This is a genomic window from Pseudomonas sp. PA-6-3C (assembly GCF_021605825.1).
Lineage (GTDB): Bacteria > Pseudomonadota > Gammaproteobacteria > Pseudomonadales > Pseudomonadaceae > Aquipseudomonas > Aquipseudomonas edaphica.
This window is the reverse complement of the sequence record NZ_WKDV01000004.1, coordinates 57,444-114,272: the sequence shown is the minus strand read 5'-3', so window position 1 is coordinate 114,272 and position 56,829 is coordinate 57,444. Positions and strand designations below refer to the sequence as shown.

Here is a 56,829-nt window from a genome sequence, read left to right as displayed (position 1 = left end):
GGCGCAAGTGTCACGCCCTTGCCCTGTGGTAGGCAAGGGCCAGAACGCAGCTGTCAGCGTACGCTGATTGCGGGGGGCACTTCCTTCGGTCCCTTCCAGCTCAGCAATTGTTGGGTGTAGCCATAGCTGGCCGCTTGGTAGTAGGTGATTGCGCGTTGGATCAACGGATCATCACTGCCTACACGCAGCTCCTGGCTTTCACCCAGGGCTTGATCGTGGCGACGCAGGCCTTGGCGTGGGCTTAGAATGGCCAGGTCCTTGCCGTCAAACAGACCCAGATACTGGTAGTTGCCGACTACCACGCGCGGTGGCAACGGGTTGTCCTGCAACAGGTTGCGGCCGAAGAAGGTCGACTCGTAGCTCAGGTTGATCAGGCCCAGCAAGGTCGGCGCAAGGTCGATCTGGCTGGCCAGTTGTGCGCTTTCCCGGGCTTCGATCAGCTTGGGGGCATAGATGAACAGCGGGATCTGGTAGTTGGTGATCGGCAAGTCTTCCTTGCCTGCGCTGCCGGCGGTGTGGTCGGCGACGAACACGAAGATCGTGTTATCGAACCAGGGTTTCTGGCGTGCCGCGTCGAGGAACTCGCCAATAGCGTGGTCGGTGTATTTGACGGCGCCGTCACGGCCTTTACCGGACTTGATATCAATGCGCCCGTCCGGGTAGGTGTAGGGACGGTGGTTGGACGTGGTCATCAGTTGCAGCAGGAAGGGTTGCTGCTTGGCGTAGTCGGCGTCGGCGAGTTTCAGGGTTTGCCGGTAGAGGTCTTCATCAGCCATGCCCCAGGCGTTCTTAAACGAAATTTCCGCTTCCGGCACACTGCTCTGGTCGACGACCCGATAACCGTTGCCGCTGAAAAACGCGTTCATATTGTCGAAGTAACCGCGCCCGCCGTAGACGAACACGCTGTCGTAACCGACGGCACCGAGTTGTTGGCCAAGGCTTGCGAAACCGCTTTCACGGCCAATGCGCTTGACGATCGAGCGGCCGGGCGTGGGTGGAATCGCCAAGGTGATCGCTTCCAGCCCACGGTCAGTGCGGGTGCCGGTGGCATAGAAGTTATTGAAGTACAGGCTTTGTTTACGCAGCGCATCGAGGTTGGGCGTCAGGTTGTTCTCATCGCCATTGCTGCCCATGTATTTGGCGCTGAAGCTTTCGATGGTCACCAGCACGATGTTGGGTTTACGCAATGTGCCTGGGTTGTCGATAGTGCGGCGGATATCCAGCGGGTCTGTGCCGATAAAGTGCGCATTGGGTTCACTGAGTTCTGCGCGCAACTGTTTGGCGACAACTTCGGTTGGCAGGCTTTTGTAGAACTGCGTGTAATCGAGTTCGTTATTGCGAAAGGCGGCAAAAAATTGGTAGGGGCCGTTGCTCGCCAATTCGTTCATGTAGGCATTGCCGCCTTGGGCACGCGGGCTGTTCTGGCTGATCAATTGCACACTCAGACCGGCAGCTACCAACAGGCACAGGGCATTCAGCAAGCGGCCGCGCATGGCTGGGAGCGGGGCGTTCATCGCCGCATTGAACGGCTTGCGCAGGGCAAGGCTCACGACTATCGCCAGCATCGCCAACAAACTGAGCAGCTTGCCGATCGGGTAGGACTCCAGCAGGTTGTTCAACACCTCCTTGGAATACACCAGGTAGTCGACGGCAATGAAGTTGAAGCGCACACCGAATTCATCCCAGAACAACCATTCAGCGACCGCAGTGAACAGCATGGCGAACACGCTGACGGTGAGCACCGCTTGCAGGAACCAGCGATGGCCGCGGCGGCGCCACAACGCGGGCGGGCACAGCAGCAGATACAGGCCCAGCGGCAAGGCGGCATACACCAGGAAGCTCAGGTCATAGAGCAAACCCACGCCAAACACCGGCAGCAAATTGCCACCGACTTCATCCAGATGGGTGATCAGCAGCACGCTGCGGGTCAGCAGGAAAATCACCAGCCAGGTGGCGGTGACGAGCAGCAGAAAGCGCATAGGCGCTGTTTTGAAAAACCCCATGTCCATATTCCTTATATCGATGGGCGCGATGTTCGACCTGACACTGTAATCAGTTTGTGAAGCTATAGTGAAAAACTTGTTGGAATATGTAATTGGTTGAAAACCTTTATCGACGTGACCTCAAGGTCTATCCCTGAGCCACACTTGGCCTTAAGCTGCGCGAGCCAACAAGGCCGTTACCGCGTACGGAGACACTGCCCATGCGAATTCTATTGGTTGAAGACAACCGCGATATTCTGGCCAACCTGGCCGATTACCTGGGGCTAAAAGGCTACACCGTGGACTGCGCGCAGGACGGTTTGTCGGGCCTGCACCTGGCCGCCACCGAGCATTACGACCTGATCGTGCTCGACATCATGCTGCCCGGTATCGATGGCTACACGCTGTGCAAACGTCTGCGTGAAGACGCCCGCCGCGATACGCCGGTGATCATGCTCACCGCCCGCGACCAATTGGATGACCGGCTGCAGGGCTTCAAGTCCGGCGCCGATGACTACCTGCTCAAACCCTTTGCCTTGTCCGAGCTGGCCGCGCGCATCGAAGCCGTTTTGCGCCGTGCCCAGGGCGGCGGGCGCCGTGCCCTGCAAGTCGGTGACTTGAGCTACGACCTTGATACCCTGGAAGTCACCCGCGAAGGGCGCCTGCTCAAGCTCAACCCGGTGGGCCTGAAACTGCTCGCCGTGTTGATGCAAAAAAGCCCGCACGTACTGCGCCGCGAAATCCTCGAAGAAGCCCTGTGGGGCGATGATTGCCCGGACAGCGACAGCCTGCGCAGCCACGTTCACCAATTGCGTCAGGTGATCGATAAGCCGTTCGCCAAGCCGTTGCTGCAAACGGTACACGGTGTGGGTTATCGCCTGGCCGAGGGCCGTGATGGAGTTTAAGCAAAGCCTTGCCCAGCGGATCATCATCGCCTTTGCCTTGATGAGTGCGTTGGTGGCGGGGGCCTTCGCCATGGGCATCATTGCGACCGTGCACCTGGTGGAAGAAAAACTGATTTCGGCCGGCCTGGGCGGCGACCTGCAGCGCCTGTTGCTGATGGACAGTGTCGAGGACTGGAGCCACCGGCCCGAGCCCGACCAGCTGTTTTACTTCAGCGGCGGCCCTGGGGATTTCGAGCTGCCCAAAGACCTTCGGCACCTGGAGCCGGGCTTTCACGAAGTATTCCGCGAATCGCTGTCGTACCACGCCATGGTTGAAGTGGTGGATGGCCGACGGTATGTGTTGCTGCAAGACCAAAGCGATTTCGAAGAGCGCGAGCGCGTGCTGTTTGCCGTGGTGCTGGTGGGCTTTGTGCTCAGCCTCGCACTGGCGGTTTTCCTTGGTTGGGTGCTGGCCCGCAAGGTGATGGCGCCGGTGGTGCGTCTGGCCCGCCAGGTGCGCCATCGTGACCAATTGCTTGGCTTGGCGCCGCCGCTGGCTCCGGACTACGCCGCCGATGAAGTCGGCGAGTTGGCCGTGGCTTTCGACGCCACCCTGGGCCGCCTGCGCGCGGCCTTGTCCCGTGAGCAGCTGTTCACCAGCGATGTCAGCCACGAACTGCGCACGCCGTTGATGGTACTGGCCAGTTCCTGCGAGTTGCTGTTGGAAAACCCGGCTATTGACCCGCGTGGCCGCAACCAAGTGCTGCGAATCGCCCGTGCGTGCGAAGAAATGCGCGAGCTGGTGCAAACCTTCCTCATGCTGGCGCGTGCCAAACACGATGATGCCGCCATGTCGCCGCAGGTCAACGTCACGCAGGTGGCGGAGGACTTACTCGGCATCTGGCGAGGGCCTATCGAGCAAAAGGGCCTTGAGTTGATCTATAACCCGGGCAATCCCCTGGATACCCGCTACAACACCACCTTCTTGCACGCCGTGATGGGCAACTTGCTGCGCAACGCGTTGCACTACACCGAGCAGGGCTTTATCCGCCTCACGCTGGAACCGAGTGGCTTTATCGTCGAAGACTCTGGGGTGGGCATTCCCGAGGACAAGCGTGAAGCGATGTTCGAGCCCTTTGTGCGCGGCAGCGAGAAGCGCGGAGAAGGCCTCGGCCTGGGCTTGTCGCTGGTGCAACGCATCTGCGAGAGCCAGGGCTGGAGCGTCAGCCTGAGTACTATGGAGCCCAATGGCTGCCGTTTCCATGTCGAGTTGAGCCAGGTCAAACCCTGAGTACTTTCCCTGCCGCTATCCTGCGGCAGATACCCCGCTTTTCGGCGAAGATGGCCCCATGCCACTGCTTGTATCTGTAAAGTCTTGAAATGTATGGGGTTGGACAGGACAAGTTTTTCACAGCGGGTTGACCTGTTGATCACAGTTTGCTGCTTAAGGTTGTAAGCATCAGCTACTGGAGATCCGTTGATGTCTACCCCAATCAAGCTCGATTTTTCCGAAAAGTACGACGATCAGCACGCGCAGAATTATTTGCTCAAGCATCAGGACAATCTGGCTCGCCGGCTGTCCCACAAACGCGACGAGCAATTGGCGCGCGGTGCGTTGGCCCTGGCGGGTGAGCCGGGCCTGGTGCTGGACCTGCCTTGCGGTGCCGGGCGGTTCTGGCCATTGTTGGCGGAGAAGCCCAACCGTGTGATTATCGGCGCTGACAATTCGGAGTCGATGTTGAAAGTTGCCACCGTCGCCCAGCCGGCGGAGGTGGTGAAGCGGGTACGGCCTTTGCAAACGTCTGCCTTTGATATCGATTTGCCCGATAACTCGGTCGACAGTATTTTTTGCATGCGCTTGATGCACCACATTGGTGATCCGGTGCACAGGCTGGCAATACTGAAAGAATTTCAGCGGGTTACCCGCGACAGCGTGATTATTTCGTTGTGGGTGGATGGCAATTTCAAGGCGTGGAAACGCAAGCGCGCCGAAGCCAAGCGTCGCAAGAAAGGTGAGCAGGAAGGTTACCAAAACCGGTTTGTGTTACCGGCTGCTACTGTCGAGGCAGAATTTGAGCAGGCCGGTTTCCGGGTCCAGGAATCCCTGGACTTCATGCCGCTCTACGCCATGTGGCGAGTCTATGTATTGCGTAAGAGGTAACAGGATGGCAGTTGAGTGCGTATCAGGCAGTCACGTAGCTCCCGAAGAACGATTTGATTTTTTCTGGCGTCAGCAGGGCGAGTGGGTCGAGGAACCCAACCGCCGACGCGGTGGTGAAAGCGGTGTGCAGCGGGTGGTCAGCCCAAATGGCCGCTTGCTCTACAGCAAGCGTCAGACCGGTCATATCTACCGCAGTTGGCTTCACCCGTTCGGACGCCCGACCGTGTTGCGCGAACGTGACGCCCTCAAAGGCCTGCGTTCGCTGGATGTACGCGTACCGGAACTGGTGTTCTGCGGCGCACGCCGTGACCCCGAGCACCAATGGAAAGCCTTGTTGGTCACGGCGTCCCTGGACGGTTTCGACGAGATCGAAAACTGGTACGCCGCCGGCGGCCGTGAGCAGTACGGCGAGTTGCTCCATGAGCGCATGCTCAAGGAATTGGCGGGCACCCTGGCGCGCATGCACAAGGGCCGCTGGCAACATGGTTGCCTGTACATCAAGCACATTTTTGTACGAGTGACCGGCGAAGGCGACTCGGCCAACGTGGAAGTGGCGCTGCTGGATTTTGAAAAGTGCCGCCAGCGGTTGACCGCTTATCGGGCCGCTTCCCATGACATGCTGCAACTGCGTCGCCATTCGTCGTGGAACAGTACCGACTGGGAAAAACTCAGCTACTTTTACGAGACGGCGTTTGGCAGCGCTATCAAGGGCTTAACTAGATGAAGCTAGAAATAGCACGAGGTGTGTTCCTGGTCGGCGCGTTGGGCATTGCAGCCCTGGCGCTGGCTGTGTGGGAACAACCTCGCACACAGGTGCTCAGTGCGGCGCAGGGTAGCGGGCAATGCCTGCTGCCACGTGTTGCCAAGACGAGTGTGGCGGCCAAGCCGGATCATGACTTGCTGTTGTTCATGTTCGGGATGTCCCAAGGGATGAGGCCGCAGAGTTGAAAGATTCCACACCCCCGACAAAAGGGCCTTGCGATGCGAGGCCCTTTTTTTTCTCAAATTATCAGGTGCAAGTGGTTGTCCCAAAGCCCCGAGGGCAGCTCCAGCGGCTTGGCCACCAACTGCGGCTGGCGGCAATCGTAGAAGCGGCAACGGCCCTGGCCTGAGGTGACGACAAAGCCATCCGCCACAGCGCCTACACCGGCGCAGTCGGGCAACGGTCCGTCCAGGCGCAGCGCACCGCTGTCCATGTCCCAGATAAAAAACCTGTTACCCCGCGGCGCTGTGAGTGCGACCAGACGCAGTTCGCTGTGCACGGCGACGCTGGCGGTGTAATGCCCCATGGCTTGCAGTTGCTCATCGGCCACCGGGAACGCCACGAACGGCTGCCCTGGGCGCTTGATCGCGAGCAACTCGGAGCGCTCCTGGGACGGCCCCATGAACTGCTGCCCGGTGAGGATTGTGCCATCGCTGGCAATCCCCATATGCCGCACGCTGTTCATCTGTTGGTCCAGGGTTTCCTTGCTGATCAGGCTGCCGTCGCGGTGCATCAGCACCAGGCTCGGTTCCATGGCGTTGAGGTTCATCTCCACACGACTTTCGGCTTCGGTGCGAATGCCGCCGTTGGCCACCACCAGGGTTTCGCCGTCGGGCATCCATGACACTTGATGCGGGCCGATGCCATGGGTGGAGATTTCGCCACTGTGCACCAGCCGCTCGCCCTCGAACCTGTACACACCGAGCAGGCCACGGCCGGGGTCGGAGGTGTCGTTCTCGGTGGCGTACAGCCAGTCGCCGCTGTTGTGGATCACCGCGTGGCCATAGAAATGGCGATTGGCATTGGAGGTGATGGTTTGCAGCAGCGTGCCAGTACGCAGGTCGATCAGGTAACTCTCGGTGCCCGGGCGACGGGCGACGAACAGCGCAATCGGCAGTATCGGGTGGTTGATGATGTCATGGCAGCGCTGGCCGACCTGGGTGGCAAACACTTGCGTGCCGTCCAGGCGAAAACCCACGGCATAGTGCTTGCCGTCCGCATCATCGCGTGCCGACAGCAGCAGCGGTGCCTGCTTCTTTTGTTTGAACAGCGTCCAGCCACCCAAAGTGAGTGCACTGAGCAGCACACTGCCAACCGCCAAAGCCTGTCGCCTGAGCATCATCAGTCACCGTCGTTGGCGTTAAAGCCCAGTTGAATGCCCAGCGCCTTGGCCAAATCACCTTCGTGCAGGCGGTGGACCACGTTGAGGCTGTCATAGATGTCATTGAGCTGTTGGCGCCCGGCATCGTCGGCCAGCAATTCGTTGAGCGTGCGCTGGTTGCTGGCGAACAGCTTGAGCGAGGCTGCATAAGCGGCGTCGATCTTGTCGGCCAATGGCTTCTGCTCGGACGGCAGCAGGCCGCGCAGGCCCTTGTTGTCGACGCCGACCCACACGGTCTGCGCCGCCGCCAGGCTGGCTTGCAGGCTTTGCAGGGACGACTGGCTGCGCCAGGCATCGGCCTGGAAGGGTTGCGGGATGCCCTTGGTCTGGCGGCCCATCGGCGTGCCGAGTTTTTTCTTCAAGGTATCCAGTGCGGTGACTTGCACGCGCAGCAGGTCAGCGATGGCTTCGTGGGAATCGGCGTAGCGCTGGTTCGGGAACTTGGTCATCTGCGCGAGCATGCCATCGGTGCTGTTCCAGCTTGCCAGGATCTCTTCGGCCAGGGTTTTCTGACGCTCACCAATGGCCACCAGCAGTGGGCAGTAACGGGCTTTCTGGGCTTCGTCGGCGACGTCGGTCTTGGCGTCGTAGAGGATGTATTCGTAGGCCGACAGGCCTTGCACCACCACGCTGGACTTGGCCAGGGCCGCGCCGTCGATCTGCGGCTGGGCGCTGACCAGTTGTTCGACTTGTCGGCCCACCAGGTTTTTCTTGTCCGGCCAGAACTGCACTTGCCACGAACGGTTGCCCTCGGCCAGCGGGCCGATCAGCAGCGGCTGCAGCTCAGCCCAGGCTTTTTGCGCGTGCAGGAAGTCGGCGCGGGCGGTCTCCAGGCTTTCCTTGCCCTGGCAGTAGGCGAGGGCGCTGACGGCCAGTTGGCGGTCGGCTTCAACCCAGCGGCTGTAGGTGGGCAGGATCACTTGCTTGGCGATGGCCGCCGAGGTCACCGCCTGCGGGTCCTGGGGCGAGCAGGCGCCGAGGGCGAGGGCGGCAAGGCTGGTGAATAGCAACTTGGGACGGAACATGTCGAGCTCCCTACTGTAATTGTGGCAATGCTTATAAAGAGTTCAGGAACGCCAGCAACGCAGCACGCTGCTCGGCATTAAAGGACAACACATGTTGCTGCGCCGCTTGCGCTTCGCCGCCATGCCAAAGCACGGCTTCGAGCAGATTGCGGGCGCGGCCGTCATGCAAAAACTGGGTATGACCACTTACGGCCTGCGTCAGGCCAATGCCCCACAACGGCGGCGTGCGCCAGTCGCGGCCGCCGGCCTTGAACTCGCTGCGGTGGTCGGCCAGGCCTTCGCCCATGTCGTGTAACAACAGGTCGCTGTAAGGGCGAATCACCTGGTTGGCCAGCTCAGGCTCGGCGGCCGTGGCCGCCGTGGTGAACGTCGGCTTATGGCAACCCTGGCAACCGGCCTGGTAGAACAGGTTTTTGCCGGCGAGTACCTGCGGTGTGTTGACGTCACGGCGCGCCGGCACGGCGAGGTTGCGGGTGTAGAACAGCACCAGGCGCAGGATGTTATCGCTGACTTCCGGCTCGCCCTCGGGGCCATTGCCACTGGGCGCCTGTTTGCAGGCGACTTGGGCGGCGGTGCAGTCATCAAAGGGTCTCAGGGACGTGGTGAGGCCCATATCACCAGAAAACGCGTGAACATTTTGTTGATTGAGGTTGGGTTGCCCGGCTTTCCAGCCAAAGCGCCCGAGTACGGTTTGGTGCTGCGCGTCATCCCAGACCCAATTGGCGCGACCAATGAGGGCTTCCTTGTCGGCGGTTTTTGCGTCGGTGTTGCGCAAGATGTCGGCATCGCTGATGGCTTCGAGCAGGCCCAGGCCGATCATCGGTGGCGCAATCCGCGCCGAGAAAAGTGTTTCGGCGTGCATCGGGCCGTAGCCCAGCTGGGTGATTTGCAGATTTGGCTTGCGCAACTCGACCACGCTGCCGTCCTTGAAGGTCACGTTGACGGGCGTGTAGTCGACCCGCACTTTGCCTTCAGGCGCCACGCCTGGCACGGCCATGTCCTGCAGTTGCCCACCGTAGACCGGCTCGGGCACCACGCCGATCTGCTCGATAAGCCTGGCATCGGCGGGCGCAGGCGGGATCGACAGGCGCACCAGCATCGACACCGCATTCGGTGCGTCGGGCAGCGGCGGATGGCCACGGCCGTCCTTGATATGGCAGTTCTGGCAAGCATTGGTGTTGAACAACGGGCCCAGACCGTCACGCGCGGTGGTGGTGGACGGCGCAATCACCCAGGGGCTGCGAAAGAAGCTGTTGCCGACGCTGAAATCCAGGCGACGGGTGGGCGCCAGGTTGGCCGAAGGCAGGGAAAACGCGTTCTGGTCGCGCTTGTTCACCGTCGTCGCGCCGCCCGCTCGTGATTCACCCGGCTCTGCCTTGGTAAACCTGGGGGCGTCGTCGCAGGCGGTCAGGCTCAAGGCCATCAATGCTGCGCACAGACGAAGAGGCGAACGGACCATCGGGTTTCCTGCGACTAAGGCGAAAAAGAGGGTCGCAAAGTCTAACAGGGCAGGGCGGATTGAATAAGAGCAATTATCGTTTGGTGGAATCCGATTCATTCCCGCTAGAATGACCGCACATTTTTTTCTGGAGGTGGCCAATGCAGGCTCTCGACGCTTTGCTCAACCGTGTTTCCGTGCCGCGTCTGCTGGAACCGGCGCCGACCCAGGAGCAGCGCGACGTGCTGTTCGCCGCCGCCATGCGCGCGCCCGACCATGGTCAACTGCGCCCATGGCGCTTTCTCACCGTAGAAGGCGCCGCCCGTGAGCAGATGGGCACGCTGCTGGCCGAAGCCGCACGCCTGCAGGACGCCGACGCGCCGCAAGCCGCTATCGACAAGGCTCAGAATGGGCCGCTGCGTGCGCCGTTGGTGGTGGTGGTGATTGCGCGTCTGCAAGAGCACTTTAAGGTGCCTAAATCCGAGCAACTGCTGGCGGCTGCGTGTGCGGCACACGGTATTTTGCTGGCGGCTTATGCGCAGGGGATCGGGGCGGTGTGGCGCACCGGTGAGTTGTCGTACTCGGCCCATGTGGCCAAAGGCTTGGGGCTGACGGCGGATGAGGAAGTGATTGGCTTCCTCTATTTGGGCACGCCGCAGAACCCGCCGCGTACAGCGGCTAAAGAAGATTTAGCGGCGTTTGTTCAGGCCTGGACTGGCGTCTAATTGTGGGAGCTTCATTGTTTTGAAGATCGGGTTTATACCTTGAACTGATCCATTAACTTCATCTGCTGGGTTGCCAGCGCATTCAGTTGGCTGCTGATGGCCGCTGACTCGGTGGCCTGGCCGGTGAGGGTTTCGGTCACGGTGCGGATCGCCGAAACGTTGCGGTTGACCTCTTCGGCCACGGCGCTCTGTTGTTCGGCGGCGCTGGCGATCTGCAGGTTCATGTCGCTGATCACTGTTACCGCGTCACTGATCTTGCCCAGCGCCTGCACCGCTTGATGGATCTGCCCGGCATTGCTCTGGGCCTGGTGCTGGCTGGAATGCATGGTCGCCACCACGCCACGGGTGCCGCTCTGGATGCGCTCGATCACCAGGCGAATTTCCTCTACTGAGTCCTGGGTACGTTTGGCCAGGTTGCGCACCTCGTCGGCCACTACCGCAAACCCACGCCCGCTTTCCCCTGCGCGTGCGGCTTCGATGGCGGCGTTCAGCGCCAGCAGGTTGGTTTGCTCGGCAATGCTGCGGATCACTTCGAGCACCGAACCAATCTGCTCGCTGTTGACCGCCAACGCTTCCACTTCGGTCACGGCCTTGCTGACTTCTTCGGCCAGGGTAGTGATGTCGCGGGTGCTCTGCTCGATGATCGACATGCCGTCGCGCGCCGATTGGTCCGCGCCACGGGCGGCGCTGGCAGCGTTGGAGGCGCTGTTGGCCACATCATGGGCGGTGGCGCTCATTTCATTGGAGGCAGTGGCCACCTGATCGATTTCGCGGAACTGCACCTGCATGCCTTCGCTGGTCTGGCGGGCAATGGCTGAGGACTGGTCCGCCGTGCCACGCGCTTCAGTGATGCTCTGCTTGATCTGTGCAATGGTCGGTTGCAGCTTGTCGAGGAAGCGGTTGAACCAGTTTGCCAACTCGCCCAGTTCGTCCTTCTTGGCGTAGGTCAGGCGCTGCGTGAGGTCGCCTTCGCCGCTGGCGATGTTCTTGAGCATGGCCGCAACGGTGTTGATCGGGCGGGTCACGCCGGTGGCGGTCAACCAGATCAGCAGCAGGCCGAGCAGGGCCGCGGCGGCGCCGACCAGCAAGGCTTTGAGCGTGCCCGAGGCTTGGGCTTTGTCGAGCACGTCTTGCAGTTTCAAGGTGTCGGCCAGCATCACGTTCTTGGGCAGTTTGATCACAACGCCCCAGGCCTTGGCGTCGGCAATCGGCTTGACCGGGTACACGGCGCGGATCGTGTCATCTTGCTCACGGATCGTGCGTGTATCGTTGGCCAGCAGTTGCACGATTTCCTTGCCTTCCGCGCCGATGGTGTCGATCAGGTTTTTGCCGACTTTGTCCGGCTGGCCGCTGTAGGCCGCAATCAAACCGGTGCTGGACAGAATCTCCAGGTGCGCCGCGCCGTCGAACAGTTCTTTTTGCGCCGCGTCCGTCATCGCCTGCAGCGTATTGAGCGCCAGGTCGATACCGACCACACCAATGACTTTGCCATCAACAATCAGCGGCAGCGAAATAGTGGTCATCAGCACCTGCTTGCCGGCCACTTCATCGGAATACGGGTCGAGCAGGCACACCGAGCGCGTGTCTCGTGGGCAGGTGTACCAGATGTTGTAGGGCGTGCCGCTGAGGTTGAGAGTCGTTTTGGTCAGGTCATCCTCGACCATCACGGTGTTCAGGCCTTCGCCGCCAGCGCGGCTCCAGTAGCTGGAGAAACGGCCTTTTTCATTGGAGACGCGGGTTTTGTCGTTGACGAAGTCGCTGTCTTTGCCATCCAGGCCATTGGGTTCGAATGACAGCCAGATGCCCAGTACCTTGCTGTTGCGCTCAAAGGCGGTTTTGACACTCTGGTTGAGCTCTTCTCGCAATGCGCCGGGCTCCAGCGCTCGTTTGTTGGCGAGGGCACGCAGGTCTTTGACGTGATCGGCCAGCGCGGTGACCACCACGAGGTTTTCGCCAAAGGTTTTCTGTAACTGCACTGCTTGTTCGGCGGCCTTGGCTTGCAGCAGGTGTTGAACGCTTTGGGTGAGCATTCGCGAGCTTGAATCGCTGATCAAATGGTCATTCTGACCGGTCTCGTACAGGTTGATACTGATGATCAGCGCTATCACCCCCAGCAGACAAAGGCCGGACAACAGCACGATTTTCAAGCGGATGGAGAGGGTGTCGAACATAGGTTCACTCGCGATTGGACTCGTTGAAAGGCAAGCAGGGCGAGCCAAGTCCATTCGGCGCTATGTCCGGAACATCGGCGTAACGGGATGTTTCATGAGGGAAAGGCGATGAGCGGTAGGAAAAGGACTACGCGCTGCGTTATACGGGGGCTGCAAGCCGTTCCGGGCGTGACCAGATCCACAGGTTGCCCAGGCTCATGCCGGCAATCGCCAGGTAGATCGGCCAGCCGTGATCGAGCATCACCAACATCAACACGGCGCACAGCAGCATGCTCACGGTGGCGCTGACTTTGGCGCGGCGCGCGATGATCTTGCCATTGCGCCAGTTGAACAGAATCGGTCCGAACAGCCGGTGGTTTTCCAGCCAGGCGCTCAGGCGCGGCGAGCTTTTAGTCGCCGCCCAGGCGGCCAGCAGGATGAATTCGGTGGTGGGCAAACCCGGTATGACAATCGCCACCAACCCAATGCCCAGGCTGACGTAGGCCAGCAGGCCGAAGAGCAGCTGGGCGATTTTTGAGGTGGATTGGGTTTTGCCGGTCATGCTGAAGTTTATCTGTTGAGGGGTTACACATTATTCGAACTGAAATCCGCTCAAATGTGGGAGCTGGCTTGTGTGGGAGCTGGCTTGCCTGCGATAGCATCGACTCGGTCTGACAGGTAGACCGAGGTGAGCGCATCGCAGGCAAGCCAGCTCCCACAACAAGCCAGCTCCCACACAAGCCAGCGCCCATCGTGGCCTGTTACGCCAGTTCAGGGGCGCTAGCGTACGCCTGTTCCAGCAGCACGGTGAAGCGCACAAACGCGTCGATGGCACCTTTTTCTGCCGCGGCTTCTTCTTCGGCGCTGAACGCCAGGCCGTCGAGGGTGCGGGTGAAGCGCTTCCAGCCTTCAGCGCGGCCACCGGCCGGCTCGCCCAAGTGACGGGCACCGAAGGTTTCGCTCAGGCCCAGGCCCACGGCGCGCTTGATCAAGAATGCAGCGCCCAGCTTGGAGCCTTCGGACACGAACAACCAGCCCAGGGCTTCGGCTTTGCTCGGGTTTTTCACGGCGCCGGCAACCGGTGCTGGCACGTCGGTTTCCAGGTCGGCCAGGTCGAGTTTGGCGGCGTCGGCGCGGCAGCGCTCAGCCAGGTCCGGGACGATCTTGATCAGCTCGGGGTCGTTGTACAGCGCCACCAGTTCTGACTGGAACAGGTACTGCGCCACCACAAAACGGGCGAAGTTGGCTGGGGTTTCAAACGGCGCGTGGGCTTTGACCAGCGCGTCGAGCTTGGTGTGTGGCGCGTGGGTGATCTGGTTCAGGCGCTGGGAGCGCAGGTTTGGGCGTTCTGCGGTAGGAGAAGCGGTCATCGAAAAAATCCTTGAGAAGGGGCGCGCCTGGGTGCTCTAAAGAGAGCTGTTATCAACTAGACGAACAAGAAGACGCGGCACAGTAAAAAAACCTCACCTCGCCGCTGATAAAGGGCGGCAAGGTGAGGGCGGCTGTCAGATGTCCCAGATCAGGTTGATCGCGAAGTTGCGACCCGGCTGAGTCAGGCGGTCGAGGTTGGCCGGCGCGGTCACGCCGGCTTCGCCGACGCCGTCGTAGCTGCGCACGTCATCCCAGTTCCAGTACTTCTTGTCGGTGAGGTTGTAGAGGCCGCCGTTGATGGTCACGTCGTTGGTGACTTTGTAGAAACCGGTGAGGTCGACGATGCCAAAGCCTGGGGTCTTGAACGGAGCGCTGGTGCTGCCATCCGGCGCGTGGAAGGTGGTGCTGTCGACACGGTTCTGTTTTTTCACCAGCGTCCAGCTGACCAGCGCGCCGTATTGCTCCTGCTCGTAGCCCAGGCCGAATACGCCTTTAAGCGGGTTGACGCTGTTGAGCGGCTCGCCGTTGTCGTCGTTGCGGCCGTAGGTGTAGCCCACCGAGCCCTGTGTGTAGAGACCTTGTGGCGCTCCGAACGCGTCGAGGTTCAGGCGGCCTTTGGCCTCAACCCCCTTGATGGTGGCGTGCTTGATGTTGTTGGCTTCGAACGTTTGGATGTCGCCGCCGGCGACCGAGGCGTCTTCGTCGATAAAGTCGCGGTACTTGTTGTAGAACACCGCGATGTCGAAGGAGCCTTCATCGAACTGGCCACGAATCCCGGTCTCGATGCCCTTGCTGGTTTCCGGCTTGAGGTTCGGGTTTGGCTCGACGGTGTAGCCCAGGTTGAGGTTTTCAAAACGGCCATACAGCGCTTTGGCCGACGGGGTGCGGAAGCCCTCGGCGTACTGGCCGAACCAGGTGTATTGATCGGTCAGCGCGTAGGTCAGGCCGAATTTTGGCGTGACGCGGTGCCAGGTTTTTTCTTTGTCGCTGACCGGGTAGGCGCCGTTGGGGTTGACGGTGTTGAGGAATTCCTGGGTCAGCTTGGGCTTGAGCCGGGTGTAGTCGTAACGTACGGCGGGCAGGAAGGTCCATTTGTCCCAGCTGATCTGGTCCTGGGCGAACAGCGAGTAAGTGTTGATGGTCGGGTCCGGGAAGTCGCTGGACTTTTTCACGCTGTCGCCGGCAGACGGGCTGGGCGCGCCGATCGCCGTGCAACCTGAGCCGACGGCGAGGCAGTAGGCCGAGCCTTCGCGCGAACCGCTGACTTTCTGCTGCTTGAGGGTGGTGCCGTAAGTCACTTGGTGATCGGTTTCACCGAGGCTGAACGCCTTGTCCAGCTGTGCGTCGAAGACCCACTGTTTTTCTTCGTACAGGGTGTCGCGGGTGCGCATGACGCGGCGCGATGGCTGGTAGATTTCAGCGGTGCTCTGGTCAGTCTTGGCAATCTGGTAGTTGAGGCTGGTCTTGATCTGATCGGCTATCGGCGAGTCGAGGGCAAAGCGGTTTTCGATGCCGAAGCGTTCACGGGTGATGGTGTCGTTACCCGAACGCCCACGGTAGAAATTAAAGCCACGCCCGCCGACGAAGGGGCCGCCCACGGCGTTCTTCAGATTGACGTCGCGATCATCCTTGAACTTCTCGTAGGTCAATCCCAGCCGATTGTCATCGCCATAATTCCAACCCATTTTCGCCAGGATATTGGTGGTGCGCGCATCTTCCGGGTTAGCGCCGGTACGGGCCAGGCCTGTGGCGTTGTTGCCGTCGTAGGACTCCATTTCATGGCCATTGCGCTGGCTCAGGTGCAGCAAACCGTCGAAGTCCTGCACGCGGCCGGCGACGGTGCCGGAGGTCAGCCAGCTGTCGTCGGCGGAGCTGTAGCCGGTTTTGAGGCGGGCGCCGACGTCCTGGCCGGGCTTGATGATATCGTCCGGGTCGAGGGTGAAGTAGCTCACCGCGCCGCCGATGGCGCTGCTGCCGTACAGGGCCGAGGCTGGGCCGCGCAGGATCTCGACGCGCTTGACGATTTCCGGGTCGACATAGTTACGGCGGGTTTTGGCGTACGGGCCGTTGAAGAAGTTGTCCGGCACTTCCACGCCGTCCACTTGAGTGAGGATGCGGTCGCCGTCGATGCCGCGAATGTTGTAGCCGGCGTTGCTGGCGCGGGTGCCTGCGCCGCCGACCGACACGTTGGGCTCGTAACGCACCAGTTCACGGATGGTATTCACGTTCTGGCGGTCCAGCTCCTCACGCGCATGCACAGTAACGGTGCTTGGCACGCTGTTGACGTCCTGCTCACTGCGGGTGGCGCTGATGGTCACCTGCTGCAGATTGAGCGTGCTGCCCGCTGGGCGCTTTTCCAGCACGATGTTGTTATTGCCCAGTTTGCGGTAGCTCAGGTTGGTGCCCAGCAACAACCGGTCCAGGGCTTTTTCCGGCGAGAGTGCGCCGCGCACGCCGGGGGACGACACACCCTGGCCAAGCTCTGCCGGCAGGCCGACTTGCCAGCCGGTAACGCTGGTAAAGGCATTCAACGCCGACACCAAGGGCTGCTGTTCGATACTGAAACTGTAATTGCCGTGGCTGCGCGCGGCCGGTTCGGCGGCAGTGGCGGCCATCACCGGCGCGCTGGCCAGCAGGATGGCGGCGGTGAGCAAGGACAGAACGGGCGAAGAGGACCGGCGGTTGAAACGAGAGGACATCGAGAGCGCTCCGGGGATACGAATCTTATAGTTGCGAGCTGATCAAATAGGAATCAGTTGCATTGGCTATAACGAGACGAACCGCCGGTTACTATCGAGTAAAAATAATTCTCATTTAGTTCAAGATGACCAGCGCCGGGTACTCCGAGAGCTTGGCCGAGGTGATGTGCGCCAGAGAGCGCACCACATCCAGCGGTTGGTCGAGGCGGTAATTGCCGGTGACGGCCACGCTTGCGAGCTGGTCGTTGGTGTTGACGATCCAGCCGGGGTAATAGCGACGCAACTCGGCGAGCACTTCGCTCATCGGGCAGTTTTCGAATACCAGGCGGCCCTGGACCCACGCCAAGTCTTTACTCGCATCCAGTTTGGCCGGTTGGCCGAAGCCTTTGGGGCCGATGCGGATACTCTCTCCGGCGCTCAAGCGCACGCGGGCATCGTCAAAGGTGTTGCTCAAGTCCACATCGCCGCGCTGCACCTGCACCTGGGCTTCGCCATTGAGGTAGCGCACGGCGAAGTCGGTGTCGCGCACGCTGGCGCGCACGGGGCCGGCGTCAATCTCCAGCGGCAGGCCACGGCTGGGCGCCACCTCAAAGAAAGCTTCGCCCTGGAACAGTCGGGCGACGCGCTGGTGGTCCTTGATGCTGCTGGAAAACGCCGAATTGGTGTTCAGTAACACTTTGGAGCCGTCATCCAATTGCAGGCGCTGGCGTTCACCGACCACGGTGAGGTGGTCGGCCTGCAGTCGCACGGGCAGGTTGCTGAAGCTGAACAGACCGATCAGCAGCACAGCGGCGGTGGCCAGGGGTTTCCAATGCGGCTTGATACGCCGCCACGCGCTGGGTTTGCGCGGCACTGCCAAGGCCACGGCGGCGCTGCGAACCGGCGCGCCGCCCCAGGCGGCCTGGGCCTTGCTGAAGGCGAGCAGGTGCGCCGGGTCGCTGGCCAGCCAGGCATCGAACTCGGCTTGCTGCCCGGGTTGCGGGCATTGCAAGGCAATCAGCCAATCGAGGGCTTGGTCCATGGCCGTGTCTTGCAGCACCTCATGAGCCAGCTCATGGGGGCGCAGCTTATTCGGGTCCGTCACGGTGTTCCTCGGGTCTTCGCCACGTTCTATTCATCGTTCCTACAGCCTGGGTCGACACCTCTGTCGGGTGAAGCTTAAGGCTGATCCAGCCGTTCGGCCACTCCTACACAGATAGCCATGATCAATTTCAGTTCCTTTTGCACCGTGCTCAAGGACACTTGCAACTGATCGGCAATCTCCTGGTAGCTGCAACCGTGCAGGCGGCTGAGGATGAAAATCTGCTGCTGGCGCGCGCTCAACTGGCCGAGGCTGACGCTCAGGTGTTCGAGCAATTGCTCGGCCTGGGTGGCGTCCTCGGGCGTGCTGATCGGCGCGGCGACGCTCTGCAGTACGTCCAGCGGCACATCTTCTTGCAGTGTGCGGGCCTGGATGCGGCGCGAGCGCAGATGGTCCAGCGCCAGGTTGCGCGCGGTTTGATAGACGAAGGGTTCAAGGTGATCGATCGGCCGCTCGCTGAGCGCCCGCGTGACGCGCAGGTAGGTTTCCTGCAACAGGTCTTCGGCGGTGCTGTGGTTATTCACCATCCGCTGCAGAGTGCGTAGCAGAATCACCCGTTGGGTGAGAAAGACTTGGTTGAAGCGAGATTGGCTCACAGTGATACCAGACCGGTTTGCAGTTAATGATAATGCTTATCATCAACTCAAATGGCAAGTGGCACTTTGAGATGCTGCGTCGACTCCTGTGGGAGCTGGCTTGTGTGGGAGCTGGCTTGCCTGCGATGCAGGCGCCCTGGTCTTTCAGACAGACCGCAGTGATGCTATCGCAGGCAAGCCAGCTCCCACACAAGCCAGTCCACACAATGGAATAACCGGGTCGGTTTACTCGGCGTTGCACAGTGCCAGGCAGTTATCCAGCATACGGTTGGAGAAGCCCCATTCGTTGTCATACCACGCCAGCACTTTGAGCAACTTGCCACTGACCTTGGTGTGATTGGCATCGAAAATCGACGACAGCGGGTTATGGTTAAAGTCGCTCGAAACCAGCGGCAGGGTGTTGTAGCCGAGGATTTTCGAATGCTGGCTGGCTTCTTTCAGCAGTGCGTTGACTTGCTCGGCCGTGGCTTCTTTTTTCAGCGTCACGGTGAGGTCCACCAGCGACACGTTGATCACCGGCACACGCACGGCCATGCCGGTCAGCTTGCCTGCCAGTTCCGGCAGTACCAGGCCGACCGCTTCAGCGGCGCCGGTCTTGCTCGGGATCATGTTCTGGGTGGCCGAACGCGCGCGGTACGGGTCGGTGTGGTACACGTCGGTGAGGTTCTGGTCATTGGTGTAAGCGTGAATGGTGGTCATCAGGCCGCTTTCGATGCCCAGCTCGCGATGCAGCACCTGAGCCACAGGTGCCAGGCAGTTGGTGGTGCACGACGCGTTGGAGATGATCTGGTGCGATTGACGCAAAATGTCATGGTTTACCCCGTAAACCACGGTGGCGTCCGCGCCTTTGGCCGGGGCCGAGATGATCACCTTGCGGGCGCCGGCGGTAATATGAGCGGCAGCCTTGTCGCGGTCGGTGAACAGACCGGTGCATTCGAACACTACGTCGATCTTGTGCGCAGCCCATGGCAGGTCGGCCGGGTTGCGAATGGCACTGACGGCAATCCGGTCACCATTGACGGTCAGGCTTTCCTGATCGTGGGCGACCTCTGCGTCGAAAGTGCCGTGCACGGTGTCGTATTTGAGCAGGTGGGCATTGATCGAGCTGTCGCCCAGATCATTGATGGCGACGATCTGCAAATCCTGGCGGTAGCCTTGGGTATACAGTGCGCGCAGGACATTACGGCCGATACGGCCAAAACCATTGATTGCGATACGAAGAGTCATTGGAAAGTGCCTGTCGTCGATTTGTTGTAAGAATTACAAGATTATTCGCATAAAAATAGAAAACAAGCCTTTTTAGTGGCAATATTTTGTTCAATCTACAACGAGTGACCTGAATCAACTGGTCCGATGATTCAAACGACACCCTGCCATCCCATGAGCTGCGGGCGTTTGATCAGCATAGACTCTCAGGTCGCCACATCCGTTAGCCTGGAGTTCTATACATGCATCCCCGCGTTCTTGAGGTCACCGAACGGCTTATCGCCCGCAGTCGTGCAACCCGCGAGGCTTACCTTGCGCTCATTCGTGGCGCGGCCAGCGACGGCCCGATGCGCGGCAAGCTGCAATGCGCCAACTTTGCCCACGGCGTGGCGGGTTGCGGCACTGAAGATAAAAATAGTCTGCGCATGATGAATGCCGCCAACGTGGCAATTGTTTCGTCATATAACGACATGCTCTCGGCGCACCAGCCGTACGAACATTTCCCGGAACAGATCAAGAAAGCCCTGCGCGAAGTCGGCTCGGTCGGCCAGTTCGCCGGTGGCACGCCCGCCATGTGCGACGGCGTGACCCAAGGCGAGCCTGGCATGGAGCTAAGCTTGCTCAGCCGCGAAGTCATCGCCATGTCGACGGCGGTAGCGCTGTCCCACAACATGTTCGATGCCGCGCTGATGCTGGGCATCTGCGACAAGATTGTGCCGGGCCTGATGATGGGGGCGCTGCGCTACGGCCACCTGCCGATGATCTTCGTGCCGGGCGGCCCTATGCCATCGGGCATCTCCAACAAGCAGAAAGCCGACGTGCGCCAGCGTTATGCCGAAGGCAAGGCTACCCGTGAGGAACTGCTGGAATCGGAGATGAAGTCCTACCACAGCCCCGGCACCTGCACCTTTTACGGCACCGCCAACACCAACCAGTTGTTGATGGAAGTGATGGGCCTGCACCTGCCGGGCGCTTCGTTCGTCAACCCGTACACGCCGCTGCGTGACGCGCTGACCCGTGAGGCCGCGCACCAGGTCACGCGCCTGACCAAAGCCAGTGGCGACTTCACGCCGATTGGCGAGATCGTCGACGAGAAGTCCATCGTCAACTCCATCGTCGCCCTAAACGCTACGGGCGGTTCTACCAACCACACCCTGCACATGCCGGCTATCGCCATGTCGGCGGGCATCATCCTCACCTGGCAGGACATGGCCGACCTCTCCGAAGTGGTGCCGACCCTGTCCCACGTTTATCCAAACGGCAAGGCCGACATCAACCACTTCCAGGCAGCGGGCGGCATGTCGTTCCTGATCCGCGAACTGCTCGAAGCCGGCTTGCTCCATGAGGATGTGAACACCGTGGCGGGCAAGGGCTTGAGCCGTTACACCCAGGAACCGTTCCTGGTCGACGGCGAGCTGATCTGGCGCGACGGCCCGATCGAAAGCCTCGACGAAACCATCCTGCGCCCCGTAGCCCGTGCGTTCTCGCCGGAAGGCGGCTTGCGCGTGATGGAAGGCAACCTCGGGCGTGGTGTGATGAAGGTTTCGGCCGTGGCGCCGGAGCATCAGATCGTCGAAGCACCGGCCGTGGTGTTCCAGGATCAGCAGGATCTGGCCGATGCATTCAAGGCCGGCCAGCTGGAAAAAGACTTTGTCGCGGTGATGCGCTTCCAGGGGCCGCGCTCCAACGGTATGCCGGAACTGCACAAGATGACACCGTTCCTCGGTGTGTTGCAGGACCGTGGCTTCAAAGTTGCGTTGGTAACAGACGGGCGTATGTCTGGCGCGTCGGGTAAGATCCCCGCCGCGATTCACGTCAACCCCGAAGCCCAGAGCGGCGGGCCGCTGGCGCGGGTCAAGGATGGCGATATCATTCGCGTCGATGGCGTGAAGGGCACCCTGGAGCTTAAGGTGAACGCCGAAGAATTTGCAGCGCGCACGCCTGCCACGGGCCTGTTGGGCAACAACGTGGGGGCCGGTCGCGAGCTGTTTGCATTTATGCGCTTGGCCGCAAGCTCCGCAGAGCAGGGCGCCAGCGCCTTTACCTCTGCCTTGGAGACGCTTAAGTGAAGCTTGCGCTGGTCGGTGACATTGGTGGTACCAACGCCCGTTTTGCGTTGTGGCGGGATCAGGAGCTGCATTCGATCCGCGTGCATGCCACGGCGGACCACCACAGCCCTGAGGAAGCCATCAAGGTTTACCTCAAGGAGGAAGGCCTGGAAATCGGGGACATCGGCGCGGTGTGCCTGTCAGTCGCGGGGCCGGTGAGTGGCGATGAATTTAAATTCACCAACAATCACTGGCGGCTGAGCAAAACTGCGTTTTGCAAAACCCTGCAGGTCGATGAGCTGCTGCTGGTCAATGACTTCACGGCCATGGCCCTGGGCATGACGCGGCTCAAACCCGATGAATTCCGTGTGGTCTGCCAAGGCACGCCGGAGCCGTTACGCCCAGCCGTGGTGATCGGCCCGGGCACTGGCCTGGGTGTGGGCACCTTGCTGGATTTGGGCGAAGGCCGTTACGCGGCGTTGCCAGGGGAGGGTGGCCATGTCGACCTGCCGCTGAGCAGCCCGCGTGAAACCCAGTTGTGGCAGCACATTCACAGCGAGATCGGGCATGTGAGCGCCGAGACCGCGCTGAGCGGCGGCGGCCTGCCCCGTGTGTACCGCGCCATTTGTGCGGTCGACGGGCACACGCCGGTGCTGGACACGCCCGAAGCCATCACGGCAGCGGGCCTGGCCGGCGACCCGGTGGCCATGGAAGTGTTGAACCAGTTCAGCATCTGGCTGGGCCGTGTGGCCGGTAACAACGTGCTGACCACCGGTGGGCGTGGTGGTGTGTACATCGTGGGCGGGGTGATTCCGAGGTTTGCCGACTTCTTTATCAACAGCGGTTTTGCCAAGAGTTTCAGCGACAAAGGCTGCATGAGCGACTATTTCAAAGGCATTCCGGTGTGGTTGGTGACGGCGCCGTATTCCGGGTTGACCGGGGCCGGTGTTGCGCTTGAGCAGGCTTTTGCGTAGGGGCTGATGGCCTCATCGCAGGCAAGCCAGCTCCCACAGTTGACCGGGTTCCAACCTTGGAATGCAGTCAACTGTGGGAGCTGGCTTGCCTGCGATAGGGCCTCAAACGCAACAAATGATTTAAGCTTGGCCATAACAACAAGGAGGACCCCGTGAGCGTAATCAGTAAATCGATTCTCCTCGTCGACGACGATCAGGAAATCCGCGAATTGCTGCAGACCTACCTCAGTCGCGCCGGCTTCCAGGTACGTGGCGTACCGGATGGCGCGGGGTTCCGCCAGGCGATGAACGAGGCGCCGTGCGACCTGGTCATCCTCGATGTGATGTTGCCGGACGAAGACGGTTTCAGCCTTTGCCGCTGGATTCGCCAGCACCCGCGCCAGGCGCAGGTGCCGATCATCATGCTGACCGCAAGTTCCGATGAAGCCGACCGTGTGATCGGCCTGGAGCTGGGGGCCGACGACTACATCGGCAAACCCTTCAGCCCGCGCGAGCTGCAAGCGCGGATCAAAGCATTGTTGCGTCGCGCCCAGTTTGGCCAGGAGCGCACGGGTGGCGGCGACGTTCTGGTGTTCGATGAGTGGCGCCTGGACATGATCAGCCATCGCCTGTTTCACGTGGACGGCGAAGAGGTAATCCTCTCCGGCGCCGACTTTGCCTTGCTCAAGTTGTTTCTTGATCACCCCCAACAGATTCTCGACCGCGACACCATTGGCAACGCCACCCGTGGCCGCGACCTGATGCCGTTGGACCGTATCGTCGACATGGCCGTCAGCCGCCTGCGCCAACGCCTGCGCGATACCGAAAAACCTCCAAGGCTGATCCGCACCGTGCGTGGCAGCGGTTATCAACTGGCAGCCAGCGTGGTTGCCGGCAATGCCCACTGAGCCGCTGACCGAGCGCCGCCGGCGTTTTCCGGTGCCGCGTTCGCTGCTTGGGCGCATGTTGCTGCTGACCTTGCTTGTGGTGCTGTTTGCCCAGGCGCTGTCCAGCGTGATCTGGGTTTCGCAACTGCGCGCCACCCAGCTCGAAGGCCTGGTGACCAGTGCGCGCAGCCTGGCGCATTCGATGACGGCCAGCGTGAGTTACTTCCGCTCGCTGCCGGTTGCCTACCGCCCGTTGGTGCTCGACCAACTGCGCAGCATGGGCGGCACGCGGTTTGTGGTGACCCTCAACGACCGCCCATTGGACATGCAGATTCTGCCGCAGACCCCGCGCAAGCAGGCGGTGCTGCAAGCCGTGGACGAAGTGCTGCGCCAGACCCTGGGCAGCGACGTGCATATCTCGGTGGAGTTCGTCAGCGCCGAGGACCTGCGTATTTTCAACGCGGGCCTCAAACTCGATGAACTGCCGCGTTCCTGGGCGCATTATGCCCTGACCCTGGAGCCGGTGAACCCGCCGGTGCTGGTCACGCAAATCCAGCTGGCACCCGGCGAATGGCTGTACATCGCCTCGCTGCTGCCCGAGCCGTACACCAGTTTGGAAGAACAAGGCCTGCCGTCGCAGCAAGTGTGGTTTATCGTGCTGACCAGCGGTTTCCTGTTGCTGTTTATCGGCCTGCTGGTGCACTGGCAAAGCCGGCCGCTCAAGCGCCTGGCCCGTGCAGCGCGGGACATGTCCCTGGGCGCCGATGTGGAACCGGTGGCCGAAGGCGGTGGCAGCGAAGTGGTGGAAGTGGGCCGTGCGTTTAACGCCATGCGCGAGCGCATCAGCCGTTACCTCACCGAGCGCAGCCAACTGTTCAGCGCAATTTCCCACGATTTGCGCACGCCGATCACGCGTCTGCGCTTGCGCGTGGAGTTGCTGGAAGACGAAAACCTGCAAGCCAAATTCGGTCGTGACCTGGATGAGTTGGAGTTGCTGGTCAAGGGGGCACTGCAATGCGTCAAAGACACCGACATCCACGAGAACATCGAGCCGGTCGACCTTAACCACGTGCTTGATTGCCTGGTGGAACCGTACCTGGCGCCGAACGGTAACGGCCGTATCACCCAGCACGGACGGGCGCTGACCCCTTATCCGGGCAAACCGCTGGCGCTCAAGCGCTGCATCGGCAACCTGATCGACAATGCCTTGAAGTACGGGCAGAACGCGCATTTGCATATCGAGGACGATGGCGTGGAGTTCATCCTGCATGTGGATGACGAAGGCCCGGGCGTGCCGGAGCAGCGTTTGGAACAGGTCTTCGAACCGCACTTTCGCCTGGCTGGCCAGCAGCAAGGTTATGGCTTGGGTCTGGGCATCGCGCGCAACATTGCCCACAGCCATGGTGGGGAAGTGAGTTTGCAGAATTTGCGCGAAGGCGGGTTGCGGGTGACCTTACAACTGCCGCGAACCCTGGACTAATGTGGGAGCTGGCTTGCCTGCGATGCAGGCACCCTGTTCTTTCAGTCAGACCGCGGTGATGCTATCGCAGGCAAGCCAGCTCCCACACAAGCCCGCTCCCACATTTTGATCCCGGTTGAGTCAGATACTTTGGCGCAGCCGGGCCAAATCCCGCAGCGGCGGTGCCCCGAACAACCGGCTGTATTCCCGGCTGAACTGCGACGGGCTCTCATACCCTACCCGATACCCCGCTGCCGACGCCTCCAGCCCTTCGGCAATCATCAATCGCCGCGCTTCCTGCAACCGTAACTGCTTCTGGTATTGCAGCGGACTCATCGCCGTAATCGCCTTGAAGCGATGGTGCAAGGTCGAAACACTGAGGTTCACTTCCCTGGCCAGGTCATCAATGCGCAGCGGTTGTTCGAAGTTCCCGTTCAACCATTTGATGGCCTGACTCACGCGATGGCTCTGACTGTTGGCCACGGCGATTTCATACAGCCGATAACCCTGCGGGCCACGTAACAACCGATAGAGAATCTCGCGATTGATGAGTGGCGCGAGCATGGCGATGTCTTTCGGTGTGTCCAGCAGGCGCGCCAGGCGCAACACGGCGTCGAGCAGTTGGTTGTCGATGCGGTCAACGTACATGCCACGCGATGTCGGCCTGGAGGGCACGCCCATCGGGCCTGCCTCGGCGATCAATGCGGTGAGCTGGGCCGGGTCGATATTGATGCGCACCGACAGGTTGGGGTCTTGCGGTGTGGCGTCGATGATCCGCCCGGCGACCGGCATCGCCACCGAAAACACCAGATAATTGAGCGGGTCGTAGGCAAAGATCTCGTCGGCCAGGCGCACTTCCTTGCTGCCGCTGGCCAGAATGCACAGGGCGGGTTCGACCAGCACCGGCATGAAATCGCGCGGGGTGTTGTGGCGGTTCAGATACAGCGAGGTAATTGCCGTGCCGTAGGAGCCATCTTCCCAGGTATGACGGTGAACAATGCTGGCCAGCTCGGCGCGTTGTTTTTCCATCTCGGCATCGAGGGGCATTGGCTTGGTTTCGGGCGACGACATGGAGCGTCCTCTACTGACTGCTTTGATGGGCCCAGCTTAGCGGCGGCTTTTCAAAAGGTGTTACTTCGATTCTGCACAATCCTTGCCTGATCCTGCGATAAGGCGTGAATCAGGCAAGTGCAGGGCCTGTCATGTGCCTGAAACACTGAGTGTGCGGTTGGAATAAATCCCTGGGGCCAGACGTCTTATCTACGCTTCTCGCAGGATTGTGCAATAAGCCTGCAGGAATCGACTAACTGCGCCCATCTTCGCGCCGCTATCTTTGATCCTGTGGCAACACGCCCTCACAGTGCTTGCCGAGCATCACTTCTCAACGGGAGAGTCGAACATGTCCACCCCCATTCCCGCGAGCCATATGGCCTTTATCCGTGCCCGTACCGGGTGCAGCACCGAACTCGGTGCACGCTTGAGCAGTTTGATCGAACCGGGCCGTCAGGCTCAGGGTTGCCTGCAATTCTCGTTGCAGCATTCCCAGGTCGATCCCGATGTATGGCTGGTCTCGGGCTTCTGGAGCAGCGAGCAGGCGATGAGTGCCTACTTCAGTTCCCCTGCCTTGATGCTCTTTACTGAGCTGTTGAACGACATGGTAGTGCGCAGCATGGACTTCCAGACCTTCACCGACGCATCCGCCGCCCATGCTTACGGTGAGTACCTGCAATTGGCCGGTTAGCGGTTAGAATGGCCGACTTTTCATTGGCCAGGACCTGCAACATGGCACGTAAACAATTTGCCCATCACGAAGCCGTTTCTGCATTAGTGCGTGAAGAAGAGGGTGGCTACAGCGCCGCCGTCGCCGTCAAGGCACTCGATGGCATGGGCGCCCCGCAGTTTCACAAGATCCTGGCTGGCCAGACCTTCAAGACCGCCTCCGACGCCGACGATGCAGCGACGCTGCAACTTGAATGTCTGGTTGATGTGGACGAAGACGGTCAGTTGACTTGGGCAACGGCCGCAAGCTGAAGCCGAACACTTTATATCGCTCAACAGAAATCAAATGTGGGAGCCGGGCTTGCCCGCGATAGCGGTTTGCCAGCCAACTCATCAGGTGGCTGACAAACCGCTATCGCAGGCAAGCCCGGCTCCCACAGGGTTCTGTTGTGTGTGTTGGGCAGTGAATCAGCGCGGGCGATACATCTTGAACAACGCCTCCGGTCCCAACTGGAAATAATCCGCCGGGCCACCGCCGCGCAAAATCGGCTCAGCGGCCGCCGTGTCGTAAACCCCATCCTTGAGCAGCCACTTGGCAATGTGCACGGCAACCACCTCACCGAGCACCAGCCAGCTAGGCACCAACCCCTTGTCGGCACGCTGCAGTTGAATGATCTGCGTCACCTTGCATTCAAACGACACCGGGCTTTCGCCCACCCGTGGCACCGCGACGATTTTCGAGGCCACCGGCGTCAGGCCGGATAACTCGAATTCATTCACGTCCGGTGATACGGCCGCGCAACTCTGGTTCATCTGCTCGGCCAGCGGGCGGGTGGCCAGGTTCCAGACAAATTCGCCGGTCTGTTCGATGTTGTTCAGGCTGTCTTTGCGCCCGACACTGGAAAACCCAATGATCGGCGGGATGTAGTTGAACGCGTTGAAGAAACTGTAGGGCGCCAGGTTCAGGCGGCCCTCGCCATCGTGTGACGAGATCCAGCCAATCGGCCGTGGCCCGACGATGGCATTGAACGGATCATGGGGCAGGCCGTGGCCGTTGGCGGGTTCGTAGAAATGGATATCGTCGGACATGGGCCAGGGTTCCTGCTGCGCGTTGGAGGAGGCCGTCATAGTGCAATCCAGAGCGATGAATTTCCATCGCGCGTATGGAATTTTCATTGATTGCCCACCTATTTTTCACAGCCCCGCGTTCAGTCTGCGCGCCAGGTCGGCACCCCTTTAAGTCGGCTGATTGAAAGACTGAGCTTCGGAGCCTTCTCGCACATGAACAAACTTCCTCAGATCACCCTGGCGTTCTGGGTCATGAAAATCTGCGCAACGACCCTGGGCGAAACCGCCGGGGATTTGCTCTCGATGACCCTTAACGTCGGCTACGCCATCAGCTCGATGATCCTGATCAGCGTGTTTCTCGTCACGCTGCTGACACAGCTCTGGTCGAAAACCTACAACCCGGTGCTGTACTGGATCGTGATCCTGTCCACCAGCACGGCCGGCACCACCATGTCGGACTTTATGGACCGCACGTTGGGCCTGGGCTATGCGGCAGGGTCGATGATCCTGATCGTGATCCTGATGATCATCTTTGCACTGTGGCGCTTGAGCGGCGACTCGCTGAACGTGAACAAGGTCCAGACCTTTCGCGGCGAGCTGTTTTACTGGATGGCGATTCTGTTTTCCAACACCTTGGGCACCGCGTTGGGCGACTTCCTGGCGGACGATTCGGGGTTGGGCTTTGCCGGTGGCGCCTTGCTGATCGGCTCGGCGATTGCGCTGGTGGTCGCACTCAAATACTTCACACAGATATCGTCAGTGCTGCTGTTCTGGGTGGCATTTGTGCTGACCCGCCCGTTTGGTGCGACCCTGGGCGATTTTCTGACCAAACCCTCTGAAAAGGGCGGGCTGGATTTCGGCACCGTTGGCTCATCGGCGGTGCTGGCGGCAGTGCTGGTGGTGATGATTGCCGGGGCGGCATATGCGCAGCGTCGGTATGGGCGTAGCGCAATAGCGGACGTTTCCTGAAACCAAATGTGGGAGCGGGCAAGCCAGCTCCCACATTTTTTACCGCGCTAAACCCTTAGTCGGTGGTGATACGCGAGTGTTTACGGGTGTCTTTCATGGTCACGTAAACCACCAGCGACACCGCGATACACGCGGTCACATACCAGTAGTAACCCGTCTCCATGCCGATGTTCTTGAACCACAGCGCAATCACTTCAGCCGTACCGCCGAAGATCGACACGGTCAGCGCATACGGCAGGCCCACGCCCAGCGCACGGATCTCGGTTGGGAACAGTTCAGCTTTCACCACCGCGTTGATCGAGGTATAGCCGCTGACGATGATCAGCGCCGCCATGATCAGGAAAAACGCACCCCACCAGCTTTGGATAGTGTGCAGGGTGGTGAGGATCGGTACGGTGAACAGCGTGCCGAGGATGCCGAAGGCGATCAGGATCGGCCGGCGGCCAACCTTGTCCGACAGCCCGCCAACCAGCGGTTGCAGGCACATGAACAGGAACAGTGTGGCGGCCGAAATGGTGGTGGAGTCGGAGATGCTCATGCCGACCGTGTTCACCAGGTATTTCTGCATGTAGGTGGTGTAGGTGTAGAAGGCCAGGGTGCCGCCCATGGTCAGGCCGACCACGGTCATCACTTCCTTGGGGTGACGCATCAAGGTGCGCATTGCGCTTTCCTTGGCTTTTTCCTTTTTGGTGAACGACTCGGTTTCTTCCATGCCACGACGCAGGAACAACGCGACCACTGCGCACAGCGCGCCGATGGCGAACGGGATGCGCCAGCCCCAGGCATACAGCTGCTCGGTGGTCAGGGTTTGTTGCAACACGATCAACACGGCAAGGGCGATGAGCTGGCCGGAGATCAGGGTCACGTACTGGAAGCTGGAGAAGAAACCGCGACGCTCCTTGGTCGCCATCTCACTCAGGTAAGTGGCCGAGGTGCCGTACTCGCCACCGACCGACAGGCCCTGAAGCAAACGTGCAAACACCAGCAGGATCGGCGCGCCGATACCGATGGTGTCGTAGCCCGGCGTCAGCGCGATCAGCAGCGAGCCGAAGCACATCAGCAATACCGAGAACATCAGCGCAGCCTTGCGCCCTTTGTAGTCGGCATACAGGCCCATCAGCCAGCCACCGATCGGGCGCATGATAAAGCCCACGGCAAAGATGGCAGCGGTGTTCATCAACTGAGCGGTGGAGTCACCGGCGGGGAAGAAGGTCTTTGCGAAGTACAGCGAGAAAGCGGCGTAGACGTACCAGTCGTACCATTCGACCATATTGCCGACGGAGCCACTGAAGATCGATTTGATACGGCTGGTAGTGGTGCGCTCTTTAGCCGGCGCAGCCGCCGACCCCAGAGGCAGGGCGTTGGAGTTATCCATTGAAGGATCCTTCATCTAGTTGTTTTTATGGAGCCGCACGAACGCAGCCTGGTTTGGGCTATAGCAGGAGCTGTGCCAAACAGATGAAGGCCCGGAATAGAAGGGTTACAAGATTTTTTTGAGCGGAAAGTCGCTGATGATTATTGGGTGGTGAGCGGAAATCCGCTTATGGCTGCTGGCCTCATCGCAGGCAAGCCAGCTCCCACAGGAATACGCATTCCAACTGTGGGAGCTGGCTTGCCTGCGATAGCGTCTTCGAAAACGCCATCGAAAATAGCTAAAGAAACATCTCCCGCACCAACCCATGCCGCTGCATCTTTTCATTCAAGGTACGGCGCGGCAGTTGCAGCTCGGCCAACACCGCCTTGATATCGCCTTTGTGCCGCGTCAACGCAGCCTTGAGGCAATGCGCTTCGAACGCTTCCTGTTGCGCCGCCAGGGATTGCCCGGCCTCGACGCCTTCCGGCTCAGGTTCACCCAGGCCCAGCACTTGGCGTTCGGCGACGTTGGCCAGCTCGCGCACATTGCCCGGCCAGTCGTGGCTGAGCAGGCGCCCCAGTTGCGCGCCGCTCAACGGCTCGACGTTGCGGCCCAGGCGCTCGGCGGCGCTTTGGGCGAAGTGGTCGAACAACAGCGGGATATCTTCGCGGCGCTCACGCAACGGCGGCAGGCGCAGTTGTGCGACGTTCAAACGGTACGCCAGGTCTTCGCGAAACCGCCCGGCGCGGGCCTCTTCGAGCAAGTCGGGCTTGGTGGCGGCAATGATGCGCAAGTCCACATGGATACTTTGGTTGGAGCCCAGCCGCTCCAGTTTTTGCTCTTGCAGCACCCGCAACAATTTGACCTGCTGGGCCAGCGGCATGCTTTCGATTTCATCCAGGAACAGCGTGCCGCCGTGGGCATATTCCAGCTTGCCGATGCGCTTGCCCTGGGCGCCGGTGAACGCGCCGCTTTCGTGGCCGAACAGCTCGGCTTCAAACAGCTGCTCGGGGATGGCCGCGCAGTTGAGCGCGACAAACGGCTTTTTTGCCCGTGGGCCAAAATCATGCAGGCAACGGGCGACCAGTTCCTTGCCGCTGCCGGTTTCGCCACGGATCAGCACATTGACCGGCAAGCTGGCCAGGTCCAGCACTTGCCGGCGCAGGGTCTGCAAACCGCGAGACACGCCGAGCAGGCTCGATTCCAGCTGCGCCCGATGGTCGGCCTGTTGATGCAGGCGACGGTTCTCCAGGATCAACCCGCGTTTATCCAAGGCGCGGCGCAGGCTGTTGAGCAGTGCGTCCGGGCTGAAGGGTTTTTCCAGAAAGTCGTAGGCACCGTCGCGCATGGCTTCCACGGCCATCGGTACATCGCCATGGCCGGTGAGCAAGATCACCGGTAAGTCGGCGTCACGCCGCTGCACTTCGGCCAGCAGCTCCAGGCCGCTGAGGCCGGGCATGCGCACGTCGCTCAAAATGACGCCAGGAAAGTCTTTGGGCAGCTGTGCCAGGCATTCTTCGGCGCGACTGAACAACTGCACTTCGAATCCCGACAGGCTCAACCACTGCTCGACGGCGGTGCGAATACTCGCCTCGTCATCCACCACAATCACTGCGTTCAACATAGGTCGGGTGTCTCCAGCGCGATAGGCAAGGTCAGGGTAAATACCGCGCCGTCGCCACGGTTACCGGCGAGCAGGCGCCCACCCAGTTCATGCACGATGGCATAGGACACGGCCAACCCCAAGCCAAGGCCGTCGCCCACGGGTTTGGTGGTGAAAAATGGATCGAACACGCTGTTCAAATGGGCTTCGGCAATCCCGCCGCCGCTGTCGCTGACGCTCAGTTGCCACAGCTGTTGGTCGGCGTGCAGGCGGATTTCCAGGCGTTTGCGCGGTTTGTCGGCCATGGCGTCCAGCGCATTGCGTAGCAGGTTGATCAGCACTTGCTCCAGGCGGATTGCGTCACCGCGCACCCAGGCGGGGCGGCTCAGGTCCAGCACCACACCAATGCTTTCATCGCGCAGGCGGGCGTCGAGCAGGTGCAAGGATTGGTCGACCACCGTGGCCAAATCCAGCCGTTCGCGCAGGCCGCTGGGGCTCTTGCGGGCGAAGGTCTTAAGGTGGCTGGTGAGCGCCGCCATGCGCGTGAGCATGTCGTCCAGCGGGGTGAGCGCCTTATAGGCATCGTCCACGCGGCCGTGATCGAGCAGCAGGCGCAAGGTCGCCAATTGCATGCGCTGGGTGGTCAGCGGCTGATTGATCTCATGGGCGAGGGCAGCGGACATTTGCCCCAAGGCCGCCAGCTTGGCCGACTGCACCAGGCCATCCTGCGCGGTGCGCAATGCCTGGGTGCGTTCTTCGACAAGCTGTTCAAGCTCCTCGCGGCTGCGTTGGCGCAAACGGGCCAGGCGCCAGCGTTGGTTCAGGAACAGCAGCAGGAACACCAGCGCCAGCCATGAACCGGCGGCGGCAAGGCCAGCGTTGCGTTGGTCTTCAAAGGCGAATTGCGGTTTGCGCAGCAAGTGCAAGGTCCAGCCTTCGGCTTTCAGCGGCAGGGATTCCCAGATGTAATTGGCGTTGCCGTCGGGGCCGTTGACACGCATCAGATGGCTGTTTTCGTCAAAACGCTGCAATGTCTGGGTGTCCAGCGGCTGCAGCTGTTTTTTGTCGTATTGGCGAGTTGCCTTGAGTTCGGCAAGGTCGCTCGCCGACAACGGACGCAAGTTGCGGAAACGCCAGCCCGGCTGATTGGCGATAAACACGATGCCACGCGCATCGCTGACCAGCAGCAGGTCATTACCTTGGGCCCATTCGCGCTCAAGTTCGGGGAACTCCAGCTTCACCACCATGGCGCCGAGGAACTGTTCGTGCTCATCGACCACGGCGCTGGAGAGGAAATAACCCGGAATGCCGGTGGTCACCCCCACCGCATAAAAACGCCCGGTTCCCTGGCTCAAGGTCTGGCTGAAATACGGGCGAAACGCGTAGTTGTGCCCGACATAACTGCTGGGCAGGTTCCAGTTGCTGGCGGCCACGGCCAGACCGTTACGGTCCATCAATTCCAGAGTGGAAGACTGCGCGGCACCGTTGATGCGTTCCAGCTTGCGGTTGAGCAAGTCCTGGGTGGCGGTGTCCAGCGGGGCTTTAAGGGCGCTGATCATTTCCGAATCCAGCGCCAGTACGGCGGGCAGGGCACGGTAACGTTCAATCAGGGTATGCAGTGAGTTGGCATAGAGCGCCAGTTGTTGATTGGCGCGAGCGGCGTCATCCACCAAGGCCTGGCGTTCGGCATGGCGGGTGGCCAAGGCGGCGGCCAGCACGGCGCCGGCGATGATCAACAGCGAGTAGAAAGTCAGTCGCAGGGGGCGAGGGATCACGATCATACGGTGATGAACAGGCGCGGTAAGGGGCAAGCACCATAGCATGAGCCGCCGCAAACTTGTGGCACGTGGAATTTCTGTGGGAGCTGGCTTGCCTGCGATAGCTTCACCTCGGTGCAACTGAAAAACCGCGGTGAAGCCATCGCAGGCAAGCCAGCTCCCACATGACCGAGTTCGCCATAAAAAAGGCGACTGGGCCGTGGGGCCGCAGTCGCCTTTTTCCTTGCAGGGAAGTGCTTACTGCACTTCGACCGCCAGGCTTTCACTGATCTTCTTCTGCCAGATGGCAGGACCGGTGATGTGTACGGATTCGCCCTTGCTGTCCACCGCAACGGTGACCGGCATGTCTTTGACGTCGAACTCGTAGATCGCTTCCATGCCCAGTTCGGCAAATGCGACAACGCGCGACTTCTTGATGGCTTGCGCCACCAGGTAAGCTGCGCCGCCCACGGCCATCAGGTACACGGCCTTGTGGTCCTTGATCGCTTCGATCGCAGTCGGGCCGCGCTCGGATTTGCCGATCATGCCCAACAGGCCGGTTTGCTCGAGGATCTGACGGGTGAACTTGTCCATCCGCGTGGCCGTGGTCGGGCCAGCCGGGCCAACCACTTCTTCGCGCACCGGATCAACTGGGCCGACGTAGTAGATAAAGCGACCCTTGAGGTCCACCGGCAGGGTTTCGCCCTTGTTGAGCATCTCGACCATACGCTTGTGAGCAGCGTCGCGGCCGGTGAGCATCTTGCCGTTGAGCAACACGGTTTCGCCCGGCTTCCAGCTTTGTACTTCTTCCGGGGTCAGGGTGTCGAGGTTGACGCGGCGGGCCGACGGGCCGGCTTCCCAGACGATTTCCGGGTAGGCGTCCAGCGGTGGTGCTTCCAGCGATGCCGGGCCTGAACCATCGAGCACAAAGTGTGCATGACGGGTGGCGGCGCAGTTGGGGATCATGCACACCGGCAGCGAGGCTGCGTGGGTCGGGTAGTCCATGATTTTCACGTCGAGCACGGTGGTCAGGCCACCCAGGCCCTGGGCGCCGATGCCCAGTTGGTTGACCTTCTCGAACAACTCCAGGCGCATCTCTTCGATACGGTTCTGCGGGCCGCGCTTTTTCAGCTCGTGAATGTCGATGGACTCCATCAACACTTCCTTGGCCATTACCGCAGCTTTCTCGGCGGTGCCGCCGATGCCGATGCCGAGCATGCCCGGTGGGCACCAGCCGGCGCCCATGGTCGGAACGGTCTTGAGCACCCAGTCGACGATCGAGTCGGACGGGTTGAGCATGGCCATTTTCGACTTGTTCTCGGAACCGCCGCCCTTGGCTGCCACGTCCACTTCCACGGTGTTACCCGGGACGATGGAGTAGTGGATTACGGCCGGAGTGTTGTCCTTGGTGTTTTTACGCGCACCGGCCGGGTCGGCCAGGATGGAAGCACGCAGGACGTTCTCCGGCAGGTTGTAGGCGCGACGCACGCCTTCGTTGATCATGTCGTCCAGGCCCATGGTGGCGCCGTCCCAACGCACGTCCATGCCCACGCGCACGAACACGGTAACAATACCGGTGTCCTGGCAGATCGGGCGATGGCCGGTGGCGCACATGCGCGAGTTGATCAGGATCTGGGCGATGGAGTCACGGGCTGCCGGCGATTCTTCACGCAGGTAGGCTTCGTGCATGGCCTGGATGAAGTCAACGGGGTGGTAGTAGGAAATGAATTGCAGGGCGTCGGCAACGCTCTGAATCAGGTCGTCTTGCTTGATCACGGTCATGAGTCGCGCTCCTCTATAAGGGAACATTCAATAAAGGTGGCTTCAGTGTTGCATCGGTCGGCTGAAACCACCTTTCCAAGGCACGCCACAGTGGTGCAAGGCGCGACGCTAAAAAGGCGCGGCAGTATAACCCGACGCGGTGGCCGATACACCCGACTATGGTCAAACTGTCGCAGGCATGATTCCCTGTGCCGGTCCCTTCTGATTGAGCCTTTATATGCCTGAACTGCACGTCGGCGAACGCCACTGGTCGGTAGCCACCGGCAGCAACCTGCTGGATGCCTTGAATCTGGCGGGTGTGGCTGTGCCCTACAGTTGCCGGGCGGGCAGTTGCCATGCGTGCCTGGTGCGTTGCCGGGGTGAGGTCGATGATAAGCAACCCGATGCCCTGAGCCCGGCGCAGCGCCAGGACGGTTGGCGTTTGGCTTGCCAGTGTGAAGTTGTCGCAGATTTACAGGTTGAAGCATTTGACCCACTGCACGATGGTTTGCCCGCGCAAGTGGTGGGCGTCGACTGGTTGAGCCCCGAGGTACTGCGCCTGCGCCTGCAACCTGAACGTGGCTTGCGTTATCGGGCCGGGCAACATCTGGTGCTGTGGGCAGGTCAGGTAGCGCGCCCGTATTCGTTGGCCAGCTTGCCGCAGGAAGACCCGTTTTTGGAGTTTCACCTCGATTGCCGCCTGCCCGGCGAATTCAGCGATATTGCTCGGCAATTACAGGTGGGCGACAGCCTGCGCCTCGGCGAATTACGTGGCGGGGCACTGCAATACGATCCTGACTGGCAATCGCGGCCGCTGTGGCTGCTGGCATCCGGCACGGGGCTTGGGCCGTTATGGGGCGTGCTGCGCGAGGCACTGCGCCAGGATCACCAAGGCGCCATCCGCCTGATTCACCTGGCCCATGATGCCGATGGGCATTATCTGGCCGAACCCTTGGCGCAATTGGCCGCGCTGCACGCGAACCTGACTGTGGAACTGTGGACGGCGGCTGAGTCGGCCCAGGCATTGGCGCAACTGCGGCTTGTTTCGCGGCAAACTCTGGCCTTACTCTGCGGGCACCCCGCCAATGTCGAAGCGTTTTCCAAACGCCTGTTCCTGGCGGGGTTGCCGCGCAATCAACTGCTGGCTGATATGTTCCTGCCGCGTGGTTGAGCGCTGACTTTTCCAGCCGCGAGATTCGCCATGACCGACGCCATCCTGCTGCAACGCGAAGGCGGGCTGCTGACCCTGCAGCTCAATCGCCCCGACAAGAAAAACGCCCTGACCCGCGCCATGTACACCCAACTGGCCAAGGCGTTGGAGCAGGCTGATGCGGACTCAGGTATCCGTGCGGTGCTGATCCAGGGCAGCAATGAGTGTTTTACCGCCGGCAACGACATAGCCGACTTCCTCGAACAGCCGCCCGGTGATCTGGACAGCCCGCCGTTTCACTTCATGAAAAGCCTGCTCAACTGCCGCAAGCCGGTGATCGCGGCGGTGGCGGGTGCGGCGGTCGGCATCGGTACGACCCTGTTGCTGCATTGCGATCTCGTCTATATCAGTCGCGATGCGCGCTTGCGCATGCCTTTCGTCAACCTGGGGCTGTGCCCGGAGTTTGGCTCCAGCCTGATCCTGCCCCGGCTGCTGGGGCATGCGAAAGCGGCTGAACTGTTGCTGTTGGGCGAAGGCTTTACCGGCGAGCAGGCGGCGGCGTGGGGCATTGCTACTGAGGCGATGGGTAGCGGTGAAGCGGCGCTGGTCAAGGCGCGGGAAGTTGCGCAGCGCTTTGAAACCCTGGCGCCGGGAGCGGTGCAGGTCAGCAAACAGTTGATGAAAAGTGTCGACCGTGAACAGTTGCGGCAGGTGATTGAGGTCGAGGGGGCGTTGTTTGTGCAGCGTTTGAAGTCACCGGAGGCGATTGCGGCGTTGTCGGGGTTTATTGCCCGGCGTTGATGACGCCATCGCAGGCAAGCCAGCTCCCACATTGGAATGCGGTCAACTGTGGGAGCTGGCTTGCCTGCGATGAGGCCCTTTAATTCAACAGATCTCCAGGCCTTTAAATACAAAAAGCCCCGCCATTCACATGGCAGGGCTTTTGTTTTTTAGCGTGTCACTCAGAACTGCGGGTCGCCCACGTGCAGGATCTTCATGCCATTGGTGCCACCGGTGGTGTGGTAGCTGTCGCCCTTGGTCAGGATGACCCAGTCGCCTTTCTCTACGACGCCACGCTTGACCAGTTCGTCGATTGCCTTCTGGCTCACTTCGTTAGGGGCCAACGAAGCTGGATCGAACGGAATGGTGTACACGCCACGGAACAACGCTGCGCGGGCCTGGGCTTCGCGGTGCGGGGTGAACGCGTAGATCGGTACCGACGAACGGATACGCGACATGATCAGCGGGGTGTAGCCACTTTCGGTCAGGGCAATGATCGCCTTGACGCCCGGGAAGTGGTTGGCGGTGTACATGGCCGCCAGGGCGATGCTCTGGTCGCAGCTTTCGAACACTTTGCCGATGCGGTGGCTGGAGGTCTTGCTGGTCGGGTGCTTTTCGGCACCGACGCAGATACGCGCCATGGCCTGTACGGCTTCCAGCGGGTAAGGGCCGGCAGCACTTTCAGCCGAGAGCATCACGGCGTCGGTGTAGTCGAGCACGGCGTTGGCCACGTCGGACACTTCGGCACGGGTTGGCATCGGGTTCTGGATCATCGACTCCATCATCTGGGTCGCTACGATCACGGCCTTGTTGTGACGGCGTGCGTGCAGGATGATCTTCTTCTGGATACCGATCAGCTCGGCGTCACCGATTTCCACGCCCAGGTCGCCACGGGCAACCATCACAGCGTCGGATGCATTGATCAAGGCATCGAGGGTTTCGTCATCGGCCACGGCTTCGGCACGTTCGATCTTCGCCACCAGCCAGGCAGTACCGCCGGCTTCGTCGCGCAGCTTACGGGCGTATTCCATGTCGGCAGCGTCGCGCGGGAAGGACACGGCGAGGTAGTCCACTTCCATTTCGGCGGCGAGCTTGATGTCGGCCTTGTCTTTCTCAGTCAGGGCCGGCGCCGTCAGGCCACCGCCGCGACGGTTGATGCCTTTGTGATCGGACAACGGGCCACCGATGATCACGGTGCAGTTCAGCTCCGTCGAGGTGGCCGTGTCGACGCGCATCACCACGCGGCCGTCGTCCAGCAGCAGTTCGTCGCCGACGCCGCAGTCCTTGACCAGGTCCGGGTAGTCGATACCGACGACTTCCTGGTTGCCTTCGGTCAGCGAATGGCTGGTGGAGAAGGTGAACTTGTCACCGATCTTCAGCTCAATGCGCTTGTTGGCGAATTTGGCGATACGAATTTTCGGGCCTTGCAGGTCACCCAGCAGTGCCACAAAGCGGCCGTGCTTGGCGGCCAGGTCACGCACCAGCTTGGCGCGAGCCTTGTGCTCGTCCGGGGTGCCGTGGGAGAAGTTCAGACGGGCAACGTCCAAACCAGCCAGAATCAGCTGTTCGAGGACTTCCGGCGAGTTACTGGCCGGGCCAAGGGTGGCGACGATTTTGGTACGACGGACGGACATGCACAGACTCCTGAGTTCAAGCGCTGGGGAAGGCTACTATGCTCTTTGGTTGTAGTCATTGTTCGTTTGCACTACTTATCGAAGATTCGCTTGTTTTCGCTCCAATTGAATAGATGAACATCCTTGAAGATTTTCGACGCGGGGTCGATACACTGCTCAAGACAGGAGAACCCCCATGCGAATTTTGCTCATTGCTGCCCTGGCCGTCAGTGTTGTCGGCTGTACCCGCTGGTCGATGGACCATCATTTGAACAACGCTTACCGCGCCTATGGGGTGGGTGACTGCGAGCGTGTCACCCTGGAGTTGTCCCAGGTAGACCGCGAGAGCCGTACCCGTCGGTATGTGCAACCGGAAGTTTCGATGCTGCGCGGGCAATGCCTGGAGCGCCAGAAGCTGTTCGTCGATGCGGTGCAAACCTACCAGTTCATCATCAATCAGTACCCGTCCAGCGAGTACGCCTATCGTGCCCGTGCTCGGCTCGACACCCTGCAGCAACTGGGCCATTACTCCGGCGCGAGTGTCGCGCAGCCACGGCCCGCATCACTTTGATGATATTTGTCATTCCATAGCTGGCCCGTCGCCAGTCTTAAGCTATTCTTTGAATGTCTGTTTGTACAAGTTTATGTTCAATCGGATGGATTGCTTGGGATTGGCAGTTGTAAGGCGATCAAGCGCACGCTGGATTCGCACCAATTTCCAGGGAGAGCGAACATTCAGTGTTCGTTCCGAATAACTGGCGCGGCCACTGATCTGGCCAATGGATGGCGATTTCATCATGTTTACCGACCGAAGGATTGAGCGGCATCAGCTGTCTGGTTTCTTGAAAGTGTTCAACCGGCTGACGGATAAGCCTATTGGCTACTTGGGGAACGTGTCCGAAGATGGGCTGATGTTGATCAGCCAATTACCCATGATGGTTGACGTGGCGTTTGAACTGCGTTTGAAAATCCCTCTGGCAGACGGTGATTTCCAGGCAATTGACCTCACTGCGATGTGCTTGTGGAGCCACGAAGATGTCAACCCGCAGCACTATGACTCAGGGTTTCGCGTGGTCGAAGCGCCTGAGGCATACGGGCACTTGATAAGTGCCTTGTATCATTACTTCACCTTTGATCCTCTGCAGGCTTCCGCCTAGGCGTTGCGCGCTGTCGACCCGGCTCGGACGTGGTTAGCCGAGCTTGTGGTCGTGTGCTTGAGTCATAAAACACCGGCCTTTTTCCAGCCCAGATAGCGCGTCACCAGTGCAGCCCCCAGCCCCGAAGGTGGCGTATCCAGCACCGACAAACCGTGGGCACTCAAGCGCTCATGCAGATCGTTTCTCTTGTTGAGATAGTCGACAGTCCCGCAGTAGGCCAGCGCTTCAGGCAAGGTTTGAACCGGGGCCTGGCGCAGTTGGTCGAGTATGTCTTCGCGCAGGCTGGCGACCAGCACCCGATGTTGCCGGCTGATGCGCTTAACGGCTGCGAGTAACTCCTCATCATCTTCATCGCGAAGATTGGTCACCACGATCACTAATGCCCGACGTTTCTGTCGGGCCAGTAATTGGCTGGCGGCGGCTGCATAATCGGCAGTGCGTCGGGTGGTGTCGAGGTCGTAAACGGCATTGAGTAATACGTTCAGTTGGCCGCTGCCTTTGACGGGTGCCAGGTAGCGTGGCTGGTCACAGGCAAAGGTGCACAGACCCACCGCATCGCCTTGGCGCAAGGCGACGTAACTGAGTAACAGGCAGGCATTGAGGGCGTGGTCGAAGTGAGCGAGCTCCGCGTCCTGGCTGCGCATGCGCCGGCCGCAATCGAGCATGAACACTATCTGCTGGTCGCGTTCGTCCTGATATTCCCGGGCGATGGGCGTGCGCTGGCGCGCGGTGGCCTTCCAGTCGATCTGTCGCAGGCTGTCGCCTTCGCGAAACTCGCGCAACTGATGAAACTCCAGCCCCAACCCGCGTCGTGGGTGCTGGCGAACCCCTAATTGGCTCAACCAACTGTCCACGCCCAGCAGTTGTGCGCCGTACAAACGGGCAAAGTCAGGGTAGACCCGCGTTGTATCCCGGGCTGCAACAAAACGCCTCGCAGACCACAACCCGAAAGGGCTGGGCAGGTGAATCTCACTGCGACTGAAACTGAAGTGGCCGCGCCGCAAGGGCCGCACTCGATAGCCCAGTTCGCTTTGTTGGCCCGGGAGAAGCTCGACGGACTGCGGCATATTCTCCACGCTCAGGCCGTCAGGTGCGTGGTCGAATACCTGCACGGTCAGCGGCTGCGGGTAGTCATGTTCAAGGGTCAGGCGTACCTCACCCCAGCGGCCCAGGGCCAGGCTGCCGGGCATCTGCCGTTGCACCCGTGGGCAGGGAAGGCGCCGCAGGCGCAGGGCGTCCAGCAGTGCCAATAGAAACAGCGCCAGCAGCAGGCCCCACGCCACTGAATGCAGCGTGTCGGGCACTTTGAGCTGGAGCGCCGTAGCCGCGCCCAAGAGGATGTTCAAACCCGAGAGGACGCCGAGCCAGATCAGCAGCAGACGAGTTGGCTTCATGGTCGAGTCATTGCCGAGGTGCCGAAATCTGGTCCAGCAGTTGCTTGAGCACCTGATCCACTTCCAGCCCGTCAATGTCCAATTCGGGGGCAATACGCACGCGATGGCGCAGCACCGCCAAGGCGCAGCCCTTGATATCGTCCGGGGTAACAAACTCGCCGCCGCGTAGCAAGGCCCGGGCGCGGGCGCCGCGAACCAGGGCGATGGAGGCACGCGGGCCTGCACCGATGGTCAGCCCCGGCCAACTGCGAGTGGCGCGGGCCAGGCGCACGGCGTAGTCGAGTACTTGCTCATCCAGCGGCAGTTCGCTGGCAATTTGCTGCAACTGCAACACGTCCTCTGCCTGCAGCACCGTGCGCAGTGGCTGCACATCCAGCATGTCGGCCCTGGAGGAGCGGGTGACTTCGCGGACCATCTCCAGCTCCTGCTGCGCATCGGGGTAGTCCATGCGTACTTTGAGCATGAACCGGTCCAGCTCGGCCTCGGGCAGGGGGTACGTGCCTTCCTGTTCGATGGGGTTCTGGGTCGCCAGCACCATGAACGGTTGGCCAATGGGCAGCGCTTCGCCCTCGAGGGTGACTTGGCGTTCCTGCATGGCCTCAAGCAGGGCGGCCTGGGTCTTGGCGGGGGCGCGGTTGATTTCATCGGCCAGCAACAGGTGGGTGAACAGCGGCCCCTTGCGCAGCTTGAACTGCTCACTGTGCAGGTCGTACACCGCGTGGCCGGTGACATCGCTGGGCATCAGGTCCGGGGTGAACTGAATACGTGCAAAGTCGCCACCAAAACAGCGTGCCAACGCGCGAACCAACAGGGTTTTGCCTAGGCCCGGTACACCTTCGAGCAGTATGTGGCCACCTGCGATCAATGCGGTCAGCACGTCGTCGATCACCTGGTCCTGGCCAATCACCGCCTTACGCAGTTCAACACGCAGAGCCTGTGCCTGCTGGCTGGCCTTTTGAAGGCTTTCGGCAGTCGGGGCGGTGTCTGATGGAAATTCGCTCATAGGGCATTCCTGAGGGTTTGCAGGCTCGCCACCTGACGGCTGAAATCGGCGCTGGTGAGCCGTTTTGCCGGGAGTGGGTCGAGGGCCTGGCGGATGACGTGGGAGGGTTGGCGCGTCAGGCGTTCGAGGACCTGCCATTGTTCGTCGCTGTCGAGGTGTTCAAAGCCTGGGTGGCGTCGTCGTGCAGCCCGCTGGATATCACGCTGCAAGGCGTGCAGCAGCGTGCCTTGGCCACTGCGGCGCAGCAGGAAGTCGGCACTGGCCTTCAAATGTTCCTGTAACTGGCGACGTGCCTTTGGCGCGGGCGCCTGGGTCGGCCCCTGGCGCATGCCGGCGTGCCAGAGTGCCAGGGCAATCAGTGCGCAGAGCGCCACTAACGCCTGGGGGAAGTTGCGCATTAGCAGGGTGAGCAGATCGTCTACGTCGCTGTTGAACAGCAGTGTTACATCCGTCCCCCGGTTGAGATACCACAACAGCCAGGCGTTATCGTGTTTGCCGATGCCTGGGGTTTTCCACAAGTCGCTGTCGGTTACAACCGTTACGGTGCCTTGACCGAAGTTGCGTTGCATCAAATGGCTGGACTTGCCGCTGTTGGCGGAGAACTGCGCCAGGTGTCTGGGGTCGGTGAGGTTGAAGTCGGTATCGAAGCTGAAATAGGCCGGGGCGGTCTCATTGTCGACGTAGAGCTTGGTCAGGTCCGGTACTTTCTTTTTGCGTGGGGAAGCAGGCTCGTCAAGGCCCTCGCTGAGTGTCTGGTGGAAGCCCAGCTGATCCAGCAGCAGGTCGCCGCTTTTACCGGTTTCCTCATCCCAAAGCGCTTCGGCAACCAGCAGCAAATGGCCACCGGATTTTGCCCAGTCCAGCAGTTGCTCAGCCTGGCGCGGGGTCATGTTGCTGCGCTCGCCCAGCAATACCAGGCTATGCCCCTTGGCTGGCTGGTCGGCCAGGTGCTCAAGGCTGTTGGCGTGTTCCACGGCCAGGCCCTGCTGGCGCAGGAAGTATTCAGCCGCCAGGTAGGGGTTGGCGATGGCTTGTGGCGATGGGCCGCGATCGACTATTTCGTCGTAGGGGGTCGCCTTGTGCCAAACATAAAGCCCACCTGCTCCAAGCACACAGGCCAGCAGCAGGCCGACCCACAGCATGGGGCGGTTCATTGGGCGGCTCCCGTACTGAACAGGGCGCGCCAATCGCGGCACAGTTGCTGTTGTACCAAAGCCGGCGGCAGGCGGTGGCCATAGGCGAGGTTTTGCCAGTGGTGTGTCAGTGCATCACTGAAGGCCAGTAGTTGTGGCTGTTGCAGTTGGTGGATGCGCTCCAGGACCTGGCCTTCGGTATCGGCGCTTTTCAGGGGCAGGTTGAAGTCGTGCAGCAGTCGGTTGAGCAGGCCGCGATACAGCAGGCCGAGAGCTTCCCTGGGGTGGGTGGACCACAGCTGTTCGGCGGTGCTGGCAATGTCGTCAGGCAAGGTCTCGCTGCCCAACGCCAGGCCGAACAATTGTGCAGGGGCCGCTTTGGCGGTTTTGGCTTTGGCTGGCCCGCGTCGACTGACGAAGGTGTGCAGCCACTCCCGATAGCGCCAGACAACTAGCGCGAGGCCAGTCGCCAGCAGGCCCCAGAGCAGTACCTCCAGGCCGAGGGCGGCGTTTTTGAAGGTATTGCTGTTGAATCCGTCCAGTAGCGCCTGAAGCCAGGCCGGAAGTTTACCGTCACCCTTTACCTTGTGTTGCGCGGCGTTTTTTTCGTCGCCAAAACGGTAGCGAGTGACGGTTTCCGGGTGCTTGAACGGGGGGCTGTCCAGCAGCGCCTTGATCGATTGGCTGGCGGCCTGGGTGGTGACTTGTTTGGCCGGTCCGGGCTCGTCCGCCATGACGGGGCGGCTGAATGGCACGAGCATCAGCCCAGCCACCAGCAGCAACGTTGCGACGCTGCTCAGGCGTTGGCGTAATCGGCGGAACACCAGTTCAAGGTCCCAGGCTTCCAGCACGGTGCGGCGGTTGAGGTACAGGCTGAAGCCGCAAGCGACATAAATGGGCTCCCAGAACACCAGAATCAGTGCGTAGAAGGCGTTACTCAAATGCTCCAGCCACAACCCTTCCGAGCCGCTTGCCAGTGCCAGCCGTTGCCAGTCCCAATCGAGTTCCAGTTGCTGCGGGATGAACAGGTAAAACAGTGCCATGCAACCGAACCACAGGCCGATTTCCATATGCACGCCAATGGTGGTCAGCCAGCGTGCGGCGCCGGCGTTGCGTTGCAGCAGCACCCCCAGGCGTATTTGACGGGCATTGCCATCCAGGCCTTCAAGCTGGCTCACCGGCATCACAAAGCTGCGGCTCAGGCTCAGTCGCCTCCAGGTCAGGCTGGCCAGCAGTTGGCCTTTGAGCAGGCGCGGCCACTGGCGCACAGCCTGCTTGAGGCTGGGTGTCTCGCCAAACAAGGCCTTGGAGAGGATGTACAGTGGCAAGCGGTCAAAGGCCGGTTTTAACCACCAGAACACAAACATGGCCATGGACGGGTATCGCCACAGCAGCACGGTCAGCAAAATGAATATCGGCAACGTCACCATTGCCCAACTGCTCATTAACAGCAGTCGATGTTCCTGGGCCATCAGTACGCCCAGGTCCATGGCTTCCCAGGAGGTGCGGGGCCGAATTACCACGCTGGCCTCACTCAGGCGCATGGTGAGTACGTCCAGCAAGCGTGAGGTAGGCGGCAACCAGCAGCCACAGCCCGGCGCCCGTTGAGTATTTGATCCAGGGCGCGATCGTGGTGGAGGAAGACCAATAGGCTTCAATAAACGCCGCGATCAGCAGCAATAGCATGACGCCGCAGAGCATCCGCACGCTTGTGCGTGCCGCCAGCCGCAGGGATTCGCCGCGTGTCAGGTGCCCCGGAGCAATCACCGCCCAGCCCAATTGCAAGCCGGCAGCCCCGGCCAGTGCGATGGCGGTCAGTTCGAAAGCACCGTGGCCGATGACAAACGACCAGAAGGTCTGGCCATAGCCGATCTCGGTGAGATGGCCGGAAATGGCGCCGATGATCAGGCCATTGAAAATCAGAAAGAACACGCTGCCCAGGCCGAACAGCAAACCGGCGGCAAAGGTCTGGAAGGCAATCCCGATGTTGTGCATCACGTAGTAGCCAAACATCATCCAGTCCTCACTGGACGCGCGGTCGGCAGCACGCCCCAGGTGGCCAGCATCCGGGTCATACATGCTGTGCATTTCGGCGACCTGCGCGGGGCTCACGATGCTGTAGATAAGGTCTGGAAACAGGTAGACCAGCAACGCAACGCCCACCAGGCTGCCGAAGAACAGCACGCCGGCGATTAACACGAAACGCCATTGTTCGCGCACCAGGCGCGGGAAGCCCGCCAGGATGAAACCCAGTACATTCGCGCCCAATTGGCTGCGGTGGCGATACAACTGCTGGTGGCCCCGCAGCGCCAGTTGTTGCAGGGGATCTATCAGATAGCTGCTGTAGCCACGCTCCTGGGCCAGGGCGAGGTGCTGGCACAGGCGTCGATAATGGTGGGGGAAGTCAGACATATCGCTGGCCTTGGCCTTGCCTTGCTCCAACTGTATGAGTTGTGCGGTGAAGGCTTGCCACTGCGGCTGATGGCGGCTCTCGAACAGGCTCTGCTTCATGCTGGCCCCACTAAGCCGCGCGCCACGCCATTGAGTTGTTCTACCGCGCGAGCCGGCGATACGTGTAACGGCGTTGCCAGGATGGACGCCAGTTCGTGCACCCGATCGGCGGACAACTCACTTTGGCGTTCAGCGAAACCCAGTATGGCGCGTTGTTCGCTCAGCTCCAGCGTGAAGGGCAGGCGCAGGGCGGCGGCTTGAGGCACCTTGGGGCGCGCCAGTGGCTGTTCGCGGTAGACCACCAGGGTGCCCGCAGCGAGGTCGCCGAGCCGTTTGAAGTGAGGGTGTTGCAGGCAACTGATGGCGCCGAGGAAGTAGCCCAAAGGCAGCATGTCGACAAAGCGCAGCAGGTTGCGGATGAGTGAAGCTGGCCAGCCAATGGGTGTGCCGTCGTCCTGAATGACGCGCAAGCCCATGACCTGCTTGCCCGGAGAGCAGCCCTGGTTAAGGACTTCGAACAGCACCATGTACCACCAACTAATCAGGAACAGCAGCAGCGAGCCCAAGCCAATACCGATATTGCCAAGCAACGCCAGCGGCACGAGCAGGATACCCATGATCAGGCCGCGCAGTCCCAGGTCGAAAGCAAAAGCCAGTGCGCGTGGCATCAGGCCGGCCGGGCGCAAGGGCAAGTCTATGCCCTCGGGGGTCTCGATCGGGTAGTGGGTATCCAATGGAACTGATGGCATCGCGATCCTTGGCAGTGCGGGCGGCTTGAAGACACGGATGCTAGCAGTGTCGACGGTGGAAGCAACCTTTCAAGGTTTTGCTGGATGTTTGTACAGTAATCTATCGCTGGCCCCGAGTGCCTTGCAGCGCCTAGACTTTGTCGATCTTCAGCACAGGAACAGCCCGTGACTACCATTTTCTGGTACGACTATGAAACTACCGGCATCAACCCCCGCAGCGATCGCCCGTTGCAGGTTGCCGGTATTCGTACCGACCTCGAGCTCAACGAGGTCGGCCCGCCGGTCAACCTTTATTGCCAGCCAAGCGACGATATCCTGCCGCACCCGGCTGCCTGCGCCATAACCGGTATCACCCCTGGCATTCTGGCGGAAAAAGGCCTGGCCGAAGCCGACTTCATGACCCGCGTGCACGCCGAGCTGGCCGTGCCTGGAACCTGTGGTGCCGGTTACAACACGTTGCGCTTTGACGATGAAATGACGCGCTACAGCCTGTACCGCAACTTTTTTGACCCGTATGCCCGTGAGTGGCAGGGGGGCAATAGTCGTTGGGACTTGATCGATGTGGTTCGCACGGCTTACGCACTGCGCCCCGAAGGCATTGAGTGGCCGCAGCAGGACGGGCGTGTCACCCTCAAGCTGGAGCGTTTGACCCAAGCCAATGGCATCGACCACGGCCATGCTCACGATGCCCTGTCTGACGTGCGAGCCACCATAGCCCTGGCGCGGCTGATCCGCGACAAGCAGCCAAAGTTGTATGACTGGCTGTTTCAACTGCGCAGCAAGCAGCGGGTGATGGATCAGATCCGCCTGTTGCAGCCCATGGTGCATATTTCCGGGCGTTTCTCCGCCGAGCGTCATTACCTGGGTGTGGTACTGCCCCTGGCCTGGCACCCGCGCAATCGCAATGCGTTGATTGTCTGTGACCTTGGTCTCGACCCGCAGGGTTTGCTCGACCTGGACGCCGAAACCTTACGCCAGCGGCTTTACACGCGCCGTGATGAGTTGGCGCAAGGTGAGTTGCCAGTGCCGCTCAAGTTGTTGCATATCAACCGCTGCCCGGTGGTCGCGCCATTGAATGTGCTGCGCGCACAGGATCGCGAACGCCTGAACTTCGATATGGACGTGTGCCAGGCGCGGGCGCTGCGACTAACTGACGCACAGGAAGTTTGGCGCGACAAGTTGGCAGCCATTTATGCCGAGGAAGACTTTGCACCGAGCACAGACCCGGAGCAGCAGCTCTATGACGGTTTTATCGGTGACCGCGACCGACGGTTATGCGAACAAGTCCGTGTGGCTGAACCGTCACAGTTGGCACGTCAGCAGTGGCCTTTCGATGATCATCGATTGCCGGAATTATTATTCCGTTACCGTGCGCGTAACTTTCCTGACACCTTGGACAACGATGAGCAACAACGCTGGAAACTTTTCTGTCAGCAACGTTTGTCGAGCCCGGAGTGGGGCGCACCCAATACCCTGTTGGCATTTAAGCAGGCACGTGAGGAGTTGGCTGTTAGTGCTACAGCGTTTCAGCGCCAGGTGCTCGATGAATGGCAAGAGTATGCCGACTCTTTAGCCGCTCGCCTGGGCCTGTAGTCAGGCACTTGCAAAATATTCGGACAATAAAAAACGCCAGCAAGCTGGCGTTTTTTATTGTGTTGCATATCAGGCAGAAGCCCGATCAGGCTTAGCCCAGCAGGGTAGCCCAACCTTCTACCACGTCGCCGCCCCACTTGGCTTTCCACTCTTTCAGAGTCTTGTGGTTGCCACCTTTGGTTTCAATCACTTCGCCGTTGTGCGGGTTTTTGTACTGCTTGACCTTGCGAGCACGCTTGGTGCCGGTAGTTTTCACAGCGCCACGTGGTGCTTTAACTTTGGATTCCGGATCCAGCAGCGCGATGATGTCACGCAGGGATTTGGAGTACTCACCCATCAGGGTGCGCAGTTTGCCTTCGAATTCCAGCTCGGTTTGCAGCTTGTCGTCTTGTGACAGGTTCTTCAAACGGGCTTGCAGTTCTTTGATAGCTTCTTCGGTGGCGCGGTATTCGTTGATCAGGGACATGTGGACTACCTTATGTAGAGCGCTGATTGACAGTGAGTGGCCTAATAATAGTCAGGCAATTTCCCCAAGTAAACATTTAAGAAGGCATTTATGTGAATTACGTTGAATGTTTGTGGCAATGCTATGCAATCGAGTTAATTAATAGGTGGTAGGTGTAAAAATAATTCTGTTTATTTTGCATAACTGTCTGAGCCTCGGGTGGGCGTTCATATAGCGGCGGTAAAACCTTACGCTATTAAGGGGTGTCGCCAGGACCGGGCGACAGAATAAGGTGCAAGGAGTACTGCAGTTTTTCTGCGTAATCGCTAGAATGGCGGCCTTTGCGAAGTTCTGGAGTTTCCCCCTAATGCGCACTTTTCGGCTGGTGATTGCTTGCCCGGACCGGGTTGGTATCGTTGCCAAAGTCAGTAACTTTCTGGCCTCCCACAACGGCTGGATCACCGAGGCGAGCCATCACTCGGACGATCTCAGTGGTTGGTTTTTCATGCGTCATGAGATACGTGCCGACACGCTGCCCTTCGGCCTCGAAGCATTTCGCGAGGCGTTTGCGCCGATCGCTGAAGAGTTTTCGATGACCTGGCATATCACCGACACCGAGCAGAAAAAACGTGTCGTGCTGATGGCCAGCCGTGAATCCCACTGCCTGGCCGACTTGCTGCACCGTTGGCACAGCGATGAGCTGGACTGTGAGATCGCCTGTGTAATTTCCAACCATGATGACCTGCGCAGCATGGTCGAATGGCATGGCATCCCGTACTACCACGTGCCGGTCAACCCACAGGACAAGGAACCGGCATTCGCCGAAGTCTCCCGCCTGGTCAAGCAGCACGAAGCCGATGTAGTCGTGCTGGCGCGTTACATGCAAATCCTGCCGCCGGAACTGTGCAGCGAATATGCCGGTCGAGTGATCAACATTCACCACAGCTTCCTGCCATCGTTTGTGGGTGCCAAGCCGTATCACCAGGCCTCCCTGCGCGGTGTGAAGTTGATTGGCGCAACGTGCCACTATGTCACCGAGGAGCTCGACGCCGGCCCGATCATCGAGCAGGACGTAGTGCGCGTCAGCCACAGCGACAGCATTGAAGACATGGTGCGTTTCGGCCGTGACGTCGAGAAGATGGTGCTGGCCCGTGGCCTGCGTTACCACTTGGAAGATCGCGTGCTGGTACACGGCAACAAGACTGTGGTGTTCTGACAGCCGCGTTTAAGTTGAAGAAAAAAGGGCCTGGGCGTTAAATCGTCCCAGGCCCTTTTTTTGTCCGCCATGAAGGATTAAGCGATGAGCGATCCACTCGATAAAGCCACCTCCAAGGCCCCAGCGACGCTGGGCGAAGGGTGTTTGAGCCGTTTTGACCCGGATGACCTGGACGCGGAGGACGGCACCGAGTTTCCCGGTGCCGCCGAGCTGTGGCGGCAGGAACACACTAAAACCGATCCCGAGCAAGCCTAGCGGTCCGCCGCCTTAACGCTCGGCGGGCGCAGGGATCAGATCCGGAAGCTGCCCACCAGCTGTTTCAAGCGTGCGGCCTGTTGTTCCAGGTCGGTACAGGCGCGCAGGGTTGATTGCAGGTTTTCCACACCTTCCTGGTTGAGGGTGTTGATCTCGGTGATGTCCATGTTGATCGACTCCACCACCGAAGTCTGTTCCTCGGTGGCGGTGGCCACGGACTGGTTCATCCCGTCGATCTCGCCAATGCGTTGGGTCACGCTGTTGAGACGCTCGCCGGCCAGGTTGGCGATCTCGACGCTCTCCAGGCTATGGCGTTGGCTTTCACTCATGGTGCTGACCGAATCCCGGGCGCCGACCTGCAACTCTTCAATCATCTTTTGCACTTGTTGCGCCGATTCCTGAGTGCGATGTGCCAGGTTGCGCACCTCATCGGCCACCACCGCAAACCCGCGACCAGCTTCACCTGCACGTGCCGCTTCGATGGCGGCGTTCAGCGCCAGCAGGTTGGTTTGCTGGGAGATGCTGGTGATCACCTCCAGAATCTGCCCGATGTTCACGGTCTTGCTGTTGAGCGCTTCGATATTGCTGCTGGAGGCGCTGATCATCTCGGACAGTTGGTTCATTGCCTTGATATTACGCTCGACCACTTGCTGGCCGTCCTCGGCCAAGTGCCGGGCATCGCTGGCCTGATGGGAAGCCTGGGCGGCGTTACGTGCAATTTCTTGCGCAGCAGCGCCCAGTTCGTTGATGGCGGCGGCCACGCTGTTGGTGCGGTTGGCCTGCTCGTCAGAGTTGACCATCGACGAGTTGGAAGCGCTGACCACTCGCAGGGCCACTTCATTGACCTGCTCGGTGGCCGAGGACACTTCGCGAATCGAGGTGTGAATGCGCTCCACGAAGCGATTGAAAGCATTACCCAGCGTGCCGAACTCGTCGTGATTCTGGATGTTCAGGCGGCGGGTCAGGTCACCTTCGCCATCGGCGATGTCCTGCATGGCGCGGGTCATCACGTGCAGGGGTTGCAGCAGCACTCGGATCAGCATGCCGAGCAGCGCGATGATGATCACAACCGCAATGATCGTGGCGATAACGGCCGAGGTGCGAAATTTGCTGAGCATGGCGAAGGATTTATCTTTATCCACCGAAATACCCAGGTACCAGTTCACCGACGGCAGGCCTTTGATGGGGGTGAAGGTCACGATGTTGTCTTTGCCATTGGCTTCGACTTCGCTGAAATCACCACTAATCTTCGGGGTGTTTTTCGGGTACATGTCGGCCAGCGTCTTCATCACCAGGTTCTTGTCCGGGTGCACCAGCACTTTGCCGTCAGCGCTGACCAGGAACGCGTAGCCCATGCCGCCGAAGTTCAGCGCGCCGATGTTATCCACCAGCGTTTGCAGGCTCAGGTCGCCGCCGACCACGCCGATGCTTTGCCCCGCCTTGGCGCTGGGGGTAGCGACGGAAATGATCAACTGGCCGGTCGCTGCGTCGATGTAAGGTTCGGTCAGGGTTGAGCCGTTACTGCTTTGGGCGCCTTTGTACCAAGGGCGCACCCGTGGGTCGAAACCGTCCGGCATCTTGGTGTCGGGGCGGATGGTGAAGGCGCCTTTGCTGTCGCCCACGTAGGTGGCCATGAACGAGGATGTCAGGGTTTTCTGCTCGAGCAGGCCAGCAACTACGGCGGGTTCAGGGTTGATCGCGATGTTCTGTGCAGCGTTTTCGACCAGGGCAATACGCCCGGTGAGCCAGGTTTGAATGTTGCTGGCGGTGACATCGCCCATTTCATGCAGGTAATTATTGAGGTCGTCGCGAATCGCGTTGCGTTGCAGGTAGTCGTTGTAGAGGGTAAACAGTGCAAAAGCGGCGATGACGATAAGGGAGGCTGCAAGCAGGATTTTGTGGCTGAAGCGCAGGTTTTTATTCATGGCTTGTAGGGTCCGCTAAGGTCTTAATATCCGAAGCGCGTCCTTGTAGGATGCGCAAAATGACAGCGTCAAAAAAGGTGTGATACTGCTTGTGATAATTCCGGTGGTCCCTGTGAGAACTATCTGACCTAATTTTTAGACTTTGTGGGTCTTACCTCTGTCTGTATCGACCTGACGGCACTAAAGATTAACCAAAGGTGACGAAATGCCTGATTCCTCGCAACTCCTTATCGGCGCCGGCCTGGACGGCCAGCCCATCGCCCAGGCCATGCGCTTGGCCAACCGTCACGGGTTGATTGCCGGCGCGACCGGCACAGGTAAAACCGTCACGTTGCAGCGCTTGGCGGAAGCCTTCAGCGATGCGGGTGTGGCCGTGTTTGCCGCTGATATCAAGGGTGACTTGTGCGGCCTTGGCGCTGCGGCCAACCCTCAAGGCAAGGTGGCCGAGCGCATTGCGGGCATGCCCTTCCTCAATTACAGCGCGAAGGCGTATCCGGTAACACTGTGGGATATCCACGGGCAGTCCGGTCATCCGCTTCGCACCACCATCAGCGAAATGGGGCCGTTGCTGCTTGGCAGCCTGCTGGAACTCACTGACAGCCAGCAATCGGCGCTCTATGCGACTTTCAAGGTGGCCGACCGCGAAGGCCTGTTGCTGCTGGACCTCAAAGACCTCAAGGCCTTGCTCAACCACTTGCGTTATCACCCGGAACTGCTGGGCGACGACGCGGCGCTGATGACCACCGGTTCCAGCCAGGCGCTGTTGCGGCGTTTGGCGGTGCTGGAGCAGCAGGGCGCCGAAGCCTTGTTTGGCGAGCCTGCCCTGCAGCTTGAAGATATCTTGCAGCCTGCCGGCGATGGTCGTGGGCGCATTCACCTGCTGGACGCGAGCCGCTTGGTGCACGAGGCGCCCAAGGTCTATGCGACCTTCCTGCTGTGGCTGTTGGCCGAGTTGTTCGAACAACTGCCGGAGCGTGGCGATGCCGATAAACCGTTGCTGGCGCTGTTTTTCGACGAGGCGCATTTATTGTTCGCCGATACGCCCAAGGCATTGCAGGATCGCCTGGAACAAGTGGTGCGTTTGATCCGTTCCAAGGGCGTGGGTGTGTACTTTGTCACTCAATCCCCAGGGGATTTGCCTGACACGGTATTGGCGCAACTGGGCTTGCGTATCCAGCATGGCTTGCGGGCGTTCACCACCAAAGAGCAGAAATCCCTGCGTGCGGTGGCGGACGGTTTTCGCCCCAACCCGGCGTTCGATACCTTGTCGGTACTGACTGAGTTGGGCACCGGTGAGGCATTGGTGGGGGCGTTGCAGGAAAAGGGCACGCCGGAAGTGGTCCAGCGCGTGCTGGTGGCGCCGCCGCAATCGCGGATCGGGCCGCTCAGCGAAGCCGAGCGTGCTGCGATCATCGCCAGTTCGCCTTTATTGGGGCGCTACGACAAGCCAATTGACCGTGAGTCGGCCTATGAGGTGCTGATGGCGCGCAAGGAGCTTGGCCCGACCGAGGAGGCCAAACCGGCCGCCGAAGAGCCGAGCTTTACCGACAAGGCCGGAGCGTTCCTGGGGACTACAGCAGGTAAGGCGCTCAAATCCGCCATGCAACAGGCGGCCAATCAAATGGGACGGCAGTTGGTGCGCGGGTTGTTGGGCTCGTTGCTGGGCGGCAGTAAACGCAAGTAGCGGTTCAGGGCTTGGGCCTGGCGTGGGCGGCCAACCGCTCCAACGCTGCGCGCAGGCCCGGATCGCTGATGCCGTCGGCCGTGGCTTGAATGGTTTCGGCCGCGTTCTGCGACAGGTCCATGGTGTGGCCCACTGCACCTTGCTGCACGGTGGGCGGCTGCACCTTGAACTGGATGCGGGTCAGGCTGGCAAACTCTTCAAATGCCATTAATTGCCGCTGCAAGCGTTTTTGCTGGTAGCGCAAACGGGTGGCCCAATGCCCGTCGGTGACAATTAACAGTAAATTGCCTTCGCGCCACGACGCCACATGACAATGTTCGCGGGCGGCAGGTTGCAGTTGGCTTTCTACAAGGCGTTGCAAATGGCCCAAGCGTTGCGCGTGGCCGAAGATGGCTTTCAACGGTTTGGCTTCGCGGAGCAACACGCTGGGCGCGCGGGCTGTAAGTGGGCGAAACGCCATGTTTAGACACCTTAAGTAACAGAGCCGCCATCTTAGCAGAAAGCGCCTGTGCGGCCCCAGGCAAAGCGATAGCAGGGCAATGCGAGTGAAATCAATAGGTAACTTCTGCGCTTGATGGGTTGAAGTTCCAGCAAAAGCCCTTATTTTAAACAGGCCCTCTCACAGCGCCATGCCAGCATCGGGGAATAACGCCACTTTCCTCACCCACGATTCCGGGTAGAATGCGCGTTCGCATGCGGCCGTGAGGGCTGCTCGGGCCACTCACGGTGCGCCCTCCATCCCTATGTGTGGAAGAACCTGCCGATATGTTTGCGCCTTTGTTAAAGAAACTTTTTGGAAGCAAGAATGAGCGCGAAGTCAAACGCATGCTCAAGACGGTGCAGCTGGTCAATGCCTTCGAAGAGCAGATGGTTGCCCTGTCGGACGAGCAATTGCGCGCCAAGACCCAAGAGTTCAAGGCCCGCATAGCCAAAGGTGAAACCCTCGACAAGCTGTTGCCTGAAGCCTTTGCGGTCGCCCGTGAAGCCGGTAAGCGTGTCATGGGCATGCGCCACTTCGACGTGCAGTTGATCGGCGGCATGACCTTGCATGAAGGCATGATTGCCGAGATGCGTACCGGTGAAGGCAAGACCCTGGTGGCAACCCTGGGCGTTTACCTCAACGCACTGTCCGGCAAGGGCGTGCACGTTGTGACGGTGAACGACTATCTGGCCCGCCGGGACGCCAACTGGATGCGCCCGCTGTATGAATACCTCGGCCTGACCGTCGGCGTAGTCACGCCGTTCCAGCCGCCGGAAGAAAAGCGCGCCGCCTATGCGTGTGACATTACCTACGGCACCAACAACGAATTCGGTTTCGATTACCTTCGCGACAACATGGCGTTCAGCATGGAAGAAAAATTCCAGCGCGAACTCAACTTTGCCGTGATCGACGAAGTCGACTCCATCCTCATCGACGAAGCGCGTACCCCGCTGATCATCTCCGGCCAGGCCGAAGACAGCTCGCGCCTGTACACCGAGATCAACAAGTTGATCCCGCGCCTGGTGCAGCACGTTGAGGAAGTGGAAGGCGTGGTGACCAAAGAAGGTCACTTCACCATCGACGAGAAGACCCGCCAGGTTGAACTCAACGAAGCCGGTCACCAGTTTGTCGAAGAGATGCTGACCCAGATCGGCGAGCTGGCCGAGGGCGAAAGCCTCTACTCGGCGCACAACCTGGGCCTGTTGACCCACGTGTACGCCGGCCTGCGCGCCCACAAGCTGTTCCATCGCAACGTCGAATACATCGTCCAGGACGGCCAGGTCGTACTGGTTGACGAACACACCGGCCGTACCATGCCGGGTCGCCGTCTGTCCGAAGGCCTGCACCAGGCCATCGAAGCCAAGGAAATGCTCAACATCCAGGCCGAAAGCCAGACGTTGGCCTCCACCACCTTCCAGAACTACTTCCGTCTGTACAACAAACTGTCCGGCATGACCGGTACAGCTGACACCGAAGCGTTCGAATTCCATCAGATCTACAACCTGGCTGTGATGGTGATTCCACCGAACAAGCCGCTGGCGCGTAAAGACTTCAACGACCTGGTGTTCCTGACGGCCGAAGAGAAATACGCGGCAATCATCAACGACATCAAGGACGGCATGGCCCAGGGGCGTCCGATCCTGGTGGGTACTGCCACCATCGAGACTTCCGAGCACGTGTCCAACCTGCTCAACAAGGAAGGCATCGAGCACAAGGTTCTAAACGCCAAGTTCCACGAAAAAGAAGCCGAGATCATTGCCCAGGCCGGTCGCCCAGGCGCGCTGACCATCGCTACCAACATGGCCGGTCGTGGTACCGACATCCTGTTGGGCGGCAACTGGGAAGTGGAAGTTGCGGCACTGGAAAACCCAAGCCCTGAGCAAATCGCCCAGATCAAGGCCGACTGGCAGAAACGCCACCAGGCTGTGCTGGAATCCGGTGGTTTGCAGGTAATCGCCTCCGAGCGTCATGAATCGCGTCGTATCGACAACCAGCTGCGTGGTCGTGCCGGCCGTCAGGGTGACGCCGGTTCCAGCCGCTTCTACCTGTCGCTGGAAGACAGCCTGATGCGTATCTTCGCCTCGGATCGGGTGAAGAATTTCATGAAAGCCCTGGGCATGCAGTCCGGTGAAGCGATCGAGCACCGCATGGTGACCAACGCCATCGAGAAGGCCCAGCGCAAAGTCGAAGGCCGTAACTTCGATATTCGTAAGCAACTGCTCGAGTTCGATGACGTCAACAACGAACAGCGTAAAGTGATTTATCACATGCGTAACACGTTGCTGGCCGCCGACAACATTGGCGAGACGATTGCCGATTTCCGTCAGGACGTGCTCAACGCTACCGTCAGCGCACACATCCCGCCACAGTCCCTGCCTGAGCAGTGGGATGTTGCCGGCCTGGAAGCTGCGTTGAAGAGCGACTTCGGTGTGGACTTGCCGGTTCAGCAGTGGCTGGACGAAGACGACCACCTGTACGAAGAAACCCTGCGCGAGAAGCTGATGACCGAGCTTTTGGCCGCATACAACGAGAAAGAAGAGCAGGCGAGTGCCGAAGCACTGCGCACCTTCGAGAAACAAATCGTACTGCGCGTGCTGGACGACCTGTGGAAAGACCACCTGTCGACCATGGACCACCTGCGTCACGGTATCCACCTGCGTGGCTACGCCCAGAAGAACCCGAAGCAGGAGTACAAGCGCGAGTCGTTCACGCTGTTCTCCGAGCTGCTGGATTCGATCAAGCGCGATTCGATCCGTGTGC

At 60.3% G+C, this 56,829-nt stretch carries 49 protein-coding genes and 1 pseudogene (1 of these 50 cut by a window edge); 22 read left to right on the top strand and 28 right to left on the bottom strand.

Going from position 1 to position 56,829, the window contains the following annotated elements:
• Positions 1 to 53: 53 nt before the first annotated feature.
• Positions 54 to 2,003, bottom strand: a complete 1,950-nt coding sequence (locus GIW48_RS04815; protein WP_099549364.1) for an LTA synthase family protein — start codon at positions 2,001 to 2,003, stop codon at positions 54 to 56.
• Between the two features lie 200 nt (positions 2,004 to 2,203).
• Here GIW48_RS04815 and colR point away from each other — a divergent pair, with 200 nt between their 5' ends.
• The 5 genes from colR (at position 2,204) to GIW48_RS04790 (ending at position 5,975) form a co-directional block, all read left to right on the top strand.
• Positions 2,204 to 2,887 carry a two-component system response regulator ColR gene (gene colR, locus GIW48_RS04810; RefSeq protein WP_003175870.1) on the top strand — a complete coding sequence of 228 codons (684 nt, stop codon included), beginning with the start codon at positions 2,204 to 2,206 and terminating at the stop codon, positions 2,885 to 2,887.
• The gene (locus GIW48_RS04805; RefSeq protein ID WP_017139753.1) at positions 2,877 to 4,157 is read left to right on the top strand and encodes a sensor histidine kinase; all 1,281 of its coding nucleotides are present in this window, start codon (positions 2,877 to 2,879) and stop codon (positions 4,155 to 4,157) included. The genes colR and GIW48_RS04805 overlap by 11 nt, the downstream gene beginning before the upstream one ends.
• Positions 4,158 to 4,346: 189 nt before the next feature.
• A complete protein-coding gene (locus GIW48_RS04800; protein WP_169985184.1) occupies positions 4,347 to 5,027 on the top strand; it encodes a class I SAM-dependent methyltransferase in 681 nt (226 codons plus the stop codon).
• Between the two features lie 4 nt (positions 5,028 to 5,031).
• A complete protein-coding gene (locus tag GIW48_RS04795) occupies positions 5,032 to 5,751 on the top strand; it encodes a lipopolysaccharide kinase InaA family protein (RefSeq protein WP_017139755.1) in 720 nt (239 codons plus the stop codon).
• Complete coding sequence (locus tag GIW48_RS04790; RefSeq protein ID WP_017139756.1) at positions 5,748 to 5,975, top strand: hypothetical protein; 228 nt, start codon at positions 5,748 to 5,750, stop codon at positions 5,973 to 5,975. The genes GIW48_RS04795 and GIW48_RS04790 overlap by 4 nt, the downstream gene beginning before the upstream one ends.
• A 53-nt stretch (positions 5,976 to 6,028) precedes the next feature.
• On the opposite strand, the gene GIW48_RS04785 is transcribed toward GIW48_RS04790, so the two are convergent.
• The 3 genes from GIW48_RS04785 to GIW48_RS04775 are packed head-to-tail and all read right to left on the bottom strand — an operon-like array spanning position 6,029 to position 9,655.
• On the bottom strand, positions 6,029 to 7,129 hold the full coding sequence (locus GIW48_RS04785) for a DUF1513 domain-containing protein (protein ID WP_026013899.1): 1,101 nt from the start codon (positions 7,127 to 7,129) through the stop codon (positions 6,029 to 6,031).
• A 2-nt stretch (positions 7,130 to 7,131) separates the two neighbouring features.
• Positions 7,132 to 8,196 carry an imelysin family protein gene (locus GIW48_RS04780; RefSeq protein ID WP_017139758.1) on the bottom strand — a complete coding sequence of 355 codons (1,065 nt, stop codon included), beginning with the start codon at positions 8,194 to 8,196 and terminating at the stop codon, positions 7,132 to 7,134.
• Between the two features lie 31 nt (positions 8,197 to 8,227).
• Positions 8,228 to 9,655 (bottom strand): di-heme oxidoreductase family protein, encoded by a 1,428-nt coding sequence (locus GIW48_RS04775; protein WP_236460395.1) that lies wholly within the window; start codon positions 9,653 to 9,655, stop codon positions 8,228 to 8,230.
• Positions 9,656 to 9,795: 140 nt separating this feature from the next.
• On the opposite strand from GIW48_RS04775, the gene GIW48_RS04770 reads away from it, so the two are divergent.
• Entirely contained in the window at positions 9,796 to 10,359 is a 564-nt protein-coding gene (locus tag GIW48_RS04770) for an NAD(P)H nitroreductase (protein WP_017139760.1), read from the top strand.
• A 32-nt stretch (positions 10,360 to 10,391) separates the two neighbouring features.
• On the opposite strand, the gene GIW48_RS04765 is transcribed toward GIW48_RS04770, so the two are convergent.
• From GIW48_RS04765 to gap, 7 genes are all read right to left on the bottom strand, one after another.
• Positions 10,392 to 12,530, bottom strand: a complete 2,139-nt coding sequence (locus tag GIW48_RS04765; RefSeq protein ID WP_169985179.1) for a methyl-accepting chemotaxis protein — start codon at positions 12,528 to 12,530, stop codon at positions 10,392 to 10,394.
• A 139-nt stretch (positions 12,531 to 12,669) separates the two neighbouring features.
• Positions 12,670 to 13,071, bottom strand: coding sequence for a YbaN family protein (locus GIW48_RS04760; RefSeq protein ID WP_017139762.1), 402 nt, complete (start codon positions 13,069 to 13,071; stop codon positions 12,670 to 12,672).
• 199 nt (positions 13,072 to 13,270) lie between these two features.
• Positions 13,271 to 13,879, bottom strand: a complete 609-nt coding sequence (locus GIW48_RS04755; protein ID WP_236446503.1) for a biliverdin-producing heme oxygenase — start codon at positions 13,877 to 13,879, stop codon at positions 13,271 to 13,273.
• A 135-nt stretch (positions 13,880 to 14,014) separates the two neighbouring features.
• Positions 14,015 to 16,579 carry a TonB-dependent receptor gene (locus GIW48_RS04750; protein ID WP_236460394.1) on the bottom strand — a complete coding sequence of 855 codons (2,565 nt, stop codon included), beginning with the start codon at positions 16,577 to 16,579 and terminating at the stop codon, positions 14,015 to 14,017.
• Positions 16,580 to 16,694: 115 nt separating this feature from the next.
• A complete protein-coding gene (locus tag GIW48_RS04745; RefSeq protein ID WP_017139765.1) occupies positions 16,695 to 17,663 on the bottom strand; it encodes a FecR domain-containing protein in 969 nt (322 codons plus the stop codon).
• Positions 17,664 to 17,737: 74 nt separating this feature from the next.
• Positions 17,738 to 18,256 (bottom strand): RNA polymerase sigma factor, encoded by a 519-nt coding sequence (locus tag GIW48_RS04740; protein ID WP_056858662.1) that lies wholly within the window; start codon positions 18,254 to 18,256, stop codon positions 17,738 to 17,740.
• A gap of 225 nt (positions 18,257 to 18,481) precedes the next feature.
• On the bottom strand, positions 18,482 to 19,483 hold the full coding sequence (gap, locus tag GIW48_RS04735; RefSeq protein ID WP_017139767.1) for a type I glyceraldehyde-3-phosphate dehydrogenase: 1,002 nt from the start codon (positions 19,481 to 19,483) through the stop codon (positions 18,482 to 18,484).
• Positions 19,484 to 19,704: 221 nt separating this feature from the next.
• Here gap and edd point away from each other — a divergent pair, with 221 nt between their 5' ends.
• The 4 genes from edd to GIW48_RS04715 all read left to right on the top strand — a co-directional run bounded on the left by edd (position 19,705) and on the right by GIW48_RS04715 (position 24,830).
• On the top strand, positions 19,705 to 21,531 hold the full coding sequence (edd, locus tag GIW48_RS04730; protein ID WP_017139768.1) for a phosphogluconate dehydratase: 1,827 nt from the start codon (positions 19,705 to 19,707) through the stop codon (positions 21,529 to 21,531).
• On the top strand, positions 21,528 to 22,484 hold the full coding sequence (locus GIW48_RS04725; protein ID WP_099485537.1) for a glucokinase: 957 nt from the start codon (positions 21,528 to 21,530) through the stop codon (positions 22,482 to 22,484). Before edd ends, GIW48_RS04725 begins: the two co-directional genes overlap by 4 nt.
• A gap of 152 nt (positions 22,485 to 22,636) precedes the next feature.
• Positions 22,637 to 23,371 (top strand): response regulator, encoded by a 735-nt coding sequence (locus tag GIW48_RS04720; protein WP_017139770.1) that lies wholly within the window; start codon positions 22,637 to 22,639, stop codon positions 23,369 to 23,371.
• Between the two features lie 31 nt (positions 23,372 to 23,402).
• Positions 23,403 to 24,830: an ATP-binding protein gene (locus GIW48_RS04715; RefSeq protein ID WP_198431518.1), complete on the top strand. Its 1,428-nt coding sequence runs from the start codon at positions 23,403 to 23,405 to the stop codon at positions 24,828 to 24,830.
• A gap of 120 nt (positions 24,831 to 24,950) precedes the next feature.
• Here the strand turns inward: GIW48_RS04715 and GIW48_RS04710 are convergent, their stop codons facing one another.
• Complete coding sequence (locus tag GIW48_RS04710) at positions 24,951 to 25,880, bottom strand: AraC family transcriptional regulator (RefSeq protein WP_017139772.1); 930 nt, start codon at positions 25,878 to 25,880, stop codon at positions 24,951 to 24,953.
• A gap of 328 nt (positions 25,881 to 26,208) precedes the next feature.
• On the opposite strand from GIW48_RS04710, the gene GIW48_RS04705 reads away from it, so the two are divergent.
• Both GIW48_RS04705 and GIW48_RS04700 read left to right on the top strand, forming a co-directional pair.
• Entirely contained in the window at positions 26,209 to 26,550 is a 342-nt protein-coding gene (locus GIW48_RS04705) for an antibiotic biosynthesis monooxygenase family protein (RefSeq protein ID WP_017139773.1), read from the top strand.
• Positions 26,551 to 26,558: 8 nt separating this feature from the next.
• Positions 26,559 to 26,840 carry a hypothetical protein gene (locus GIW48_RS04700; RefSeq protein ID WP_017139774.1) on the top strand — a complete coding sequence of 94 codons (282 nt, stop codon included), beginning with the start codon at positions 26,559 to 26,561 and terminating at the stop codon, positions 26,838 to 26,840.
• 156 nt (positions 26,841 to 26,996) lie between these two features.
• Here the strand turns inward: GIW48_RS04700 and GIW48_RS04695 are convergent, their stop codons facing one another.
• Entirely contained in the window at positions 26,997 to 27,617 is a 621-nt protein-coding gene (locus tag GIW48_RS04695; RefSeq protein ID WP_099549418.1) for a flavin reductase family protein, read from the bottom strand.
• A 192-nt stretch (positions 27,618 to 27,809) separates the two neighbouring features.
• On the opposite strand from GIW48_RS04695, the gene GIW48_RS04690 reads away from it, so the two are divergent.
• Entirely contained in the window at positions 27,810 to 28,565 is a 756-nt protein-coding gene (locus GIW48_RS04690; RefSeq protein ID WP_099549376.1) for a COG4705 family protein, read from the top strand.
• Between the two features lie 55 nt (positions 28,566 to 28,620).
• Here GIW48_RS04690 and GIW48_RS04685 read toward each other — a convergent pair whose 3' ends face one another.
• The 4 genes from GIW48_RS04685 to GIW48_RS04670 form a co-directional block, all read right to left on the bottom strand.
• A complete protein-coding gene (locus GIW48_RS04685) occupies positions 28,621 to 29,940 on the bottom strand; it encodes an MFS transporter (protein ID WP_017139777.1) in 1,320 nt (439 codons plus the stop codon).
• A gap of 277 nt (positions 29,941 to 30,217) precedes the next feature.
• Positions 30,218 to 31,543, bottom strand: a complete 1,326-nt coding sequence (locus tag GIW48_RS04680; protein WP_099549377.1) for a sigma-54-dependent transcriptional regulator — start codon at positions 31,541 to 31,543, stop codon at positions 30,218 to 30,220.
• The gene (locus GIW48_RS04675; protein WP_017139779.1) at positions 31,537 to 33,303 is read right to left on the bottom strand and encodes an ATP-binding protein; all 1,767 of its coding nucleotides are present in this window, start codon (positions 33,301 to 33,303) and stop codon (positions 31,537 to 31,539) included. Before GIW48_RS04675 ends, GIW48_RS04680 begins: the two co-directional genes overlap by 7 nt.
• A gap of 234 nt (positions 33,304 to 33,537) precedes the next feature.
• Positions 33,538 to 35,061 carry a fumarate hydratase gene (locus GIW48_RS04670; RefSeq protein WP_010208051.1) on the bottom strand — a complete coding sequence of 508 codons (1,524 nt, stop codon included), beginning with the start codon at positions 35,059 to 35,061 and terminating at the stop codon, positions 33,538 to 33,540.
• Between the two features lie 217 nt (positions 35,062 to 35,278).
• On the opposite strand from GIW48_RS04670, the gene GIW48_RS04665 reads away from it, so the two are divergent.
• Together GIW48_RS04665 and GIW48_RS04660 are read left to right on the top strand one after the other, a co-directional pair.
• A complete protein-coding gene (locus tag GIW48_RS04665; protein ID WP_170039915.1) occupies positions 35,279 to 36,211 on the top strand; it encodes an iron-sulfur-binding ferredoxin reductase in 933 nt (310 codons plus the stop codon).
• A gap of 30 nt (positions 36,212 to 36,241) precedes the next feature.
• Positions 36,242 to 36,991: an enoyl-CoA hydratase-related protein gene (locus tag GIW48_RS04660; protein ID WP_170039913.1), complete on the top strand. Its 750-nt coding sequence runs from the start codon at positions 36,242 to 36,244 to the stop codon at positions 36,989 to 36,991.
• Between the two features lie 161 nt (positions 36,992 to 37,152).
• On the opposite strand, the gene pyk is transcribed toward GIW48_RS04660, so the two are convergent.
• Complete coding sequence (gene pyk, locus GIW48_RS04655; protein WP_017139781.1) at positions 37,153 to 38,604, bottom strand: pyruvate kinase; 1,452 nt, start codon at positions 38,602 to 38,604, stop codon at positions 37,153 to 37,155.
• 175 nt (positions 38,605 to 38,779) lie between these two features.
• Here pyk and GIW48_RS04650 point away from each other — a divergent pair, with 175 nt between their 5' ends.
• Together GIW48_RS04650 and GIW48_RS04645 are read left to right on the top strand one after the other, a co-directional pair.
• A complete protein-coding gene (locus tag GIW48_RS04650; protein WP_017139782.1) occupies positions 38,780 to 39,154 on the top strand; it encodes a tetratricopeptide repeat protein in 375 nt (124 codons plus the stop codon).
• 226 nt (positions 39,155 to 39,380) lie between these two features.
• Entirely contained in the window at positions 39,381 to 39,740 is a 360-nt protein-coding gene (locus GIW48_RS04645; RefSeq protein ID WP_026013902.1) for a PilZ domain-containing protein, read from the top strand.
• Between the two features lie 62 nt (positions 39,741 to 39,802).
• Here GIW48_RS04645 and GIW48_RS04640 read toward each other — a convergent pair whose 3' ends face one another.
• The 6 genes from GIW48_RS04640 to GIW48_RS04615 are packed head-to-tail and all read right to left on the bottom strand — an operon-like array spanning position 39,803 to position 46,470.
• Positions 39,803 to 41,134 carry a DUF58 domain-containing protein gene (locus tag GIW48_RS04640; RefSeq protein ID WP_170039911.1) on the bottom strand — a complete coding sequence of 444 codons (1,332 nt, stop codon included), beginning with the start codon at positions 41,132 to 41,134 and terminating at the stop codon, positions 39,803 to 39,805.
• Between the two features lie 7 nt (positions 41,135 to 41,141).
• Positions 41,142 to 42,137, bottom strand: coding sequence for an AAA family ATPase (locus tag GIW48_RS04635; RefSeq protein WP_017139785.1), 996 nt, complete (start codon positions 42,135 to 42,137; stop codon positions 41,142 to 41,144).
• Positions 42,134 to 43,291 (bottom strand): DUF4350 domain-containing protein, encoded by a 1,158-nt coding sequence (locus tag GIW48_RS04630; RefSeq protein ID WP_236460393.1) that lies wholly within the window; start codon positions 43,289 to 43,291, stop codon positions 42,134 to 42,136. Before GIW48_RS04630 ends, GIW48_RS04635 begins: the two co-directional genes overlap by 4 nt.
• Positions 43,288 to 44,814 (bottom strand): DUF4129 domain-containing protein, encoded by a 1,527-nt coding sequence (locus GIW48_RS04625; protein WP_169985153.1) that lies wholly within the window; start codon positions 44,812 to 44,814, stop codon positions 43,288 to 43,290. Before GIW48_RS04625 ends, GIW48_RS04630 begins: the two co-directional genes overlap by 4 nt.
• Positions 44,801 to 45,781 carry a stage II sporulation protein M gene (locus tag GIW48_RS04620; protein ID WP_236460392.1) on the bottom strand — a complete coding sequence of 327 codons (981 nt, stop codon included), beginning with the start codon at positions 45,779 to 45,781 and terminating at the stop codon, positions 44,801 to 44,803. Before GIW48_RS04620 ends, GIW48_RS04625 begins: the two co-directional genes overlap by 14 nt.
• Positions 45,778 to 46,470: an RDD family protein gene (locus GIW48_RS04615; protein ID WP_017139789.1), complete on the bottom strand. Its 693-nt coding sequence runs from the start codon at positions 46,468 to 46,470 to the stop codon at positions 45,778 to 45,780. The genes GIW48_RS04620 and GIW48_RS04615 overlap by 4 nt, the downstream gene beginning before the upstream one ends.
• Positions 46,471 to 46,635: 165 nt before the next feature.
• Between GIW48_RS04615 and sbcB the strand changes: the two genes are divergently transcribed.
• A complete protein-coding gene (gene sbcB, locus GIW48_RS04610) occupies positions 46,636 to 48,063 on the top strand; it encodes an exodeoxyribonuclease I (RefSeq protein ID WP_017139790.1) in 1,428 nt (475 codons plus the stop codon).
• Between the two features lie 91 nt (positions 48,064 to 48,154).
• On the opposite strand, the gene mvaT is transcribed toward sbcB, so the two are convergent.
• Positions 48,155 to 48,529: a histone-like nucleoid-structuring protein MvaT gene (gene mvaT / locus GIW48_RS04605; RefSeq protein WP_005790963.1), complete on the bottom strand. Its 375-nt coding sequence runs from the start codon at positions 48,527 to 48,529 to the stop codon at positions 48,155 to 48,157.
• Positions 48,530 to 48,875: 346 nt separating this feature from the next.
• Here mvaT and purU point away from each other — a divergent pair, with 346 nt between their 5' ends.
• Both purU and GIW48_RS04595 read left to right on the top strand, forming a co-directional pair.
• Positions 48,876 to 49,724 carry a formyltetrahydrofolate deformylase gene (gene purU, locus GIW48_RS04600; protein WP_017139791.1) on the top strand — a complete coding sequence of 283 codons (849 nt, stop codon included), beginning with the start codon at positions 48,876 to 48,878 and terminating at the stop codon, positions 49,722 to 49,724.
• 84 nt (positions 49,725 to 49,808) lie between these two features.
• Complete coding sequence (locus tag GIW48_RS04595) at positions 49,809 to 49,979, top strand: hypothetical protein (RefSeq protein WP_017139792.1); 171 nt, start codon at positions 49,809 to 49,811, stop codon at positions 49,977 to 49,979.
• Positions 49,980 to 50,014: 35 nt separating this feature from the next.
• Here GIW48_RS04595 and GIW48_RS29835 read toward each other — a convergent pair whose 3' ends face one another.
• Together GIW48_RS29835 and GIW48_RS29830 are read right to left on the bottom strand one after the other, a co-directional pair.
• Positions 50,015 to 50,779, bottom strand: a complete 765-nt coding sequence (locus GIW48_RS29835; RefSeq protein ID WP_370589484.1) for a methyl-accepting chemotaxis protein — start codon at positions 50,777 to 50,779, stop codon at positions 50,015 to 50,017.
• 93 nt (positions 50,780 to 50,872) lie between these two features.
• Positions 50,873 to 51,904: pseudogene (locus tag GIW48_RS29830) on the bottom strand (HAMP domain-containing protein); the annotation flags it as partial.
• Positions 51,905 to 52,109: 205 nt separating this feature from the next.
• On the opposite strand from GIW48_RS29830, the gene GIW48_RS04585 reads away from it, so the two are divergent.
• Complete coding sequence (locus GIW48_RS04585) at positions 52,110 to 53,588, top strand: helicase HerA-like domain-containing protein (protein WP_017139794.1); 1,479 nt, start codon at positions 52,110 to 52,112, stop codon at positions 53,586 to 53,588.
• Between the two features lie 4 nt (positions 53,589 to 53,592).
• On the opposite strand, the gene GIW48_RS04580 is transcribed toward GIW48_RS04585, so the two are convergent.
• Complete coding sequence (locus tag GIW48_RS04580) at positions 53,593 to 54,048, bottom strand: DUF721 domain-containing protein (protein WP_017139795.1); 456 nt, start codon at positions 54,046 to 54,048, stop codon at positions 53,593 to 53,595.
• Positions 54,049 to 54,353: 305 nt separating this feature from the next.
• On the opposite strand from GIW48_RS04580, the gene secA reads away from it, so the two are divergent.
• Positions 54,354 to 56,829, top strand: the 5' portion of a protein-coding gene (gene secA / locus GIW48_RS04575; RefSeq protein WP_017139796.1) for a preprotein translocase subunit SecA. It continues 260 nt past the right edge of the window; the window shows 2,476 of its 2,736 coding nt (coding positions 1–2,476); its start codon is at positions 54,354 to 54,356; its stop codon lies off the right edge, out of view.

Bases quoted from the DNA above. Each gene is read 5' to 3' on its own strand.
- colR (WP_003175870.1), top strand. From the start codon at position 2,204: ATGCGAATTCTATTGGTTGAAGACAACCGCGATATTCTGGCCAACCTG.
- pyk (WP_017139781.1), bottom strand. From the start codon at position 38,604: ATGTCCGTCCGTCGTACCAAAATCGTCGCCACCCTTGGCCCGGCCAGT.
- GIW48_RS04795 (WP_017139755.1), top strand. From the start codon at position 5,032: ATGGCAGTTGAGTGCGTATCAGGCAGTCACGTAGCTCCCGAAGAACGA.
- GIW48_RS04750 (WP_236460394.1), bottom strand. From the start codon at position 16,579: ATGTCCTCTCGTTTCAACCGCCGGTCCTCTTCGCCCGTTCTGTCCTTG.
- GIW48_RS04580 (WP_017139795.1), bottom strand. From the start codon at position 54,048: ATGGCGTTTCGCCCACTTACAGCCCGCGCGCCCAGCGTGTTGCTCCGC.
- GIW48_RS04670 (WP_010208051.1), bottom strand. From the start codon at position 35,061: ATGACCGTGATCAAGCAAGACGACCTGATTCAGAGCGTTGCCGACGCC.
- GIW48_RS04765 (WP_169985179.1), bottom strand. From the start codon at position 12,530: ATGTTCGACACCCTCTCCATCCGCTTGAAAATCGTGCTGTTGTCCGGC.
- GIW48_RS04790 (WP_017139756.1), top strand. From the start codon at position 5,748: ATGAAGCTAGAAATAGCACGAGGTGTGTTCCTGGTCGGCGCGTTGGGC.
- GIW48_RS04775 (WP_236460395.1), bottom strand. From the start codon at position 9,655: ATGGTCCGTTCGCCTCTTCGTCTGTGCGCAGCATTGATGGCCTTGAGC.
- mvaT (WP_005790963.1), bottom strand. From the start codon at position 48,529: ATGTCCCTGATCAACGAATACCGCGCCACCGAAGAAGCTATCAAAGAA.
- GIW48_RS04630 (WP_236460393.1), bottom strand. From the start codon at position 43,291: ATGAACCGCCCCATGCTGTGGGTCGGCCTGCTGCTGGCCTGTGTGCTT.
- GIW48_RS29835 (WP_370589484.1), bottom strand. From the start codon at position 50,779: ATGGTCAACTCTGACGAGCAGGCCAACCGCACCAACAGCGTGGCCGCC.
- GIW48_RS04620 (WP_236460392.1), bottom strand. From the start codon at position 45,781: ATGAAGCAGAGCCTGTTCGAGAGCCGCCATCAGCCGCAGTGGCAAGCC.
- GIW48_RS04805 (WP_017139753.1), top strand. From the start codon at position 2,877: ATGGAGTTTAAGCAAAGCCTTGCCCAGCGGATCATCATCGCCTTTGCC.
- GIW48_RS04645 (WP_026013902.1), top strand. From the start codon at position 39,381: ATGTTTACCGACCGAAGGATTGAGCGGCATCAGCTGTCTGGTTTCTTG.
- gap (WP_017139767.1), bottom strand. From the start codon at position 19,483: ATGACTCTTCGTATCGCAATCAATGGTTTTGGCCGTATCGGCCGTAAT.
- GIW48_RS04760 (WP_017139762.1), bottom strand. From the start codon at position 13,071: ATGACCGGCAAAACCCAATCCACCTCAAAAATCGCCCAGCTGCTCTTC.
- GIW48_RS04690 (WP_099549376.1), top strand. From the start codon at position 27,810: ATGAACAAACTTCCTCAGATCACCCTGGCGTTCTGGGTCATGAAAATC.
- GIW48_RS04665 (WP_170039915.1), top strand. From the start codon at position 35,279: ATGCCTGAACTGCACGTCGGCGAACGCCACTGGTCGGTAGCCACCGGC.
- GIW48_RS04595 (WP_017139792.1), top strand. From the start codon at position 49,809: ATGAGCGATCCACTCGATAAAGCCACCTCCAAGGCCCCAGCGACGCTG.
- GIW48_RS04640 (WP_170039911.1), bottom strand. From the start codon at position 41,134: ATGAAGCCAACTCGTCTGCTGCTGATCTGGCTCGGCGTCCTCTCGGGT.
- purU (WP_017139791.1), top strand. From the start codon at position 48,876: ATGCGCACTTTTCGGCTGGTGATTGCTTGCCCGGACCGGGTTGGTATC.
- GIW48_RS04780 (WP_017139758.1), bottom strand. From the start codon at position 8,196: ATGTTCCGTCCCAAGTTGCTATTCACCAGCCTTGCCGCCCTCGCCCTC.
- GIW48_RS04660 (WP_170039913.1), top strand. From the start codon at position 36,242: ATGACCGACGCCATCCTGCTGCAACGCGAAGGCGGGCTGCTGACCCTG.
- GIW48_RS04705 (WP_017139773.1), top strand. From the start codon at position 26,209: ATGTCCACCCCCATTCCCGCGAGCCATATGGCCTTTATCCGTGCCCGT.
- GIW48_RS04615 (WP_017139789.1), bottom strand. From the start codon at position 46,470: ATGCCATCAGTTCCATTGGATACCCACTACCCGATCGAGACCCCCGAG.
- GIW48_RS04685 (WP_017139777.1), bottom strand. From the start codon at position 29,940: ATGGATAACTCCAACGCCCTGCCTCTGGGGTCGGCGGCTGCGCCGGCT.
- GIW48_RS04625 (WP_169985153.1), bottom strand. From the start codon at position 44,814: ATGCGCCTGAGTGAGGCCAGCGTGGTAATTCGGCCCCGCACCTCCTGG.
- GIW48_RS04770 (WP_017139760.1), top strand. From the start codon at position 9,796: ATGCAGGCTCTCGACGCTTTGCTCAACCGTGTTTCCGTGCCGCGTCTG.
- GIW48_RS04695 (WP_099549418.1), bottom strand. From the start codon at position 27,617: ATGTCCGACGATATCCATTTCTACGAACCCGCCAACGGCCACGGCCTG.
- GIW48_RS04650 (WP_017139782.1), top strand. From the start codon at position 38,780: ATGCGAATTTTGCTCATTGCTGCCCTGGCCGTCAGTGTTGTCGGCTGT.
- GIW48_RS04755 (WP_236446503.1), bottom strand. From the start codon at position 13,879: ATGACCGCTTCTCCTACCGCAGAACGCCCAAACCTGCGCTCCCAGCGC.
- GIW48_RS04675 (WP_017139779.1), bottom strand. From the start codon at position 33,303: ATGATCGTGATCCCTCGCCCCCTGCGACTGACTTTCTACTCGCTGTTG.
- GIW48_RS04800 (WP_169985184.1), top strand. From the start codon at position 4,347: ATGTCTACCCCAATCAAGCTCGATTTTTCCGAAAAGTACGACGATCAG.
- GIW48_RS04700 (WP_017139774.1), top strand. From the start codon at position 26,559: ATGGCCGACTTTTCATTGGCCAGGACCTGCAACATGGCACGTAAACAA.
- GIW48_RS04710 (WP_017139772.1), bottom strand. From the start codon at position 25,880: ATGTCGTCGCCCGAAACCAAGCCAATGCCCCTCGATGCCGAGATGGAA.
- edd (WP_017139768.1), top strand. From the start codon at position 19,705: ATGCATCCCCGCGTTCTTGAGGTCACCGAACGGCTTATCGCCCGCAGT.
- GIW48_RS04680 (WP_099549377.1), bottom strand. From the start codon at position 31,543: ATGTTGAACGCAGTGATTGTGGTGGATGACGAGGCGAGTATTCGCACC.
- GIW48_RS04815 (WP_099549364.1), bottom strand. From the start codon at position 2,003: ATGGGGTTTTTCAAAACAGCGCCTATGCGCTTTCTGCTGCTCGTCACC.
- GIW48_RS04635 (WP_017139785.1), bottom strand. From the start codon at position 42,137: ATGAGCGAATTTCCATCAGACACCGCCCCGACTGCCGAAAGCCTTCAA.
- GIW48_RS04785 (WP_026013899.1), bottom strand. From the start codon at position 7,129: ATGCTCAGGCGACAGGCTTTGGCGGTTGGCAGTGTGCTGCTCAGTGCA.
- GIW48_RS04585 (WP_017139794.1), top strand. From the start codon at position 52,110: ATGCCTGATTCCTCGCAACTCCTTATCGGCGCCGGCCTGGACGGCCAG.